Raw genomic sequence first — 47443 nt, 5'->3', positions numbered from 1 at the left:
TCCGCGGACCTTGCTTTTTTTTTAGCACTCTTCAGGTGTTCCTTCACGAGTTGCCGTTTTGAAACTAGAGCCGCAGCCGCATGATGCGATCGCGTTTGGGTTCTCGATCGTGAAGCCGCCGCCCATCAAAGACTGCTTATAGCTGATTTTCGTCCCGTTCAGGACTGGTGCGCTTTCCTTATCAACAAGGATTTTGATGCCGTGCTGCTCTAATTGCGTGTCGCCTTCTTCCACTTCATGGGCAAAACCCATGCCGTACGACAGGCCGCTGCAGCCGCCGCCTTTTACAGAAACGCGAAGGTAAGCGTCTTCCGTCTCGTTTTGTTTCATCATATCTTTAACCTGCAATGCAGCTTCTTCAGTTAAGATCACAATGTTATCCATTATAAAACCTCCTTGATCCCTTTATTATAGTATACTCACTGTTTTTCCAATCCTCAACCAATCGAGCCGAAAAAGAATTTTCTTCATATTTTTACCACCGGACAGCCAAATAAATTGGTATAATATACCCAAACCGCTTTTTGAAATTCTAGGAGAATTGGCAGGTGACGATGATGACTCAACTAGTACCGCTCTATGATAAAAAGTACACATGCGCAATGTGCGAGAATTCCTTCACTACCAAGAAGGTCCGCTCGCGTTTTGTTAAGGTCCTCAACTTTGATACTGACTTTGCCCCTCTATATGCCGATGGTTTTGAAAACCCCAACTTTTACTATATCAATGTCTGTCCTGACTGTGGCTATTCCTTTACCGACGACTTCAGCAGTTACTTTCCGCCCGGCGCTAAACAAGTCATTCAGGATAAAATCTGCAATCAGTGGGTACCGCACGACTATGGAGCAGAGCGGACAATCCAGGATGCATTGAATACTTTTAAGCTTGCTGCCTACAGCTCGATGCTAAAAAAGGAGAAGCATATTGTCACAGCCGGTCTTTACATTCGACTTGCCTGGCTGTATCGCTCAACCGAAAACCTCGATCAGGAATTGCGCTTTTTAAAACTCTCCCTTAAGGAATATACTGAATCGTACAGTACCGGAGACTATAAAGGAACCCAGGTATCAGAGCTGCGGCTTATGTACCTGATTGGCGAACTCTCAAGAAGGATTGGCAATACCCAGGACGCGGTCCGCTTTTTCTCAAAAGTAATCGAAAAGCAGAGGCAGTCAGTGGAACCGCAGATCATCCAGATCGCAAAGGATCGCTGGCAGGAGATGCGTGAAGATAAAGTCGTTTCGGGCAGCTAGAGTCTGCCCTGCTCACAGAACAAAAAGCGCAAGCGCCTCGTTCAGCCCCGACAAGCGCTGGAGGGCCGACCGGTGAAGTCGTTCTTCGACTTCATTGGGCGGACCGAAATCGAAAAGTATAGCCGACTGTTCAGAAACGCAGAAACTGGAGACTGCGACAAAGAAGCGCTTTTTGCTTCTGCCGGCGGAGTTGAAGTTTCGGAGTTTCTAAGAGGCGACACTAGACAATTCAAAAAGCGGAGGCGACTGCCCAACTCCGACAAACGTTGGAGGGCCTGACAGTGAAGTTGCTCTTTGACTTCATTGGCAGGACCGAAACGTCTCGAGGAGTAGGAGCCGCAGCTAGACAAGCGACTCGAGGGGCTAGGCGCTGGAGCTAGATTAAGAACACTAAATGTAGTTATCCACTAGTGAATAATCTTATAATTTGCTAAGAAATGAAAAAAGGCTGGCGATGGTCCGATACCACGCCAGCCTTTTTCTATATTAAAACATCGGATTCTCGTCCAAATATTTATAAATATTTTCTACTAGTTCTTCGGGAGTATCTCCCACTACTGGATCCCCGTTTACAAGCGCGAACATGGACTGGGCGCATTTTCCGCAGTAACCAAGGCAGCCGTATTCGATGACGTCCAGATCGTAATCCTTCTCCAGTTCCGCCCTGGCTTTTTGCGAACCGCTCGCTAGATTGCTGATACAAAATTCAATGATTGGCTTAATCATTTGTTTCACCTCTCTACTAATTTTTAATCGTAACCCTTTTCTGGAAAATCGTCAATTTTACAGGCTTGCAGCATCCATAAAATTGTTGTTATTTTGTCACAATTTCGTTATACTTTTTATGGTGATTTATTGAGCATATAAATATTGCAGAATAATTTCGAAAAAATGTATCCGTTTACGGATTTTGCAGAACGAGCTGGAGAAACTTCATTAACTGTCTTTCGAAGAGTTAAAAAGGGGAAATTCACATGAAAAATCTCGTTATCCTTGGCGGCGGCTATGGCGGCATGCGTGTCCTTAATAAATTGCTGCCGAATGATCTGCCGGAAGATGTATCGATCACGCTGATTGACCGTGTTCCATACCACTGTTTAAAAACAGAATACTATGCCCTGGCTGCAGGTACGATTTCAGACCAACATATTCGGGTGGCCTTTCCTGAGCACCCCCGCCTTCAGGTAAAATATGCGGAAGTCACTGCCGTTAATCTCGAGGATCAAAAGGTTGAGCTGCAAGGAGATGAGTCCGTTCAATTTGATGACCTTATTATCGGACTTGGCTGTGAAGATAAATATCATAATGTTCCAGGAGCTGACCAGTTCACATACAGTATCCAATCAATTGAAAAGTCCCGCGCAACCTATCAGGCACTGAATAATTTGCCAGCAGGTTCCACCGTTTCAATCGTCGGCGCTGGATTAAGTGGTGTTGAGCTTGCAAGCGAATTGGCGGAAAGCCGCAAAGACCTGAAAATTAAGCTTTTTGACCGCGGCAACCATATCTTGTCTGCCTTTTCTGAACGCCTGAGCACGTACGTCGAAAATTGGTTCGATAATCATAATGTTGAGATCATCAACAACGCGAATATTACGGAAGTACAGAAAAATGTACTCTATAATCACGATGAACCGATTGTATGTGACGCCATCGTCTGGACGGCCGGAATTCAGGCTAATAGACTTGTACGCGAGATGGACGTTGAAAAAGACGGCATGGGCCGTGCACTGGTAACACCGCAGCATAATCTGCCAGGCTATGAAAAGGTTTATATAGTCGGTGACTGCGCGAGCCTGCCTCACGCTCCAAGCGCCCAGCTTGCAGAAGGCCAGGCAGAACAAATCGTCCAGGTACTGCAAAAACGCTGGAAGGGTGAAGAACCCCCTGAATCATTCCCGCCGATCAAGCTGAAAGGCGTCATCGGTTCACTCGGCAAAAAGCACGGCTTCGGCCTTGTCGCCGAACGCCCAATAACTGGCCGTGTCGCACGTTTGCTAAAGTCAGGTATTTTGTGGATGTATAAATATCATAATGGTTGATCAATTGTGAACCGGGCGAGGATGCCCGGTTTTTTTATTTAAAAGGATTAAACAAAATTGGTAAAAATCGAGTGGAATTGCCAATTCGCTATAAAAATAAAATTCTCGCTATAAAAAGTATTTCGCACTTAAGAAATCGTGATTTTCATCCTAAACCTTCTCAATAAGAGAAAAAGCATCCCAATTCGGAATGCTTTTAACAGATTTAAGCTGGAACGTAGCCATATTTCTCTAATTCTGCGTATATTGTTTTCAATTTCGGGTTTCCTTCGCCGACAATCTTGCCTTCGAGCAGGACGACAGGGTAAAACATGTCTTCTTCAATTACTTTTTCGGCGAATTCCTTTTTATCTTCCTCTGCTGGAGGGTTGTGGATATCAACATAAACAATTTTGAATGGCTGGTCTGCGTATTTGCGGCCGATCGCGGCTTCAAGCCATTCATATGTTTCTTTTGAGGATGGCAGGTTCACACAGCTTGGGCATAACACTTCTGCACCGTAAACGACGATTTCTACCTCTTTACGTTCCATTATCAATTACCCCCTGTTATTTTCTTTTATTTTACTATACGATGAAATAGATGCATAAGGAAAAAACTGTGTTCACTGGTTTTTCAGTTTATTGGATAGATTTTTCCGGCCGATAAGATTATAATAAGTATTATGAAAGGAGTCGATTTGCATGACTGAACAGCAAATGTTTGAGCAAGTACAGGAAGTATTAGATAAATTGCGCCCATTCCTTCTTCGCGATGGTGGAGACTGCGAATTAGTTGATATTGAGGATGGCATTGTTAAACTTCGCCTGCTGGGTGCATGCGGAAGCTGCCCGAGCTCCACAATCACGCTTAAGGCTGGAATTGAACGCGCACTTTTAGAAGAAGTACCTGGCGTTGTTGAGGTTGAACAGGTATTCTAATTAACCAATAATAAAGCGGTTTTGCCTGTGAATGGCAAAACCGCTTTTTTTAAGGCTATTTATTAAAAACAAATTTTAAATAATCATTACCTAAATGATGACCTGCAGCCTTCTTGATCAATCTGCAGGCTGAAAATCTCCATCCCCGTTAGCTGCCGTTTCAATTTTTCTGCCACTTCTTCCCCTTTTCCGGGTTGTACCAGGCAAAGGAGCGATGGCCCCGCCCCGCTCAGTGCTGCGCCGAATGCTCCTGATTGAATTGCTTTTTCATGAACTTCTTCATAAAATGGCACAAGTGCTTTCCTGTATGGTTGATGGAATAAATCAGCGCCCATCATCCTGCCTGCGAGAGCCCAATTCTGTGTCATCAGGGCAGCGAGCAGCTGGTTAGCAACAGCACTTGCCTGGACACTTCGCTGAAAGTCCATCACATCCGGGAGGACATCACGTGAAGCTTCTGTCAGCAGCTCCTGCTTAGGAACGACCAGTACCGGGTCAAACTGGATCTGGTCAAGAACGGTTAAATCGACCTCATCCCCAATTTGACTGCCTATAACGACGCCTCCAAACAGACTTGCTCCGGCATTATCAGGGTGGCCTTCAAACCTGGAAGCGACCGTCAATTTTTCATAACGTGTCAATTGTAACCCGCAAAATTCATTGGCCAGCTCGACTCCAGCGACGATGGCTGCTGCGCTGGAACCAAGTCCCCTCGCGAGCGGGATCTCGCTTTTCACAGAGATATGGAGCGATGGCATTTCTTGCTTGTACAACTCTGCTGTTTTGATCGCAATCTGGCAAATGAAGTTTTTTTCATCAACAGGAAAACCTGCTAAGGAAGTCGATAAGGGAACAACACCCCATTTTTCACTTATTACAGCCTGTACTTCCATATAGAGATTCAAAGCGACGCCGAGGGAGTCAAAACCAGGGCCCAGGTTCGCTGAGCTGGCCGGAACTTTTACCGATAAAACTCTTCCCCTGCCTACCCCGGCAGCTAATGGCTCCTCGACTCCCTTCATTGCCGGACCACTCCTCTGATATAGTCACTGACGATGCTCTCGTCATTTGGAAGCAGCACTGGTGAAATCGAACTGATGTCAATCGCTGTTGAAGGATCCTTCAAACCATTTCCTGTCAACACGGCAACGATTCTGGAGCCTCGAGGTATTTCTCCCCGTTGTAAAAGTTTGTGGATACCCGCCAGCGATGCACAGGAACCTGGCTCAGCGAAAATCCCTTCCGAAGCCGCCAGCAATCTGTATGCTTGTAAAATTTCATCATCCGTCACAAAGTCGATCTTCCCTTCAGATTCGTCACGGGCTGAAACGGCGAGATCCCAGCTTGCCGGATTGCCAATGCGGATTGCCGTTGCAATCGTCTCCGGCTGTTCAATCGGCTGCCCCTTGACAATGGCGGCTGCCCCTTCCGCCTCAAAACCGAACATCCGCGGCAAACCAGTGCGCTTACTGGCATCGTATTCTTTGAAGCCTTTCCAGTAGGCACTGATATTTCCGGCATTTCCTACTGGAATGGCTAGGATATCAGGTGCGCCGCCCAGCTGGTCACATATTTCAAAGGCAGCTGTTTTTTGCCCCTCAAGTCGGTAAGGGTTCACTGAATTTACGAGGGTCACAGGTTCTGTTTCACTGATCGCCCTGACCATTTTCAGTGCTTCATCAAAGTTTCCTTCAATCGAAACGATGCTTGCGCCATACATCACGGCCTGGGCGAGTTTGCCCATTGCGATTTTCCCATCAGGAATGACGACTATGCACCTTAATCCTGCCCTTGCCGCATAAGCTGCCGCCGAGGCAGAGGTATTGCCTGTGGAGGCGCAGATGACTGTGTCACTGCCTGCCTCCTTAGCCTTGGCGACTGCCATGACCATCCCTCTATCTTTGAATGAGCCGGTAGGATTTACTCCTTCTACTTTTACATATAGATCGATCCCCCACTCCTCTGACAGCTGGTCAAGCCTGATCAGCGGCGTATTGCCTTCATGGAGGGTGAACAATGGTGTTTCATCATTGACCGGCAAGTATTCACGGTATTCACTCAAAAGACCTCGCCATCTCATGCGCTGACACTTCCTTCGACCCTGTATGAGCTTTTAACGTCCTTCACAACCCTCAGGTCGCGCAGCTCCATTAAAATATTCTGGTAATCCCTCAGAGAAGCCTGATGTGTAACGACCACAATCTCCGCAAGCTCCTTTTCCTTCAAAGGCATCTGGAGGATTTTTTCGAAGCTGACGCCATGGTTCGCGAAAAGAGAGGTGATTTCCGAGAATACACCTACTTCGTCATGAACATGGAGACGCAGGAAGTACTTTGAGTTCACTTCTCCATCATCCTTCAGCTGCTTCTCATACTGCGGAGTGACAAATGAATTGCCATTTACTCCAAGGCGCATGTTTTTGACGACGCCAACAAGGTCCGAGACCACTGCTGTGGCAGTTGGCAAGCTTCCAGCTCCAGGACCGTAAAACATCGTCTCCCCGACTGCTTCACCATAGACATATACCGCATTGTACTCATTATTGACAGATGCAAGCGGATGCGATGAAGGCAGCAGTGCCGGCTCTACGCAAACCTCGACTTTTTCGCCTTCACGAACGGCGATGCCGAGCAATTTCATCGTATAGCCCAGCTGTTTCCCATATTGCAGGTCTTCCTCGGTTACAGAAGTTATTCCCTTAAATTTCACATCATCAAGATCAATCTTCATCGAAAACCCTAATGTGGCCATGATCGCCATTTTCCGCGCTGCATCCAGTCCTTCTACGTCAGATGCAGGGTTTGCCTCCGCGTACCCAAGCTGCTGCGCTTCCTTTAACACGCTATCATACGCCAGTCCCTCCTGGCTCATCTTCGTTAAAATGTAGTTTGTTGTGCCATTCACAATCCCCATCATCTTTGTGATTCTGTCAGATGCAAGACCATCCACCAGACTTCGCAAAATCGGAATCCCTCCGGCGACGCTCGCTTCAAAAAAGAGATCGCAGCCATTTTCGTTGGCAACTGTTAAAAGCTCGGAACCATGGACAGCCATCAAATCCTTGTTTGCCGTCACAATATTCTTTTTGCTCCTTAATGCCTGAAGCAAATGATTCCGAGTATCCTCAATGCCTCCCATCACCTCGATGACTACCTCAATCTCCGGGTCTTCCATAATATCTGCTGGATTCACCGTCAGGAGGGAAGGGTCCACTTTAACCGACCTTTCTTTATCAACATCCTGAACAAGGATTTTCTTCACTTTAATCGGGCACCCAACCTGGTGCATTAATTTATCCTGGTGGTTTTCAATAATCCTGACCACACCTGACCCCACTGTTCCTAAACCCAGAAGTCCAACCGAGATTGCCTGCATTTTCTCTTCCCCTCTCTAATGTCTATTCTAAATGTACACTTGTATTTGTATAGTAGACATTATAAAGAGCAAAAACAGCTTTTACAAGGAATATTTAGGATGCTTTTCCTGTGTAAACGCTTAATCCTATGGTGCTGTAAGTGTAAAAAAATTTTAAATATTTCAATTAAAAATCCTTCCCGCTCATAAGGGAAGGATTTTTAGATTATTGAATCACTTCTTTATTGACGATTGTCTTCGGATTGTCTCCTGTCAGTACGGCTTTCACATTTGTGCAGCACAGCTGGATCATCGCTGTCCTCGTTTCGGTGCTTGCGCTGCCTATGTGCGGGATCGCAGTAACATTTGGCAGTTCGAGTAATGGATGTTCGGAGGAAATAGGCTCTTTTTCAAAGACATCGAGACCTGCACCTGCAATCTCACCATTCTTAAGTGCATCATATAATGCCTGCTCGTCCACAACCGGACCTCGGCCTGCATTAATGAAAATCGCATTTTGTTTCATTTTTGCAAAGACATCGGCTGTAAAAAGATTTCTCGTTTCCGGCGTCAAAGGAGCGAGAGAAACCACAAAATCAGATTTTGCTACAAGATCGTCGAAAGAACTGTAGACAGCGCCCAATTCTTTTTCAGCTTCGTGTTTGCGGGAGCGGTTATGGTAAAGGATTTCCATGCCAAAGCCTTTAGCCCTGCGTGCGACTGCTTCACCAATTTTACCCATGCCGACAATCCCGATTGTCTTTCCAAAAACATCATGCCCGGCAAGCAGGTACGGACTCCAGCCATCCCATTTGCCATCCTTTATATATTCAGCCGCTTCAACAATCCGTCTGGCTGAAGCCACCAACAAAGCAAAAGTAAGATCTGCTGTTGTCTCTGTCAGCACATCCGGCGTGTTTGTCACGATGATCCCACGCTTTGTCGCTGCTTCAAGTTCAATGTTGTCAAAACCAACTGCCAGGTTGGCGACCACTTTTAGATTATTACCTGCAGACAACACTTCCATGTCGACTTTGTCAGAAAGCATTGTAATTAAAGCACTGGCTTTTTGGGCTTCTTTTAAAATAACTTCTCTTGGGGCAGGGGTATCTTCTTGTTCCCACATTTTCACCTCAAAAAGCTCAGTAAGTTCAGCAATCGTATCGTCAGGCAATTTCCTGGTGATATAAACATACGGCTTCATAATCTAACTCCTTTTGAAAGCGCTTAATATTGGAGAATAACTTAATTCTACCACAAAATTACACTTTCTTAAGGCGGAAAAGCACGTTTACCTTAATAGCCAATCGACGCCCGGAAGTTTTGCGGCTTTTACAGGTGCGTCACTAAGATGGTAAAAATGGCTCAAAAAACGCTCATGATCACTGCTTTGATTCAAATACTTTCGCAAGCGGTCTTCGAGCTGTCGTTTCGTCTGTTCCGATTGGGTAATATAATAATTTTCGATTGTCTCATAGTAATGGAGCGGGAATAGCAATCTGGCGTAAAGCAGCCGCCATGAAAAAGGCGACAGCATCGTCAGTGATTGATACTCAGCCAGGAAGTTCTTGATCTCCGGCTGACTCGTCTGGATATTCGCAAAATATCGGTCCCTGACCCATTCAGCGAGGTCTCGGCTTGCATGGTCAAATACCCACTCAAAAGGGTTTTTGACAAAATAGTCTCCTCTCCAGACAGTGTTAGTAAAGCGCTCATGGCAGACAGTGCCATGGTCAATCCTTGTCGGCTTATCATCAATCTCTGTATCGGCAAGATATTGAATGGCATTTTCAGACAGCCCCATGTAATACGGAAAAGATTCCATAAACATTTTTTCAAAATCGTTCTCCGGTTCAGTGTAAAGCTTTCCGCTCCATACCTTCTCCATCTGATCGAGCCGCTTTTCCCACAGCTGCTTCCATTGTCCCACTCGGCTCATGCTTTCCACCTTGAAGGGGATTTGCCGCCCTCTTGCATGAAATTTAGCCAGTTTCCTCCCTGTTTTCAATTTCCCTGGCATCGGGACGGCCCTGTTTGATAACACGCAGTATTTCCGACCCTCCCAATCACAAATTTGCTTCCCTTCCTTATCTGCAAGAAGCATCGACACATTACGGTCACCAGACTTCTGCATATGATCAGCAATCCTCGCCAGCTCGCTTATTTCTTGCTCTTTTACACCATTAGCGTCCATAATCAGATAAAGCCCTTCATTATGCTTATATCCATGATATCTTCCAAGAGATACTTCTGAATCTGCCAAAATCCCATATACTTCTTTTAACATCTTTTGAAACATTTTAGCACCTCATTTCCAAGCCACTCTTTTACAAATATATGTATTGGATTGTAAAACTTGATTGAACATTACAATGAATAAGCGGCTCCATTAGGGAAATGATTTAAAGGAATGAATTCTTTCACTAAAACGGATTAAGCGGAATATTTTAGGTTAAATAGGATAAAGAGTATGAGTATGCTGATAAAAAAGCGCAAGCGCCTTGGTCAGCCCCGAGTAAGCGTTGGAGGGCCGACCGGTGAAGTCGCTCTTTGACTTCATTGGGCGGACCGAATTCGAAATGCGAAGGCGACTGCCCAACTCCGACAAGCGCTGGAGGGCCTGACAGTGAAGTCGCTCTTTGACTTCATTGGCAGGACTGAAACGACTCGAGGAGTTAGGAGCCGTAGCTAGACCAACGTCTCGAGGGGCTAGGCGCTGGAGCTGGACAATTCCAGTTAAAAATAGAAAGGTGATGCAGATGTTAGAGAAGAAACGCGCCATCCATATGACAGAGGAAACTGCCCGAAAGTGGCTCCATGAACGTGGGGTTGAAATAGAAGATATCGCCAATCTCGTCTATTTCCTGCAGGAAAAGTACCACCCGAATCTGCAGATGGATGACTGTATCGAAAACGTAGAACGAGTTTTATCCAAACGTGAGGTTCAGAATGCGATTTTGACAGGAATCCAGCTGGATATCCTCGCAGAGCAAAAGAAGCTTGGCGAACCGCTGCAATCAATAATTGAAACAGACGAAAGTTTGTACGGCGTGGATGAAATCCTCGCTTTTTCAATCGTGAATATATATGGATCGATTGGTTTCACGAATTATGGATTCATTGATAAAGCGAAACCAGGCATTCTGGAAAAGCTTAATGACAAGGAAGCATCCGGCAAATGCCATACTTTCCTCGATGATATCGTAGGGGCAGTTGCGGCAGCAGCTTCAAGCCGTCTAGCCCACAGAGCAGCAAATGTAGAGGATTAAGAGAAAACCGCAAGTGCCCTGGTCAAATCCGACAGGCGCTTGAGCGAAATTAAAACAAAGGGACCTGATGCCTTCGCGGCTCAAGTCCCTTTTGTTACTGTGGCTATTCTTATACTTCCCAATCGTCCAGCGAATCCACTGTGTAAGTTGGCATTTCATTATAACCTTTCAGCAATTCCCTTGTCGTTACCCCTGTGTGGACGAGGAGTGTGTCCATCCCTGCCCTCATGCCTGCGAGGATGTCGGTATCATAATAATCACCAACCATAAGGGTCTCCTCTTTTTTTGCCCCAAGTACTTTTAAAGCCTGTTCCATGATCACCGATTCCGGCTTTCCGATAAAAATCGGATCTGTTTGTGTGGAAACAGCGATAACTGAAGTCAGCGAACCATTCCCCGGAAGCAAGCCTCGTTCAGTCGGGATGGCAATATCCCCATTTGTCGAAATGAAGGTTGCACCATTCCTGACCGCAAGACAGCCGACAGCCAGCTTTTCATATGTAATTCCGCGATCGATGCCGGAAACAACAAAATCAGCGTCTTCTCCGGCAAATTTCAGGCCCTTTTCCTGGATTGCCGTCTGGATTCCCTCTTCGCCAATCACATATACGGTCGCGTCTTGTTTTTGCTCATATATATAGTTGGCCGTTGCCTGGCTTGTCGTGAAAACCTGCTCCTCAGTCGTTGGGATATCAAAGCCGCGGAGCTTTTCCGCCACCTGTGCCGGTGTGCGTGATGAATTATTCGTTACAAACAAATACGGAATTTCCGCTTCAATCAACCTTTTTATAAAATCAGAAGCCGCTTCGATGCGCTCTGAACCTCGATACATTGTTCCATCTAAGTCAATCAAATATCCTTTATATTTTTTCATGATTATCACTCCTAATTATATCGTTCCCATCTCGTTTAAAAACGAATACTCCCATTTTATTAAAGCTAGACAGCAAGTGCAAAGGACAAAGCTCACTGGCTGGAAATTTGTTGTTTAAAAGAAAAGAGACCGCGTAAAATAACGGTCTCTTCTGTCATATTTACTTTTTAAAAGCGGAAACCGGCCCTAGTTCATTCGTCAGGTACTCTCTCACTTTTTCTGTAAAAAGCTTCAGATGAGGGAGCTCGGACTTGAAAGTTTCAATCAGGCTGGCATGGTCCACAGCTGTGTACTGCTGGACCAGCATCTTCCGGAACAGGACGATTTTTTTCAATCCCACGCTCATTTCCGGAGTAACCACCTTTTCATCATCGAGAATATCAATGATGTCTTCATAGCTTCCCGGGTCGCGCATGATGAAGCCGTCGATCATCGCGTTTCCCACATCGAGGACAGCTTCAATCATCGTATGTGCTGCACGCTCAAGGGCTGATTTTTCCATTGGCGTTTCCCATGGCCCGTTGCTTTCGAAAAAGTCAATTTGCCTGTTTAAATACTGCAATGTTTCTTCGATTTGATCCCTGTCGACAAAGTACATTCAATATCACCTCATAAAGATGCTAGACGGTTTTCAGTAATCCAGGACGGGCGTAAAAATATCCCTGCGCCAGTTCAACCTTGTTCCGTGACAGGACCGATGCTTCATGTTCATTTTCGATTCCTTCCGCAATGACCGTGGATCCTGCTTCCCTGGCAACAAGCAGCAGCCCTTTCAGCATTGACTCCTTCACAGAGTTCTTATCAATATTCTCGATGACGGAACGATCAATCTTGATGACGTCCGGCATGATTTCACTGATGGTATTCAAGCTGGCATATCCTGCTCCAGTATCATCAACCGCAATTTTGATTCCCATTCCTCTTAACACTTTTATATTATAGATAAAATTCTCGATTCCCTCAATCGAGTCCCTCTCGGTGATTTCCAAAGTAATCTGATTTGGCTGGATGCTTTCAAAAGATTGCATCAGATTTTTCAGATCCCGGATGAATCTGGAATTCCCGAGGGTAATCGGGGTGAAATTAATAAAAATATCATCACGGCAGCCAGTCGACGTAATTTGCTCAAGCGTTTTCTTCAGCACAATCATTTCCAGGTCATAGAGCATATTTGTCTGCCGGGCAACGGAAAAAAGCTGCAACGGACTCTCAAGCTCGGTGCCCTCAGGCCCTCTGGTCAGCATCTCCCAGGCACGGATTTCCTTTGTAGCGACGTCTATGATCGGCTGCGCTAAAAGCTTGATATTTTGCTGCGCGATAATTCTTTTCATTTCAAAGACCATTTCATTGAATTCAGTTTGGATTCTTTTTTCAGCCATGGCAAAAGCTTGCTGGTGTGCCTTTAAGACAGCACCGTGCACGGAACCGACCGATTTATCGATAAAAATAAACCCCGTATCAAAAACAGGCTGGACAGTAGGATACTCAAGGAAAATCCTGCTTTCCGCTTCCCTGAGGATTTTCTTCATTTTCGCATCGATTTCAGAAATACAGTACCTGTTATGGTCAATCCGCATGAACAGGCTCAGGCTGTCGCTAAAGTAATCATGCAGGACAATCATGTCCTCTTTATCGATTTCCTTTTCGATCACCGCTTTGAAATGCCGTTTCAGAGACTTATGAAACTTCCAGTTCTCCTCACCAAGCTGCGAAGCAAGGTCATGATGATTCTTGATCGTGTACGCGATAACCGCAACTTCAAAACCATTATTAAAAGCCTTCTTCACCCCTGATACGACAGGATCCCTCAAAATGAACTGCGGAGGGTAATAACAAATTGATGAATGAGGCAACATTATTTTCCCCCAACCAAGCAGGTTGTCTAATATGCTAGTAACACGGCGGGCCATAGGTTTCAATCCTCTCAGAAGATCGCTAGAACTTTTTCTTAATTGTACCATATTTAGCTAAAATAGACCTTTTTTCCTAGAGAGTTATTTCGAAATATTTTTACTTCTTTGTTACTGTGAGAATGTGGATAAAGTTTGGTGGTGGAGTGAAATGAATTTTGGATGGATTTGGGCAATTGTGTTAGCGACTAACGGAATGCGAGTATGGTTTTGACAGTAAACCTGTCTTAAGTTGAGCTTTCTTTTGACAGCTTTTCCTTATAACCAGCCTTAGCTGCCAGAACTTGAACTTGCCATGCAAAAAGACAAAAAATCCTCTGAAAAATTCAGAAATGATTGTTTTTCTGGTAAGATTGTTGTTGAGTGAGAATGCTGTCGAAAATGGAGGAGAAACATTTGGAACGCGAATTGGCACTTGAAATTGTAAGGGTTACGGAGGCTGCTGCGCTTGCGTCTGCCCAATGGATGGGCCGCGGAAAGAAAAATGAAGCGGATGATGCAGCCACAACGGCAATGCGCAGAATGTTCGATTCAGTCAATATGGATGGGATTGTTGTCATTGGTGAAGGAGAATTGGATGAGGCTCCAATGCTTTATATAGGAGAAAGGCTCGGCACAAAGATGGGCCCAAAAGTCGACATTGCGGTGGACCCGCTGGAAGGGACGAATATCGTCGCCAAGGGACACAATAATGCTATGGCCGTTATAGCGGTCGCGGATAAAGGCACCCTTCTTCATGCACCAGACATGTACATGCAAAAAATCGCGGTCGGCAAAAGTGCAGCTGGCAAAATCAGCCTTGATGATCCAATAGAGAAGACGATCGAAATCGTTGCAGAAGCCAACAATAAACGAATCCAGGATTTAACTGTCATCATTCAGGAACGTGACCGCCATGATGAGCTTATTGAGCGTGTCAGGCAGAAAGGCGCCAGAGTGAAGCTGTTCGGCGATGGCGATGTAGGTGCGTCGATTGCGACTGCCCTGCCGCATACTGGTGTCGACCTTTTCGTAGGAACAGGCGGTGCGCCTGAGGGAGTCATTTCTGCTGCTGCCATCAAAGCTCTTGGCGGCGATATGCAGGCAAGGCTCGTACCGCAGACGATAGAGGAAGAAGAGCGCTGCATTGCTATGGGATTGAAGGATCCAAGACAATTGCTGATGCTCGATGACCTTGTTTCAGGAGACGATGCGATTTTTGCCGCGACAGGTGTTTCTAGCGGTGAGCTGCTCGACGGAGTTCGCTTCCTTGGCGGAGATCTTGTTGAAACCCACTCCATTGTCATGCGTTCAAAAACCAAGACAGTCCGTTATATCACAGCACACCATCATTTGGAGCACAAGCCACACTTAGTGATGGTTTAGCAGGAATTACATACTTAGGAGGATCACGATGACTGAACAATTTTTTTTATATGATGATACTGAAGAAACAAAAACGCGTTATGTAAGCTTTGTCGGAGAGAACCAGCGCTTCGATCTTGCCATTATGCAGACTGGGCGATATTATGGCAAAAGCATCGTGATGGATATCCAGGGAAGCCGATTTGCCATCCTCGGCCAGGATGATCTCGATGAAGAAGGTTATCTCGAATTTGCCTATAATCTTTCTGAAGAAGATGCAGAGGAACTCCGCTCTTTCCTGCGGCCAATCCTTTAAATTTGGAACGAACTGTTTGTTTGATTTGTCTTTAGGTAGAAATACTAAAGACATCAAGCAAAAGAAGGTGAGTTCATGAGCAAGGAAGACAGTGAAAAGTATTCAGATTTTTCGAATGTAGAAAAGCAGCGCAACTATGTAACGGCTGAAGACTATCCAGAGGGTCCTTATGGATCTCCTTTCCGGAAAGATGAACCTGTAGAAGGCAAAAGCACGCCGTGGCGTGAAGGGCAGCGGTCCTACAGTAACTTCAACTATGAGTTCAAGTCTCTCCATCAGGGAACACCAAGGAAAGAAGCGGGCGCCCATCCAACCCATGATGACCCTAATGAGAGTGAACAGCCGCCGTACAGCGATCTATAAGAAACAAGAAATGCTCCAATCATGTTGATTGGAGCATTTCTTCATTCTTTCTTTATTTATCCTGGGCTTGTTTCGCGACCTTCTTAACGACGAAATAAGCACAGCCAAAATTGCAATACTCATATAAGTACTCGCTGACGGTACTGATTTTTGTATCGAAAGTTGACTTCTGGTTTTGATCATCAAAAAAGCCTCTTAACCGGAGCTGTCCGTATCCCCAGTCCCCAACAATATAGTCGTATTTCGTCAATATCTCGCTGTATCTGCCGCGAAAGGCTTCCTCATTAAAGCCGTCCCTGCTTTCATCCACTATTTCATAGCAAAGATTATTGATGCAAATCATCGGTAGGTCCACCTCTTTTTCCGTAACAATCTGTCTTTATCATTAGCTTTTCTTAATTATAACTTATTCCCCATCAATTACTAAGCAAAAAAATTAATTTCGAAGCCATTCTAATGATTAGGGGGTGTTTTAATTGAAAAAAGCATTAATGGCTCTTGGTATTTGCGGAACAGTGGCTATGACCGGTTGTACAGGTGGTGACGATAACGCCTCACCAGCCGGCCGTGATGGCGGAGCTGGAATTTACCAGCAGAGCGGTAACACACTGAATGTAAACGATCAGCGACCAGACTTATACAATGAGGATGGACGAAAAGGAATGAAAGACAAAAGCGAGGACTTCGGGTATGTACGCCATCAAAAAACAGGAGTGATGGGTGCCGATAATGGGCAAAATGCATACCAGGCGATCGACCGTGAACAAATTGCGGACATGATCAGCAAATTCAGCTTGATGGCCCAAAATGTGGATGATGTGTCTACACTCGTGACAGATGAAGAAGTTCTGATTGTCTACGCAACAGATTCTCAAAATCGCAACGAGACAGCCGACCAGGTGAAGCGTATGGCAATGTCAGTCGTACCGCGCTGGTTCCATGTGTACGTATCAGATGACACTAGCCTGCGCAAAGAGGTCGAGAACTTTGCTTCACTTGACACAGATAGCCGTGATGTCGATGAGTTAGTTGATGGAGTGGTTAAACAAATGCTTAAATCCCCTCAAGGCCGCGACATGAGCACTGGTGAAAATGCGAATGGCGAAGCCAAGGGTGAATTGAACGAAGAGACGGACAAAGACGACCTTTCAAGACAGATGCAACAAGGAAAATAATGAAAAGAGTTCAGCATGGATGCTGAACTCTTTTTTACGATTGATTAATACATTACCGGTTTAAATTACGCCTGTTGGGCTTCCTGCTCTGCAAGCTGTTGTCTGTGCTTTGCCGCAGAGTTGACCTGTTCGTCGGCATGGTAAGATGAACGGACAAGAGGGCCTGCTTCACAATGGCTGAAGCCTTTTTTGAGCGCGATTTCCCTAAGCTCGGCAAACTCATCAGGATGATAGTATTTTTGGACCTCAAGATGCTTCTTGGATGGCTGCAGATATTGACCAAGCGTAAGGATGTCCACATTGTTAGCACGCAGGTCATCCATTGCTTCAATCAATTCTTCCTTCGTCTCGCCTAAGCCAACCATGATGCTGGATTTCGTAGGGATATCCGGCTGCATTTCTTTTGCACGGCGTAAAAACTCCAGTGAACGCTCATAAGTTGCGCGTGCACGGATTCTTGGCGTCAGGCTTCTAACAGTTTCGATGTTATGGTTCAGGATATCTGGACGTGCATCCATAAGGGTTTTCAGGTTTTCCTCAACTCCGCCCATATCTGAAGGCAATACTTCAATTGAGGTAAACGGATTTTTCTTACGGATCGCTCTTACCGTCTCGGCAAAAACAGCTGCTCCCCCATCCTTCAGGTCATCACGGGCAACAGCAGTTACGACGACGTGCTTCAGATTCATAAGTGTCACCGAATCCGCTACTCTTTCTGGCTCCTGCCAGTCAAGCTCAGTTGGAAGTCCTGTTTTTACAGCACAAAAACGGCATGCACGCGTACATACATCACCTAGGATCATAAAGGTAGCAGTACGTCTTACAGCCCAGCACTCGTGGATGTTCGGGCATCTGGCTTCTTCACATACAGTATGTAGATTTTTCTCACGCATCATCTTTTTTAAGCCAGTATAATTTTCGTTCGTGTTTAGCTTTATCTTCAGCCATTCAGGCTTTCTCTGTACCTCTTTTTTGCTCATTATTTTCACTCCATTCCTGCTGCATTACATCAAGAACACCATGTAAAAATCAAGGCCGGTATACAGCTTCTCTGATGTCACTTTAACACAATGAAAAACTCTCGACAAGTGCGATAACCTTGCGTTCCTTGCGATTACCATTATTTGATATTTATGAAAAATCCCCATCATCGCAAACTAACAGAAGAAAAGCGGAGGCAGTGTTTTTTGCTGAAGCTGTAATTTATAGGAGCTACATCCTGAAGGGAGGATTACGGTGAAAATCCTTAAAGCAGTCATCGTTCTTTTTTTACTTTCCCCGGTCCTGTTAAATGAAGGTGCAAATGCAGCCGAGCAGGGTCAAGAAGATGTTTACAAAAAAAGAATGGAACTTTATACAAAAGTTGAAGCGGTCAGCCAGATTCCCTGGTACTATATTGCTGCGGTAGACCAATATGAGAGGAATGTCCGCCAGGCAAGAAAAGATTTACCCAAAGCGGAAGGAGTTGCCGGGGTCTATTTCAAACCCGAAGAGTGGGCAGGACTCCTGAACCCAAATCTTGAAGATGAAAATCCAGTTTCCATACAGTTTTTCAATGGAATTGGTTTCGATGGGAATGGTGATGGCAAAGCAAGTTTAAAGGATGACGAGGACGTACTCCAGGCTTTTGCCCAATACTTGCTTTCATATGGTACAGACCATGAAAACTTAAAAATTGGGCTGTGGAACTACTATAAGCGTGATAAAACGGTTGGGATCATCGTTGGCAAAGCCATGATTTACAAGAACTTTGGGCGTTTAGACCTTGATACTCATGTCTTTCCTATGCCACTAAGGAGCAACCACAGTTACAACAATACCTGGGGCGACGCCCGCGGCTGGGGTGGCAGAAGGATCCATGAAGGAACAGATATTTTTGCCGGCTATGGAGTACCTGTACGTGCGACAGGCTATGGCATCGTGGAAATGAAAGGCTGGAACAAATATGGCGGATGGCGTGTCGGAATCCGTGATATCAATAATACTTACCATTATTTTGCCCACCTGAGCGGCTTCGCGAAGGATCTAAAAGTTGGGCAGATCGTCGAACCAGGCACAGTCATTGGCGGTGTCGGAAGCTCGGGCTACGGCCCTCCCGGAACAAGCGGAAAATTCCCACCCCACCTGCATTACGGCATGTACAAGGACAATGGGTATACTGAATGGTCCTTTGACCCATACCCGCATCTAAAATCATGGGCAAGGCAGGAAAGGGCGAGGCTCAAGAAAAAATAAGCATTCAAAAAGGCCAACCATTCCGGTTGGCCTTTCCTTTTTATGAACGGGCTTTCTTGACAGCATATAAAACACTTGCTGCAAGTCCTCCCCAGATAATGACCATACCAGTGACCATCATTGCTACTGCGCTAGCATCCATTATTTAGAAACCCCCTTGTCTTGTGGAATTTCATAAAGTGCTGCATCCCACTTCTTTGCCTTTGCGAAAATGAACCCGACCAAAATCGCACCGATTGCTACAAGCCATCCGAAGTAGACATTGAACATGACCGGATAACCGCCATAGCTCGTTTTGATATCTGACATGATGTTCATGACCATCATGATACCCAGAACGACTGGAGTGATGTATTTCAAAGAGATGACCCACCAGCTGCCAAGGCGAATATCTGAGATGGCATCTGCATGATTTTGCAGGTTAGTCAGTTCCTTCGCTACCCATACAATGAAGACTACTTCTACAAGACCCGCAAGAGCAACACCATAGTTATTGATGAATGCATCTGCTGTATCAAGGAAATTCAAGCCGCCCTGTGTTGCGAACAGGATGGAGATCAAAGCAGACAAACCGCCGCCGATTGCCACTGCCTTTGTACGGGAAACATTGAATTTGTCCTGAACACCAGCAACATAAGTCTCTACGATTGAAATCAATGAAGAAAGTCCTGCCAGAGTCAAGCTGACGAAGAATAGTACTCCGAACGCTGCACTGAACGCCGGTAATTCATTGATGATCTGCGGGAATACCGCGAACGCCAGGATTACCCCTTTGCTTACCACTTCATCGATTGGAGCTCCCTGCTGCATGGCCATGAAGCCCAATGCTGCGAACACCCCGATACCAGCCAGCAACTCAAAAGAAGAGTTAGCAAAAGCTGTAATGAATGCGTTGTTTGTAATATCAGATTTCTTAGGAAGATAGCTTGAGTAAGTGATCATGATGGCAAAAGCAATGGATAAACTGAAGAAAATCTGTCCATATGCCGCAACCCATACTTTACCATTAAAGATCTGGCTCCAGTCTGGCTTGAAGAATGCGTTGACGCCATCAATTGCTCCATCCAGGGTTAAAGCGCGAACAACAATCACAAAGAATAAAACAACAAGTGCAGGAATAAAAATCTTGTTCGCAACCTCAATACCTTTCTTTACTCCCTTGAACAAAATACCAAGAGTGATGACCCATACAATGACCAATGGAAGGAATACACCAGGTACGATACTTCCAACCTGGCCAGCGTCAACTACTTTTAGATAGTCACCGACAAGGAAAGTCAGCGGATCGTCTCCCCATTGCTTGCTTAGCGAGAAATAAGCGTAAGACATTGCCCATGCAATAATGACTGCATAGTAAGTCGAGATGACAAAAGAAACGGCAAGCTGCCACCAGCCAATCCACTCGGCACCTTTACGCATCCTGAAGTAGCTTAATGGTGCTGAACCACGGTATTTATGGCCAATTGTGAATTCCAAAATCAAAATTGGAATACCTGCTGTCAAGAGTGCGAATAGGTATGGGAAGAAAAATGCTCCCCCTCCATTCTCATAAGCTACTCCCGGAAAGCGCCAAATATTTCCCAACCCAACTGCCGATCCTACCGCGGCAAGAATAAATCCCGCCCTTGTTCCCCACTGTGGACGATTTTCCATTTTGAATCCCCCTCGCCTTCTAATCACCTGGAAAATATTGATGAATTAGAAAGTTTTATATTTTCAGATTATTTAGTCTAGGAATAGTATAGCTAGTTTTTAATTGCTTGTCAAAATATTATTTTGGTCATAATAAAAATATTCCTAAAAAATTTTTCCCAACTATACCAATAACCCTATTAATTAGGATTCTATTCCCACTTTCTTGAAAATATGAAAAAGCTGTCTGAATTTCAGACAGCCTTTTCATTATTCTGCAAGATTTTCTTTTAGCACTTCTTCCTGGGTTGTCTTGCTTCCGAAAATGAAAGCAAAAGCAATAAGCAAAATTGCCACAGCTGCAAGTGCACCCACCGTGCTTCCAGTGAAACCAATGATCAGGAATCCAACAGATGAAATCGCCGCAGAAATCAAAGCGTATGGAAGCTGAGTCATGACATGGTCTAAGTGATGTGAGCCAGCCCCGGTTGATGACAGGATCGTGGTATCGGAAATTGGTGAACAGTGGTCACCAAAAACTGCGCCCGCCAATACAGCTGCCAATGCTGGCAGCATCATAGTGATATCAGCTGCAGCTGCAATATCCCCTGCAATTGGCAGCAGGATGCCGAACGATCCCCATGAAGTTCCTGTTGAGAAAGCCATGATTCCAGCTACTAGGAATAGCAGGAACGGCAGGAACGAGATATTGATATTCGAGCTTTCAACAATACCAGCAAGATACTTGCCGGTTTCAAGTCTGCCAATCAAATCAACAATGACCCATGCGAAGAACAAGATATAAATAGCCGGAAGCATGGATTTAATGCCTTCAACCATTCCTTTTCCAAATACACTGGCATTGACGCCTTTTAAAACAACTGCCTGTCTAACAAAGAGAATCAACGCTACAGCTAGGCCAAGCAATCCACCAGTTACAAGTGACTTAGTAACATCTGTGTTTTCAAAAATGCCGAAAATGGTTACTTCACCTTCAACGGCGCTTGCGCCAGTCCAAAGCATCATGCCAACTGTTCCAGCGACAAGGGCAACAATCGGCCATACAAGGTCTCCAACTGTCCCTTTTGTGCTTGTAGGCAGGTCATCCTTCAGTTCACCAGGTACAGGCTTGTCCTGAGGAACGACAATTCCTTCCATGATTGCACGTTCTTCATGCTTTTTCATAGGCCCAATTTCGATGTTTCGAAGAGCTACGATAAAGACCATTGATAATGCTGCAAGTGCGTAGAAGTTCATTGGCACAATTTGCATGAATCCTGAGAACGCACTATATTCATTAACACCGTGTGCAGCAAGGATTGTACCGATCAAAGCAATAATGTATGCACCCCAGCTGGAAATCGGTGAGATGACACACATAGGTGCTGAGGTTGAATCAATAATATATGCGAGTTTGGCCCGCGAAACCTTCTGTCGGTCAGTGATTGGACGTGTGATTTGGCCAACTGCCAGAGCATTGAAATAATCATCAATGAAAATAATAACTCCCAAAAATGCACCGACAAGCTGTGCTCCGACTCTTGTTTTCACACGCTTCATCGCCCATTCGCCAAACGCACGGCTACCGCCAGAAATGGAAATGAACGCTGTAATTGTACCTAATAATAATAAGAAAAGGATGATGTACAAGCTATATGTGTTCAATTCCCCGTCAGCGACAACGATTCCTTTAGCCGCGTCCCACATAATAGCAAATGTGTCTGCGATATTAAATTCAGCCAGCAAAAAAGCAGCTGCGACGATGCCTGTCCCTAATGACAACAGCACTCGCCTTGTGATCACTACCATCAAGATTGCCACTAATGGCGGCAGCAATGAAAAAATTGTGTTTTCCATTCTTTCTTTCTCCTCCTTGTTTTTGACAGGGGGAAACTTTTTACATGAAAAGAGTTTAGTTACTTCCTTTTAAAAAAATACAAAAAAGGGCAACGATAGAGAACATTCTATCGCTGCCCTTAGTAAGCAACTAGTGTCTCCATCACGATCTGTAGCTCCCCATTATGGATATTCCTCCATAATGACAGTGATACTCTTGTTCAAAGTATCCCCAGCAATAAAAAGTGTGACTCACCTTATTATTGCTTCGGCAAAATTCCCTTTGAGCTGTGATCAACGTTGTCATCCTCACACAGCTTACTATTGAATCCTGCGCCTCTACCCCATCGGAATGATGTGGTTTATTATTCAATTGGTTTTATAATATAACAATATCGTTAACTTGACAACTGTTTTTATTCTCCAGGAAGCTGGATGGCTGGTGATGTATCTCCGCCGCCATTGTAGAACTGTGGAACTTTTCCTGGATAGTAGAAGCTGCCAATTGGAATATTTTCCTGCACAGTCGCAATTTCAGTCGCGAAAGGAATGATGATCTGTACATTTACTTTTACCCTGACCGAAACATTAATCAATGTATTGTTGATTCCATGTTCTTCTGTCTCCCACACAACATCAGCTGTCACATCACCGATGGCGCTGAATTTTACCGGCACCCTTGGCCCCATGTTACCAAGAAGCGCGTTGTTTGTTGCCTGGCCCAATGGTACATAATAAATGATTCCCGCTTCCCTATCCTCCTCATCGGTGACCAGTTCGACATCCGAAAGCATCTCAAGAGAGGTCAGGTTCCCTCTTTCTGCTTCCTTCAGGTTCATTTGCACGATGTTAGTCGTTTCCGCTTTTACCCTGTTGATAATCTCAGTATTGAACTTCACTACAGTGGTCGTGCCGCCATCCACCGGAACGAACTCGATTACTTTATCAATGTCCATCCCATTGGCAATTTTTTTATTGATGGCCTTGTTAATGACCAGGGTGGCAATCTTTCTTGTCTGGGATTCAGCGTAGTTCATCAATGTGGGCTCGAGCCCTTTATCTATAATCCACAATCCTCCTGCTGTTGAAAAGGAAAAAAAGACGAATGTCAGCAGGAATACATACCTGAAAGGCAAGGGCCCTTTCCGAGGCAGCCGCCGGCCGAATTTTGCCAAAACAAATCCCCCCTCTAAAGCTATATGTATGCTTCAAAGGGGGGAACTAGCCTAAAAACTTGTTCTAATACTGCTTGGACTATTCAACCAGCAATACAAAATCATAGATTATTAGCGTACTCATATTTAATGATCGTATCGCAGCTGACAATCATCAGGGATAGATGTGATTGCAAATCAAGATGATACGGTGCAACTTTTTGGCCGTTTTCCTCCAGTACACGGACAACAGGCCGCTCACTTAAGCCGGGATTCTGTTCGGCCACAACTCCCTTGCGTCCATCACTCAGGATGACTGTCAAACCGACCGGATAGATCGCCACAGCCCTCCGGAAGGCGTCGACCACTTTCGGATCAAACAGGCTGCCTGAGCCTGAATAAAGTATTTCAAGTCCTTCATGCGGCAGCATGGCAGGTCTGTAAACACGATTAGATGTAACCGCATCAAACACATCAGCCACACCAAGAATTTTACCAAATAAGTGGATTTCATCCTCCTTCAATCCACGGGGATATCCTGCACCATTCAACCGTTCATGATGCTGATATGCACAATGGGCGACTATCAGCGGGACAGTCGGGATATTCCTTAGCAGCTGAAAGCCATCCTCGGCATGAGCCTTAATGACCTGGAACTCTTCCGCAGTCAGCTTGCCTGGTTTCGCTAAAATGTCCTCAGGCACCTTCATTTTCCCAACATCATGCAAAATTGCTCCCAGTCCAAGCTGTTCCAGTTCCTTTGGGGACAGCTTCATTTCTATTCCAATCGCAAGTGCGTAGAGTGTTACATTCAGAGAATGTGAAAAGATATAGTGGTCATGAATGAATACATCAGAAAGAAGATTTAATAGCTCCTTGCTGCTGTTCAGTTCATCAAGCAAAGCAACAACCAGCCTCTTGAATTTCCTCGCCGATTTTTCGAGTACGAAGGTTTGCGATATCTTTGAATCCAGCTGAATCTGCTTGAACGTTTCACCAATCGTCATGATCGCATTGATCCGCAGGTCATCTGATATCGAATTTTCCACGATAATATCTTCGGTATCAGGATCCATGATATATATATAATCAATTCCAAATTCTTCAAGCCGATTCAGAATCTTTCGCTCGAGCCGCGCACCCACATTGAGCAGGATTTGGCCCTTGTCATTATAGATGGCTTTTCCGAGTAAAGCCCCTTCCTCTACCGATGTGGTGGCTACGAGTCTCATGTCTATTCCCACTTTATCTGTTAGTTGGTGTTGGCTGATTCCGCCGATAACTTTCGAAAAAAAGAAAATTTTACATAAAACGACAATATTTTCTTATATTCTATCACAATAATTATTCGTGTGGTGATACCTTTTGTTTTTCGAGTTGGGAAAAAAGCAGTTCAGTTAATATATCGGATAGCTGTATTCATTCTTAACAATCGCCACAATATATTCACATAATCACGCAAAAAGACAGCCCGCTCAGGCTGTCTTTTAATTCATGAGCAATAATGCTTCTTTGCCGACCATACCTTTTGTTGCACCAAGATTCTCCGCTTCATACGTAACGGACTCCAGCGGGGCTTCAAGCAATTCTTCAATCGTTTTTACTCCAACCGCCCTGCCGGCAATAACCTTCCTGCCCTTTAGTTTTTCATTGAGAAGTGCGACATCCAGAGCGCCGCACATAATATATCCTTTATCTCCTGTAACGACAAGCAGGTTTGTCTTTGGCAGTTTTACAGAAATACATAAAAACGTCCTGCCTTCTATTTCTATAGGTGACATGTCGATCATGACCACAACTCCTTCCTTCAATCCCAATAACACTCTATGAAGGAGAGGGGAAAAGCGTGATATTTTGATCACATAATGGTGAAAATTGTTTGAGAATTTCAGCTCATTAAATTGGACAGAAGTCCATTAAAGCTCGCCGGATTAATCTAATAAGACGCCAGCTTCCACTCAAGCAAATTGCGAAGGAATTCCGGAAGCCAGTATCGTTTTTCCTCAGCACGCTGGATTTCAGGGAAGAAGCGGCCGAATGTGAACATATCAGGAATGGCCAGTGTATAGTGTTCCTTAGGGTTTATCAGCTTTCCATTGATGAGAACCTGCTGTACATTCCCTTTTTGCTGAAACTCGATACCATCGTACTCCATGATCCCCATGACGGTGCCGCGGAATCCAAGACCCTTTATCTGCAGATGGGGCCATTTTTCATCTCTGGTCTGAAGGAGTACTTCTTTTAACTCTGCTCCTGACATCCTGATTGTACAAGGATTGATTGGATGTGGACAGATTTCCAGCAAGTCGAATTTCGTGACTTCTCCCCGGTCCAAGCCTTTTAGGATCATGCCGGCATTCATGAAGGCGCAATCGGCATTGCACCATTCTCGTAATGCCTGGGTGAGCAGCTTTGTAAGCTCAGAATGCTGGAGAGGATCTGCCTTTAATTCTTGCGGCAGAGATGCAACACTGTCTGCCATCAGCCTTTTGCCTTCGAGAAAATACCTTTCTGCCATTTCCTTTTCTCCTTGAGCCTGATCTGCCTCATTCATATCATAAAGAACAGCTCTCCTGTGTAAAATCCGCTTAGTTTTTACATCCAGCTTCAGGGTTACATGTCCGGTATAGTACCCAAACTTCCCTGCTCCCGCCAGCAAGGTGGAGCCAACCTCCTTGCCCTCGTGTAAAATATGGTGTGTATGGCCGCCAAGAATGACATCAATCTCCGGGAACCTCGCGGCAATCAGTTCATCATCATGTATCCCTAGATGTGACAGGAGAATAATAAGGTCGGTTTCATCTCTCAGGTGGTCGATGCATTTTTCTAGTTCATCAATCGGGTCATTCAGCTTCCAGCCCAACTGTGCATAAAACCGTGCAAAATTTACTGTGACGCCAATAACACCGATTCTCGTCCCGCTGCTTGTTATGTATACATGATAGGGCTTCGCCCACTCAGGTCTGTTTCCATCCTGTTTATAAAGGTTCGCTGCCAGCAGTTCGAAATCTTTTTCAAGATACATTGAATCAAGATCCTCGAAAGGAAGAGTGATGCCTTCGTTATTCCCTATCGTCGCTGCATCGTAGCCAGCTTCGTTCAGAAGTCGGCAATTCGCCTTTCCCCTTGTCGCATCAGATAAAGGGTGCCAGCGGTCCATATGATCGCCAATATCGAACACAAGAACCTCATCACCGGCCTCTTCATGCCAGCGCCTTCGCTCTGTCACAAGCTTATGGATGCTTGGCCAGTGCTCCAAATGGCTATGCAAATCATTCGTATGGTAAATATGAATAACTTCTTCCATCTAACCATCCATCCTCTTTTTAAAATGAAGTGCCCCCCTGCATGGTGCCAGGAGGGTGCAAAATGTCTAAAACAAATCAAGCTGCCTCGGGTTTAACCCTTCATATTCGATATCCAATAGCTCGACCATCTGTTTAGCATTATCCGCAGCATCCCCGCCGGAATTGTTGTTGAACAATGCGAAAACCTGGGAAGTACTTTCGTTTAGTTTTTTCAGGTTATCTGACCATTCCTGTAATTCTGCCTGATTATAGCGATATAAATAGCGGACTTCGCGCCAGTCCTGGCCTTTCCCTTTCTTGTTCCAGCCATGGACATTGCGGCCGTGAAAACGGACTAGTACCTTATCCTTTGAAGTGGATTCGAGAACTGTAGGAATGGAGCCCTCACCTGCTTGCGGTTCATCGCAAATGCTGTGGATCCATTTTTCCTTTCTCATAAAATCCAGTGTCTTCTCGCGCATTTCATCTCTGAACCATGACTGGTTGCGGAACTCGAGCGCACAGTCTATATCCCCCATCTGATCGCGGCACCAACGTAAATAATCGACATTCTCCTTACGCAAGTCAAACCACGGCGGAAACTGAAAAAGCGTCATCGCATGCTTATTTGCCTCAAGATAAGGCTTGAGCGACTCTTTGTAGGCATTGAACATTTCATTTTTATCCGTAAAAGGAATTTCGCCGCGCTGATGCCCGGTCATTCCCTGGTACGCTTTCACGATGAACTGAAAATTGTCCGGTGTATCCTCTACCCATTTCGCGGCATTCCTCACAGGCTGCACAGCGTAAAAAGAGGCATCGACCTCAACTGCAGGAAAGTGGCTGGAGTACTCCTTCAGTTTATCACGCGGTGAAACCTTGCCTTCATATAAACTGTCATGGTCTCCCCAGCCCGTTAAGCCAACAATAATCATCTGTGCACCTCCATTTTAGTTTCATGATAGCATATTTCCCCACAATTGAAATGGAGAAACAACCTGGGTTCCGCCATTAAAGGGAATATTGCATTTTGCTTTCGATTAATTGCAGATGATATTGAACGTCCGATTGCATTTTTATTAAAAAATCGCATGAATTGCATGAAAATCGAATTGATTGCACTAAAAGTTGAATTTACTGCACTTTGAATCGCATTAAAATATATCGAAATTGCAATGTTTTCCATATTATGTGATAATCCACAGCTTAATTTTATATGAATTCCGAGCTGGGAAAATTATCCTACTAATCAAAGAGCTTAATCTCCCAAACTTATCGCATAATTATCCCGTTCTATTCAATAATTGCCCACTAATCATCAATAATCTCCCAAAAGTCGGCCTTAATCATGCCGTCTTCCTAATTTTGCAAAAATATACCTGAATCCAGCTGAAAAAAATGATAAAAAATCCACCTGCCATAAGCAGGTGGATTCTGTAACTATCATTATTAACCGATTGAACCTTCCATTTCGAACTTGATCAGGCGGTTCATTTCGACTGCGTATTCCATTGGCAATTCTTTTGTGAATGGCTCGATGAAACCCATTACGATCATTTCTGTTGCTTCTTCTTCGGAGACTCCGCGGCTCATCAGGTAGAACAATTGCTCTTCTGATACCTTAGAAACCTTCGCTTCGTGCTCAAGAGAAATGTTGTCGTTCAGGATTTCATTGTATGGAATCGTGTCTGAAGTAGACTTGTTATCCATAATCAGCGTATCGCACTCAATGTTAGAGCGGGCACCGTCAGCTTTGCGTCCGAAGTGGACGATACCGCGGTATGTTACTTTTCCGCCCTGCTTAGAGATTGATTTTGATACGATGGTTGATGATGTGTTTGGCGCAAGGTGGATCATTTTCGCACCTGCATCCTGGTGCTGGCCTTTACCAGCGATTGCGATTGATAATGTCATACCGCGTGCGCCTTCACCCTTAAGGATGACTGCCGGGTATTTCATTGTCAGCTTGGAACCGATGTTGCCATCGATCCATTCCATTGTCGCGTTCGCTTCACAAACCGCACGCTTTGTTACAAGGTTGAAGACGTTGTTTGCCCAGTTCTGGATTGTTGTGTAACGGCAATACGCGTCTTTTTTGATGATAATTTCAACGACCGCACTGTGAAGAGAGTTCGTTGTGTAAACAGGAGCTGTACATCCTTCAACATAGTGTACGTGCGCGCCTTCATCAACGATGATTAGTGTACGCTCGAACTGTCCCATGTTTTCAGAGTTGATGCGGAAGTACGCCTGGAGCGGAGTATCCACTTTGATGCCCTTTGGAACATAGATGAAAGATCCGCCAGACCAGACCGCAGAGTTTAATGCTGAAAACTTGTTGTCTGTTGGAGGGATGACTTTTCCGAAATGCTCACGGAAAATGTCTTCATTTTCTTTCAAAGCAGAATCTGTGTCTTTGAAGACGATTCCAAGCTCTTCAAGCTCTTCCTTCATGTTGTGGTATACAACCTCTGATTCGTATTGCGCAGAAACACCTGCAAGGTACTTTTGCTCAGCTTCAGGAATCCCAAGCTTATCGAATGTCGCCTTGATTTCATCAGGAACTTCATCCCATGATTTTTCAGAGCGCTCAGAAGGTTTTACATAATAAGTGATTTCATCAAAGTTCAATGAAGCCATGTCGCCGCCCCATTGAGGCATTGGCATATTGTAGAAGTGCTCCAATGATTTTAAACGGAAGTCCAGCATCCACTGGGGCTCTTCCTTCATTTTTGAAATTTCTTCAACGATTTCACGCGTCAAACCGCGCTTAGACCGGAAGATGGAAACGTCTTTATCGGAAAATCCGTATTTATAATCACCGATCTCTGGCATTTTTTTAGCCATCGTCGAATTCCTCCATTCTTAAAGCAAGGAAACCAGGTTTCCTGCTTTGTAGTTGTTCGCTGCAGGCCAATCCCCCGCAGCCCTTTCGGAAAAAATCATCAGGTGATGATTTCTTATTGGCTGTCTTCCTCTTCCTTCAGGCCTTTCTCCATTGCCTTCCATGCAAGAGTAGCACATTTGATCCTTGCAGGGAATTTCGCCACACCTTGCAGTGCTTCGATATCCCCGAGGTCCAGATCATCCTCTTCATAATCTTTTCCCTGCATGATGTCAGAGAAAACCGTTGAAAGCTTTAAAGCTTCCTCGATGGGTCTTCCTTTGACCGCCTGCGTCATCATTGAAGCAGAGGACATGGAAATCGAGCAGCCTTCCCCTTCAAATTTCGCGTCCGCTACTTTGCCGTCTTCGACTTTCATCGTCAACTGGATGCGGTCGCCGCATGTTGGGTTGTTCATATTGACTGTCAGGCTGCCTTCTTCCAAAACACCTTTATTGCGAGGGTTCTTATAGTGATCCATAATAACTTGACGATAAAGGTTATCTAAATTATTAAAAGACATCGCTGAAATACTCCTTTGTTTTGACAAGTCCGGCTACGAGCTTGTCAATATCTTCTTCTGTGTTGTACAGGTAGAAGCTTGCACGTGCTGTCGCGGACGCCTTCAGCCACTTCATCAAAGGCTGTGCACAATGGTGTCCAGCGCGGACGGCGATTCCTTCAGCATCTAATACAGTTGCCACATCATGTGGATGCACATCATCAATATTGAAAGTTACGAGTCCAGCACGCTTGCCGGCTTCCTTCGGTCCATAGATGGTCATGCCTTCGATTTCAGACATTTTATCCATGGCATAAGCCGCAAGTGCGTGTTCATGCTTTTCGATATTGTCGAGCCCGATCTCGTTCAGGAAGTCGATTGCGGCACCGAGACCAATCGCACCAGCAATGATCGGTGTTCCGCCTTCAAATTTCCACGGCAGCTCTTTCCATGTTGATTCGTAAAGACCTACGAAATCAATCATTTCGCCGCCAAACTCAACCGGCTCCATTTTTTCAAGAAGTGCCTTCTTGCCATATAATACGCCGATACCGGTCGGCCCGCACATCTTATGTCCGGAAAAAGCGAGAAAATCGCAGTTTAGGTCCTGAACATCAATCTTCATATGCGGAGCGCTTTGGGCGCCATCGACAACCATGATTGCACCATTCTGGTGTGCTATCTCGGCAATCTCCTTGATCGGGTTCATGACACCAAGTACATTGGAAACCTGCATGATGGAGACGATTTTCGTATTCTCTGTCACGATTTCTCTGACAGTATCAAGTGAAATCGTGCCATCCTCCTGCAAGTCGATATATTTCAAAGTTGCGCCCGTTTGTTTTGCCACCTGCTGCCAAGGGATAATATTGCTGTGATGCTCCATGTAGGAGATGACAATTTCATCGCCCTCTTTTAGATTATCACGGCCATAACTAGCAGCTACCGTGTTGATTGCAGTCGTGGTACCACGGGTGAAAATGATTTCTTCGATTGATTTTGCGTTAATGAACTTTCGGACTTTTTCCCTTGATCCTTCGTACCCATCAGTGGCTCTTGTTCCAAGAGTGTGCACACCGCGATGGACGTTGGAGTTGTATTCGCGATAATATTTGTCCAGTGCTTCGATAACCTGCACCGGCTTCTGTGATGTTGCCGCACTGTCCAGATAGACTAGCGGGCTGCCATTGACTTCCTGATTTAAAATCGGAAATAATTCACGAATTTCGCGGGAGTTCATTATTTAACTTTCCTTTCGATTACCTCAACCAACTGCTTCTTAACTCCCTCAATCGGAAGCTCATTTACAACTGGTGCAAGGAATCCGTGGATGACAAGGCGTTCTGCCTCATGCTTCGGAATACCGCGGCTCATCAAGTAGTAAAGCTGCAATGGATCAACGCGTCCAACAGAAGCAGCGTGGCCAGCAGTTACATCATCTTCATCGATCAGAAGAATTGGGTTCGCGTCTCCACGTGCTTTTTCGCTAAGCATAAGAACGCGTGATTCCTGTTCTGCATTTGACTTGGAAGCCCCGTGCTCGATTTTTCCAATTCCGTTGAAAATTGAAGTTGCGCTATCCTTCACAACACCGTGCTTCAGGATGTAGCCTTCAGAATTTTTACCAAAATGGATGATGCTGGTTGTGAAGTTCTGTGTTTGCTCTCCACGTCCGACAACAACAGTCTTAGTGTCGCCGTAAGAACCATCACCAACCAGGTTGGTTACATTGTCAGAAATTGTGTTTCCGTCGTTCATCATGCCAAGAGCCCACTCGATACGAGCATCTCTTCCGGCATGGCCGCGGCGGTTCACATAAGTTGTAACGCCTTCAGCCAATGTATCAACCGCACCGTATTGGATTTTCGCGTTTTGGCCTGCGATCGCTTCAGTTACGATATTTACCAATCCGTTCACTTTGCCAGTTGTTGAGATATAGTTCTCGACATAAGTCACAGAAGAGTTGTCTTCAGCAACGACAAGCACGTGGTTGAAAAGGTTCGCTTCTGCATCATCATGCAGGAAGATTGCCTGGATTGGGTTGTTCAGCTGAACGTTTTTAGGAACATAAAGGAATGCTCCGCCATTCATGAAAGCTGTGTGAAGAGCCGTCAAGCGGTGCTCGTCATTTTTAACAGCCGTCATGAAATATTTCTTCAGCAGGTCGCTGTATTCGCGTGCCGCTGTGAAAATATCTGTGAAAATAACACCCTGCTCCTGCATTTCCTTTGAAAGCTGCAGGTATGCAGGCTTATTGTTTCGCTGCACATAAAGGCTATTTTGCTTCGCTTCCTGGTCTACTAATACTTTAACATCCTCAGGAAGTTCGTCGATGGATGAAAAAACATCGCTTTTCACAAGCAGTTTTTCAAACTGAGTGAAATTCCACTTGTCAATTTTCGTTTTATCCGGTCTTGGCATGGAAAGATCTTCAGCTTTCGCAAGTGATTGTACACGAAGCTCTGTCAGCCATTCCGGTTCATTCATTTCTTTTGAGAAGGAAGTAATGTACTCCTGGTCAAAAGCCCATTTCGTTTCCGTAGTCATTATAAATCCCCCCAACGCTTAAGCTTCTTGCCCAACTGTTTCGTCTTCGATGCCCAGTTCTTTCTTAATCCAGTCGTATCCTTCTGCTTCTAAGCGCTGTGCAAGTTCTGGTCCACCAGACTTCACAATACGGCCCTGCATCATAACGTGAACATAGTCAGGAGTGATGTAGTCAAGAAGGCGCTGGTAGTGAGTGATAATCAAGCAGCCGAAATCTTCGCCGCGCATTTGGTTAATTCCTTTAGAAACAACCTTCAATGCGTCGATATCAAGTCCTGAATCAATTTCATCAAGGATTGCGATTTTTGGTTCAAGCATCATCAATTGAAGGATCTCGTTACGCTTCTTCTCACCGCCGGAGAAACCTTCGTTTAAGTAACGCTGTGCCATATCAAGGTCCATTTCAAGGAATTCCATTTGCTTATCCATCTTGCGGATGAACTTCATAAGAGAAATTTCATTTCCTTCGCCAAGACGGCTGTTCAATGCAGAACGCAAGAAGTCAGCATTCGTTACACCGCTGATTTCGCTAGGATATTGCATCGCAAGGAAAAGACCAGCGCGTGCTCTTTCATCAACTTCCATTTCCAGAACATCTTCGCCATCAAGCGTAATTGTTCCATTTGTTACTTCATACTTAGGGTGTCCCATGATAGAAGAAGACAAAGTGGACTTACCAGTACCGTTTGGTCCCATGATCGCATGGATTTCTCCACCCTTAACTTCAATATCCACACCTTTTAATATCTGCTTGCCTTCAATCTCAACTTGAAGGTCCTTAATTGATAATACAGATCCTGCCATAATATTACCTCCGTCAATATAGAAAAGATTTTAAGCCGACTCTAGCCGTCAAAAGCTCTATTCTCATTTTATTCTCATTACAATCTTATAACAAATAGAAAGTGTTAGCAACACTTTAGAAGTGGAAAGAAATACAACGAACCCTGCAGATTATTGTCAAACCCCCTTCGATTTTTGGCTCATGCCGAGTGGGAAGGAAACGACCGAGCAAATTCATTTGCCCGCAGCGTTTCATTTCCACTCGGCAGCTTTTCAGCCGTGGCTGAAAAGCCAGGGAGGCGTTAGCTTCACGAAGTGAGCCAAAAATCAGCAGGAATTCCGATTTCCATTTATATCTGCAGATCGATTTTCTTGTCTTCTTTACACTTCCCCCACCCCGCCATTCAGCTCGCTGGATGGCGACATGCGACGACAAAACACAATCTCATTTTAACAGAACAAGCACTTTAAAGTCGGATATTCCGCTCATAGCTTGTACATCATTTTATTTTTCACCTTCTACTATAAAAAAATGTACTAGATAGCCTAAGCTATGTGGTATCCTGCTGGATTAATCACGGAGGCTAGGCCCGATACGAAGTTAGACCGACTTCGGACAACTTTTCACTTGGTTCCTTCAAACCGGTCTGAAGTTGCTCCTTCTTCTGACAGCTTTTCCCCTTTGGGCATCAAACCTGTCTGAAGTTCTCTCAACTTATGACAGCTATTCCCCTTTGAGCACCAAACCTGTCTAAAGTTCCCTCATCTTATGACAGCTTTTCCCCTTTGAGCACCAAAACTGTCTAAAGTTCCCTCAACTTATGACAGCTATTCCCCTTTTGGCACCAAACCTGTCTGAAGTTCCCTCATCTTATGACAGCTTTTCCCCTTTGGGCATCAAACCTGTCTGAAGTTGCTCCTTCTTTTGACAGCTTTTCCCCTTTGGGCATCAAACCTGTCTGAAGTTGCTCCTTCTTTTGACAGCTTTTCGCTCCAACAAGTCGAACCTGTCATAATTACAGCCTTTTCTTGACAGCTTTTCGTCCTTACACCTCGTACCTGTCACAATAACAGCGTTTTCTTGACAGCTTTTCAACCTTACACATCAAACCTGTCATAATAACGGCTTTTTCTTGACAGCTTTTCTCTCCTACACCTCGTACCTGTCACAATAACAGCGTTTTCTTGACAGCTTTTCATCCTTACACATCAAACCTGTCACAATAACGGCCTTTTCTTGTCAGCTTTTCATCCTTACACCTCAAACCTGTCACAATACCAGCGTTTTCTTGACAGCTTTTCATACTTACTCCTCGAACCTGTCACAATAACAGCTTGATCATGTCAGCTTTTCATCCTTACACCTCAAACCTGTCACAATACCAGCGTTTTCTTGACAGCTTTTCATACTTACTCCTCGAACCTGTCACAATAACAGCTTGATCATGACAGCTTTTCATCCTTACTCCTCGAACCTGTCACAATAACAGCTTGATCTTTAAATTCCACCTTCGTGTAACCACAGCACATAATAATAAAGAAACCAGTGTATCATTCACACTGGTTCCCAAAGAGTTTCTTCTATATATATATTCTCTCGCTTACGAGTGGACTTTTCTGTCCAGGTCTGCGACCATCCGTTGGCTTTTGATATAGTCTCTTTCGCGTTTTCTTTCGACTTCCATTCTTGCGTCATGGTTCATGCTGTATACCTCGTAACTAATTCCATGTGCTCCATGCATCGCTTTCTCCATTTCACTTGTGTAGTTCAGTTTTAGCTGACTAATAGTGAATCATCCCTTCGGTTTTTCGCTTTAATAAGCGTTTTTTTGATATTGCAATCTTAACACCTTTTATTTACCACTATCAAAGCGGTTAAAACCGTTAATTTTTGGATGTGATGGAATATGGGGTCCTGACGCGACTTCAACTCTGCCATTCTTAGAATACTGGCAATATCCTCCCAAATGAAGCCTTTCCTGTTATTTAACAGCGAAATCTGCTGCATGAAACAGCATTTACTGCTTTAAAGTATTCAGTTCGGCCATTGCTTCCTGGACTAGTGTCACGGCCTGGCTCATTGCCGCGCCGCCGCCAAATGCAGCTGTAACTCCAACCGCTTCCAAAATTTGCTCTTCAGTCGCCCCCTGATCTAGGCAGCCTTTCACATGATAAATGATGCAATATTCATCTTGTGAATACAAAGAAATCCCGAGTGCAATCAATTGCTTTTCTTTTTGCGTCAAGGTTCCTTCCTGAAAACATACTTCCGTGAATGCATTATAGTGGCTTGCAAGCTCCGGCATTTTTTGCGTGAAAACTCCCAATCCTTGCTTATATTCATGAAGAGCTGCTTCGGTTGAATTCCGGGGTTCATAGTGATGCTCCATTGTTTCCACTCCATTCTGCTTTTTTCTCGGTTAGTATGTTAATTTTCCTGGCCTGTTATGCGGCAAAAAGAAAAAGCAGGCTGCCCGCCTGCTTTTTCAAGAAGTTATTCTTTTACCGGTACGACTGCACCTTCATATTTTTCAAGGATGAAGTCCTGGATTTCTTTTGAACGAAGCACTTCAACCAATGCCTTGATTGCCGGTTTGTCAGCATCTCCTTCACGGACAGCAATTACGTTCACGTATGGAGAATCGCTTTCCTCAATCGCGATTGAGTCCTTCAATGGGTTCAATCCAGCATCAATTGCATAGTTAGAGTTGATCAACACTGCGTCGCCTTCACCATTGTTGAAGATCTGTGGAAGCAATGCTGCTTCGTATTCTGTATCAAACTTCAATTCTTTAGAGTTTTCTGCGATATCATCAATTGTAGCATTAACTTTTTCCACGCCTTCTTTAAGAGTAATCAATCCCTCTTTTTCAAGCATTGTCAAAATACGGCCATGGTCTGCTACCGAGCTGCTCATAATGATGTGCGCACCCTTTGGCAGGTCATCAAGTGTTGTATGTTCCTTGGAATATACACCGATAGGCTCAATGTGGATGCCGCCAGCATTTTCAAACTTATAGCCGTGCTCAGCCATTTGTGACTCAAGGTAAGGGATGTGCTGGAAATAGTTTGCATCCAGTTCTCCCCCATCAAGTGCCTGGTTAGGAACAACATAATCATTGAATGTCTTGATTTCCATTTCAAAACCTTTTTCTTCAAGTAAAGCTTTTGCTTCTTCCAAAATTTCTGCGTGAGGTACGTTTGAAGCCCCTACGACGATTTTTTTGCTTTCTTCCTTGCCGCCTTCGCCTGATGTGTTATCCTCGGAAGTTCCGCAAGCTGCAAGGCCTGCTGTTAAAACTAATGCTAATAGTGCTAATAACCATTTTTTCAATTCAAATCTCTCCTTTATCTCTTATCTAATTTTCTAGTGAAGTAATCACCAACAAACTGAATTAAAAACACGATGATCAAAATAATGATGGTTGCCATCAAGGTGACATCGTTCCGGCTCCTCTGGAAGCCTTCCATGTAGGCAAGGTTTCCAAGGCCGCCTGCGCCGATGACTCCGGCCATCGCAGTGTAACTGACCAGCGCGATTGCCGTCACTGTGATACCGGAAACCAGTGCTGGCATCGATTCCGGCAGCAGCACCTTCCAGATGATCGTCGTCGTCTTGGCACCCATAGACTTTGCTGCTTCAATGACTCCTTTATCTATCTCACGCAAGCCGATTTCCACCATCCTTGCGTAAAATGGAGCCGATCCAATGATCAGTGCAGGCAATGCTGCGTTTTCTCCGATCATCGACCCCACGATGATTTTTGTAAAAGGAATCAATAGGACGATTAAAATAATGAATGGGATCGACCTGAAAATATTAACGATTGCGCTCAATACTAAATTGACCGGCTGGTTTTCCCATATATTGCCCTTGGAGGTCAAAAAGAGCAGCAGTCCGAGGATTGCTCCAAGGATGAAAGTAGCCACAACGGAAATGGCACTCATGTATAGTGTCTCAACTGTCGCTTCCCACATTCGGTCCCAGTTGACATTTGGAAACAATGTCTCAGCCATTCGAAATCACCTCCACGCCGACTTCATGCTGGCCTATATACTCGATTGCCCGGGCTACTTCGCCCTCTTCACCATCAAGATGGATGAACAAGGTTCCATAAGAACCATTTTGTGTCTGCGATATTTTACCCTGGACGATATTGACCGTTATGGAAAACTCACGGATCAAGTTGGTGATCAGCGGCTGTTCAGTCCCCTCACCTACGAATGTGAGCTGGACAACGCGGCCATGTGGATAGCGCTCCAGTAAATGGTCAACAGTTTCTTTTGTTTCCTCAGGCTCTGTCACCTGCTGGACGAATCTTTTCGTAATCGGCTGCTGAGGATTTTTAAACACTTCCAAAACAGGTCCTGTTTCGACAATTTTTCCGCCTTCCATTACGGCGACACGGTGGCAGATCTTCCTGATAACATGCATTTCGTGAGTGATCAGGACGATTGTAAGGCCGAGCCTTTTATTGATATCAACAAGAAGATCAAGAATCTGGTCAGTCGTCTGTGGGTCGAGCGCTGAAGTTGCTTCATCCCCAAGAAGTACCTTAGGGTTATTGGCAAGCGCCCTGGCGATTCCGACCCTCTGCTTTTGTCCGCCACTTAACTGGGAAGGATAGGCATCCCCTCGGCCCTCAAGGCCTACAAGTGTGATCAATTCTTTTACCCGTTTCTCTCTCTCAGCACTTGGAACTCCAGCAATTTCAAGCGGGAACGCAATATTCTCTGTCACTGTTCTTGACCAGAGCAGGTTGAAATGCTGGAAAATCATGCTGATTTCCTGGCGGGCCTTGCGCAGTTCCGCTCCCTTAATCCTGGAAACTTCCCTGCCGGCTACCACTACAGAACCTGAAGTCGGGATCTCCAGCCCATTCAGCATGCGGATCAAAGTACTTTTTCCGGCACCACTATAACCGATGACTCCATAGATTTCGCCTTCCTTGACTTCAAGGTTGACATCGTCGACTGCCTTAACCTCCCCCTTGTTGGAAGGATAAATCTTTCTGGCATTCTTTATCGTAATCAATTGACTCCCCCTCTTTGCAACCGAGTATTCCATACTTATTAAAACCGTTTAATTTCCCTAAAAATAAGAAGGTTATCAATCTAGTTTCCCATTCCCTAACCAAAAAAATTCAAACTCAGTAACATTGGGCGATGGGCTCTTATCCTAAACGGGAAATTTGTGCTCTTGTGATAAAATCTTTTCGGACAAGCTTTTTAGCTATAACTTTTTAAGCATTTACTCGAAAAGAACAAAATAAAAGCCTTCCTGCAAGTGAGCAGAAAGGCATAATAATAGTGGATTCCTTTCTCTCATCTGCCAAAGCGATTCGCTTTGTGTGAATTGGCACCATTTCATTAGCAAAGCTTAATGACGGTTGCCGGGCTTCATAGGGCACTTCCCTCCACCTCTCTTGATAAGAGCACGCTATTAAATTATCTAATCGGTTTTAAGTTACGAGTGTGATTGTAGCACGGAGTAAAAAAGAGTGTCAATAAAATTATTTTCAAATATTTTCTGGAAGGTTATGGATTTCAAATCCCAGCCGGTACTCCAGGTACACCGGTCGCTTTTTCGATCGCTTGCTCCAGGTCCTCAACGATATCATCCACATTTTCAATCCCGACGGAAAGGCGGATTAAATCCTCAGGAACCCCAGCTGCTTTAAGTCCTTCTGAGTCCAACTGCTGATGGGTTGTGCTTGCAGGATGGATGATCAGGCTTTTAGCATCGCCGACGTTCGCGACATGGGACCATAATTCTAATGAGTTGATCAGCTTTGCTCCTGCTTCCCTGCCACCTTCAATTCCAAAAATGACTACTGCACCGGCTCCCTTTGGAAGATATCGATCTGCCAGTTCTTTGTCAGGATGCGATTCATGACCAGGATAGCTGACCCATGTAACAGCAGGATGCGACTCAAGGTAGTCAACAATTTTTCGCGTATTGGCGATATGCTCCTTCATGCGGACATGCAGAGTTTCTATGCCAAGATTGAATTGAAACGCACTCTGCGGACTGATTGCTGGTCCAAGGTCACGCAAAAGCTGTACTCTTGCCTTTACGATATAGGCGGCAGCTCCGATTGCTTCACTGTAGACAATGTTATGGTAGCTGGTGTCCGGCTCATTGAAGCCTGGGAATTTAGGAGACTTCCAATCAAAGTTTCCTCCATCCACAATAATCCCGCCCATTACTGTACCATTTCCTAATAGCCACTTGGTTGCCGAGTGGACGACGATATCTGCGCCGTGTTCAATTGGCCGGCATAGATATGGTGTTGCAAATGTGTTATCGATGATCAGCGGAACACCTGCTTCGTGAGCAACTTCAGCCACAGCTTCAATATCCAGAACCCTGAGACTTGGATTGCCGATTGTTTCTGCATAGACTGCTTTGGTTTTTGGAGTGATGGCTTTTCGGAAATTTTCAGGATCACCAGAATCAACTAAGTGAACTTTTATTCCATACTTCGGAAGGGTCACAGCAAATAGATTGTAAGTACCTCCATATAGATTAGAAGCAGCGACAATTTCATCGCCTGCATGAGCAATGTTCAGGATGGCCATCGTGATGGCAGACATCCCGCTTGATAAAGCAAGCGCGCCTACACCGCCTTCAAGCAAAGCCACTTTTTCTTCCAGGGCAGTAACAGTCGGATTATGTATCCTTGAGTAAATATAACCCGGTTCTTTAAGTGCAAATAAATCTGCTGCATGTTCTGTGTTTTCAAATTGGAATGCATTGCTCGAATAAATCGGTACTGCCCTTGCTCCGGTCACCGGGTCTGGTGACTGGCCGCCGTGTACCCCCAGCGTTTCAATCCTGTAACTCTTTTGCTCATTAGTCATCTCCATCTCTCCAATCTAAATAATTTATCTAAAAAAACAAAAACCCTCTTCCTAAGAAGAGGGTCATTTATCATCTCTCCTTATCTTTTCAGAGCAAAAACTCTGCTGGAATTAGCACCGTGTTTCACAACCGGTTGCCGGGCTTCATGGGGCCAGTCCCTCCGCCTCTCTGGATAAGAATATTCAATTTCGTTTTTACTGCGTTAAAGTGATAATATCACGTCACAATTTACCAGTCAATATATTTAGACTATTCAGATATAAATTTATACAGGAAGGGGTCTTGCAAGATAAAATAACGATTCCAGAACCAATTGGGCGCGAAAAGGACAATCCGTTGTAAAATAATTCTTCTTTATCCCCTGAAGCAGTTTAAGATTCCCATCAAATAAATCCTCAAAATACGCAAACCTGCCAGAGATCGTTGCAGTATTTCCCCTATCAATACAGGGATCACAGCAGGCAACCCTGCCATCCTTAAAAGACACGCAGTATGTGTTATCCTCTGCTACTATTTTTAAGATTAAATCCAATTTTTTTACTAGCGGCAGAATATGCTCTTTGTTGGGAATCCCATTCACAAACCTGTCTATTCGTTCTTGCATTCCGATCAACTCCCTCATATTAAATATTCCTTGTAATAAGGGAAAAAACCTGTTGGAATCCTTCGACAAATAATTCGATGAAAATTGAATTTACATCGTGATTAAAGTAAAAAAAGACAATACCGTGTGATATTTCGGCATCGTCTTTCATTTCCCGAGAAATAAATCCAAAGAAATACAGTAATCAAGCTGTTTTTGTATTCACTATGCCGGATTTTGGCTTATCCATCGTTTTGAAGACTACGAAGAAATAAGTGGATCCAACTAAATACAGACCAGCAGTGATAGTAAATACTGTTGCATATCCCCAATAGGAACCGTATTTCAAGACGATTCCAGTCGATACCGGCCCCATAACAGCCCACCCGAGATTAAACACCATTTGATTCACAGAGTTGGCCAAACCCTTCATGGAATCATCAACCTTCGACATCATTAACGACATCTGGATTGGATTACCCGCGTTCATTAGTGCCTGACGGAATAAAAAGCCTAGAGCTGCCAGCCAAAAATTCTGGGTGTACGCTGTCAGCAGCAAAAACGGCAAAGAAAGCATCTGTAAAACAACTACCGCTCTTACTTCCCCAAGTCTGCGCACGACCATAGGCCCGATGATCATCGCTACGGCAGTTGCTCCCTGCCCAAGTGAAATGACCAGGCCAATCATTGAATTGGAAGCCATGAACCGATCCGCAAAATAGAGGTTCAAATATGGAATGACCAATCCAGCTCCAAAACCTATCATCAATTGAGCTACTGCAAACAGCAGTATGATTTTAAAGCTGGCCTTATGAGGGATGGTTTTAGATTTTTCTTTTATATCGCCTGCCGATATGCGGGCTGGCCGATTTTCATTCAGCCTCATAATCGGAATCAGGGCAGCCATAAACAAGAACGAACCAATCATCAATGTATATCTGATACTTTCAAGTCCTGGTACCATCATGCTGAATAAGTCTGTGAGGATTCCACCCAAAAGACTTCCTATTACGTTGGCACCCGTCATCACCGCAAAGTGAATACTGAATAAATGTACGCGTTGTTCAGGTTTCGAATTCTCCGCCAGCCACGGAATAATGGACACCTGGATAAATGCGGAAGCAAGGCCTGTTCCAAACGCAAAAAGAATTAATAAGGACTGACTTTCTACGATACTCCGGCTGAATAAGATCAGTCCTGTCGCGATGGCTCCATACAGCATCAATTTTTTTCTGCCTGCTTTATCACTGAGAATGCCTGCAGGGATAAGAATAAGAGCAGTTGCCAGCGAGGTCATGGCTATGACCTTGCCGTTTACAAGCTCATTATAGCCTAACTCCCTGATGTAAAAATTATAGATGACCATGAAAATTCCAAGGCCAATCTGGGTCAATATGTTCGCAATGAAGGTAAGTCGTATATTTCGATTATAAGTTTTAATTTGTGCCGCCCATTCCTGGTATAGAGCCATTATGTTTCGCCCCTCAATTATTTCGCTAATCTAAATATAATATTTATGGAACGATATGTAAATCTCTTTTGGAGATTCATTTTAATTAGGAAAGTATCTATTCAACGGGGAGGTCTCTCTTCTATCCGGGAATATCATCTTTTATAGGTAAAAACAAACCCCATAGCTGAAATGGGCAAAAAAAAAACGGCAAAGCCGCTTTTTACATCAATTTAATCCTTTAAGTTTTTCATAAAGATAAGGAACAGATTGAAAGGCGTAAATCTTTTCTAGCACCTCTCCCTTGTTCAACAGAATCAGACACGGGACACTTTCAATCTCAAATCGTTCCGCCATCTCAGGCAGATAATTCAAGTCTGCTTTGCCTGAAGGAATTTCCGGCAGCAGCTGATCGATGACAGTGAGCATCTTTCCTGCTACCTGGCAGGTGCCACACATTGGTGTGTAAAAATATAGGTAACCTGTTCTTTTTTCCTCCAGGAAGGTTTCCATCTCTGATTTAGTCCATTCTTCCATCTACAGTCATCCTTTTTCTAAATACTCTGCATGAACATCGATATTTGCTCCAATTAAAACTGTAGCAAGGTGATTTTCCGGGGCCGTCGCAACTTCCCTGTACATCCTGTCAATATACAAATGGTTGGCCTCAGGAAATTCCCTTTTAAATTGCTTTCTCAATTTTTCCCCTGACGCATCCGCATCCACGAGGATATATACATCTTTATCGAAAAGGGAATCAATCAGTTCATCAAGCTTCGAAACACCAATAGTCCCATTCGTACAAATAATTTCGACCGGTTCATTAAGCACGGTTTGAACTTTCTTTTTGTCTGACGAACCCTCTACTATGATCACCTTGTGATTTTCGTCCATCGCCATAACCACCTATGCACCAGAGATAATTAACTTACAATATTATAAACATGAATATTGAATTTGTGCTGTTATGTTCATAATTCTATTGTCACTGTTTTTAAAGGAGATTGCAAAAATTTAGACTAGCCAGTTGTACGGCATTTTCGGGGTATTGACTCTTCATATGTGACCTTTTTCATGAGCCAGCCTCATTTTAGGCTTATAGAATCATTCTATGTAACCTTTTTTATGATTTAGACTCGTTTTGGACTTATAGGATCATTCTATATAAGCTTTTTCGTTATTTTCATAATCTAGCCTGATTTTAGGCTTATAGTATTTTTATTCTTAACCGATGCATTGCCGATATTTGGTGAACATAGAGAAAAACAGCGGCATGGCTGGCCGCTGTTCTGATTTATCTAACACCAGCCGCCTTCATCACAATCAGTATACCGAGGTTCTGATTGATCCGGCACTGATACATGCTGGTAAATTTTATTCTGTTCTGCCTCATAGTGATGCTCTAACTTCATCTGCATCCCTTCTGGAAGCTCTATGGATCCAATGTGTTCGTTTTCCAGGTAAAGCTGTACCTGTCCGTTTTCAAGCTTTCCTGTCACTCTGTCCGTTATATCAAGCTTTTGTTTGTTCAATGTCATGAGTATCACCCTTCTTCGATAGTTGATTAGTTTTAGCTTGTCCGAATTCAGGCAATGAATTGATGGAAAAATGAAGGAGTTTATAAGAAAAGCGGAGGCGGCTTGTTCAGCCCCGACAAGCGTTGGGAGGGCCGACCACTGAAGTCGCTCTTTGACTTCGAAACGTCTCGAGCTGCTCAAAGCTAATGCTTTTCGCAAGATACTCGAGGAAGCACTAGCAGGGATGAAAACTGGCTAGGCGCTGGAGCTGGACAATCTTCATCGTAAAATTTCCAATAAATTATTCAAAATAGAAAACGCCTTGAATCATCAAGGCGTCAGTTAATTTATTCTTTGATCATGTTTTCGTATTGTTCAGCTGTCATAAGCTTTTCGACTTCACTGTTGTCAGATAGCTCAACAGTAATCATCCAAGCTTTTTCGTATGGTGATTCGTTAACAAATTCAGGGCTGTCATTTAATTCTTCGTTAATTTCCACTACCTTGCCGCTTACTGGTGCATAAAGCTCTGATACCGTTTTTACGGACTCTACACTTCCGAATGGCTGGTCAACAGTGATTTCGTCGCCCACTTCTGGCAGTTCGACGAATACGATGTCGCCAAGTTCAGATTGCGCGAAATCCGTGATTCCGATGCGAACCTTTTCTCCTTCTACTTTTACCCATTCGTGTTCTTCAGAATAACGCAACTCTTTCGGTGCATTCATTGACTATCCCTCCAATTGTATATCTCTATCGATTAATATCGATGGGACCAAAATTACAGCCAGGCCTTTTCAAAATCTTCCTCTTTGTAGCCCACAGTTACTTTTTCCCCGTCTGTCATCAGCGGGCGTTTGATGAGCATGCCGTCAGATGCAAGCAGTTCCAGCAGCTCACTTTTTGATGCTGTCTTGATTTTGTCTTTCATCCCCAGTTCCCGGTATTTCTGGCCGCTAGTATTGAAAAATTTCTTGATATCGAGGCCGCTTTTTTCCAGCATTTCTTCAAGCTGGGATTGGGAAGGTGGGTTTTCGACAATATGTACTTCATTATAGTTTACTTCATGCTGGTCCAACCATTTCTTGGCGTTCCTGCATGTGCCGCATTTAGGGTACCAATAAAACGTCTTTGCCATATTTTTCACCACCCTTTGCTAGTATCCCAATAATAAAACCCTCTAATCGGATAGTAACATAATAAGGCTGAAAAATACTAACATTCCGTGTTTAAATTCCCCGATATTTTAGGCATCCATTACTTTATTCTACATAATTCGAAAAATTCCTTCATGAATTAAAAAGCAGTCCAAAAAAGTAAACACTCCTCCCAGAAAACAGGAGAAGTGTTCAAGAACATTAGATTAAACGATGAATCGCTCTGCTTCGATCAGCTTTTCAGATGCTTCACGTTTCTTCGCAATGACATTGATTGGAGTATGTCTTGTGAACTTACGCAATGCAGAAGTCAACATGCGAAGCGCGTCGCCTTCTTCTGTTGCAACAAGAGTTTCTTTTGCGTCACGCTCGATTTCATTGAATGCTTCCTGGCAGAAGATTTGCGTGTAAAGAAGCTTTTGCTTGCTCTTTTCCACTCCATCTTTTGCGATTGCCTTTTCAGTACGAAGAACAGCAGATTCCATTGAATAAGCATTAGAGATGATATCCGCGATATTGACGAGGATCTCCTGCTCTTTTTCCAATGCTTTGCCGAACTTTTGTGCAGCTAATCCAGCTGCAAGCAAGCCGATTTTCTTCGCGTTTTTAACAAGGTATTTCTCCTGTGCCAATGGCTCATCGCCTGGCTCTTCAGGCATAAGCATCATGAGCTCTTCCTGCAGCTGTTGAGCTTTTTGCAATAATGGAAGTTCGCCCTTCATAGCTTTGCGCAGGAATGTTCCTGGTACTAGCAGGCGGTTGATTTCGTTTGTACCTTCGAAAATACGGTTGATCCTTGAATCACGGTAAGCTCTTTCGATTTCATACTCTTGCATGAAGCCATATCCACCGTGGATCTGTACACCTTCATCTACAACATAGTCAAGTGTTTCTGTTGCGAAGACTTTGTTCATTGAGCACTCGATTGCGTACTCAGCGATCGAGTCAGCGACTGCTTTACCATTGTTGATTTCTTCTTCAGACAACTGGTTCATTCTCTCTTCGAACAAGCCTACTGTACGGTATACAGAGCTCTCGGTTGCGTAGATTTTGGAAGCCATTGTCGCAAGCTTCTCTTTTGTAAGGTTGAATTGTGAGATAGGTGTCTTGAATTGCTGGCGCTGATTAGCATACTTTACAGTCAGACCGAATGCCTGCTTGGCACCGCCAGTTGCGCCCACTCCCAACTTATAACGTCCAATGTTCAGGATATTGAAGGCGATAAGGTGGCCTTTTCCTGCTTCGCCAAGAAGGTTCTCTACAGGAACCTGAGCATCTTCAAGAATCAATGTACGTGTAGAAGAGCTCTTGATCCCCATTTTCTTTTCTTCAGCGCCAACTGAAACTCCTGGATATTCTCTTTCAACGATGAAAGCTGTGAATTGCTCGCCGTCGATTTTAGCATAAACAACGAATACGTCAGCAAAGCCAGCGTTTGTAATCCATTGCTTTTCGCCGTTAAGCACATAGTGAGTGCCTTCAGCATTCAGCTTAGCTGTAGTCTTTGCACCTAGTGCGTCTGAACCTGAACCTGGCTCTGTAAGTGCGTAGGCTGCAAGCTTTTCGCCAGTTGCCAGTGCAGGAAGGTACTTTTGTTTTTGCTCTTCATTACCGAAAAGAACGATTGGCAATGAACCGATCCCTACGTGTGCACCGTGGGAGATGGAGAATCCGCCAGCTACTGCCATCTTCTCAGCGATCAAAGCTGAGCTGATTTTATCAAGGCTTAAACCGCCGTATTCTTCAGGAACGTCAGCTCCAAGAAGGCCGAGCTCTCCAGCTTCCTTCAATAGTTTCACCGTGCGGTCAAACTCGTGCTGCTCGATATATTCAACCTGAGGCAATACTTCGTTCGTTACGAAATCCTCAGTCGTTTTCGCGATCATTTTATGCTCATCTGTGTAATCCTCTGGAGTGAAAACATGGTCATAAGTTACATCTTCGATTAAGAAGCTTCCGCCTTTTACAAGCTTTTCTGTTTGGTTACCCATTTATTGTTCCTCCTATCCATTTTGGGGAGGGGAGTTACCCGCTCCATATTAAATAGTTATGCTTGGTGAAATTAGTCTGTTGATTTTCGTTCCAGGCGCTTCGCTTTCCGCGGGTGGCCCGGGGAGCCTCCTCGGCGCTATAAGCACCTGTGGGGTCTCCCCTGACCCATGCTCCCTCAGGAGTCTTCGCGCCTTCCACT

General features: G+C 44.5%; 50 protein-coding genes and 3 riboswitches. Of the genes, 10 read left to right on the top strand and 40 right to left on the bottom strand.

Annotation, left to right across the window (positions count from 1 at the left end):
- Positions 1–21 precede the first annotated feature (21 nt).
- Positions 22–384 (bottom strand): HesB/IscA family protein, encoded by a 363-nt coding sequence (locus J7I80_RS14030; protein ID WP_214738963.1) that lies wholly within the window; start codon positions 382–384, stop codon positions 22–24.
- A gap of 170 nt (positions 385–554) precedes the next feature.
- Here J7I80_RS14030 and J7I80_RS14025 point away from each other — a divergent pair, with 170 nt between their 5' ends.
- A complete protein-coding gene (locus J7I80_RS14025) occupies positions 555–1253 on the top strand; it encodes a DUF2225 domain-containing protein (RefSeq protein WP_353050112.1) in 699 nt (232 codons plus the stop codon).
- Between the two features lie 72 nt (positions 1254–1325).
- Complete coding sequence (locus tag J7I80_RS14020) at positions 1326–1532, top strand: hypothetical protein (RefSeq protein WP_214738962.1); 207 nt, start codon at positions 1326–1328, stop codon at positions 1530–1532.
- 207 nt (positions 1533–1739) lie between these two features.
- Here the strand turns inward: J7I80_RS14020 and J7I80_RS14015 are convergent, their stop codons facing one another.
- Positions 1740–1979, bottom strand: a complete 240-nt coding sequence (locus tag J7I80_RS14015; protein WP_192470158.1) for a YuzB family protein — start codon at positions 1977–1979, stop codon at positions 1740–1742.
- A 248-nt stretch (positions 1980–2227) separates the two neighbouring features.
- Here J7I80_RS14015 and J7I80_RS14010 point away from each other — a divergent pair, with 248 nt between their 5' ends.
- Positions 2228–3295 carry an NAD(P)/FAD-dependent oxidoreductase gene (locus J7I80_RS14010; protein ID WP_214738961.1) on the top strand — a complete coding sequence of 356 codons (1068 nt, stop codon included), beginning with the start codon at positions 2228–2230 and terminating at the stop codon, positions 3293–3295.
- Between the two features lie 205 nt (positions 3296–3500).
- On the opposite strand, the gene J7I80_RS14005 is transcribed toward J7I80_RS14010, so the two are convergent.
- On the bottom strand, positions 3501–3827 hold the full coding sequence (locus tag J7I80_RS14005; RefSeq protein ID WP_214738960.1) for a YuzD family protein: 327 nt from the start codon (positions 3825–3827) through the stop codon (positions 3501–3503).
- Between the two features lie 151 nt (positions 3828–3978).
- Here J7I80_RS14005 and J7I80_RS14000 point away from each other — a divergent pair, with 151 nt between their 5' ends.
- Entirely contained in the window at positions 3979–4215 is a 237-nt protein-coding gene (locus J7I80_RS14000) for a NifU family protein (RefSeq protein WP_041966137.1), read from the top strand.
- A gap of 86 nt (positions 4216–4301) precedes the next feature.
- On the opposite strand, the gene thrB is transcribed toward J7I80_RS14000, so the two are convergent.
- The 5 genes from thrB to yutH all read right to left on the bottom strand — a co-directional run bounded on the left by thrB (position 4302) and on the right by yutH (position 9868).
- On the bottom strand, positions 4302–5237 hold the full coding sequence (thrB, locus tag J7I80_RS13995) for a homoserine kinase (protein WP_214738959.1): 936 nt from the start codon (positions 5235–5237) through the stop codon (positions 4302–4304).
- Positions 5234–6295: a threonine synthase gene (gene thrC / locus J7I80_RS13990; RefSeq protein WP_214738958.1), complete on the bottom strand. Its 1062-nt coding sequence runs from the start codon at positions 6293–6295 to the stop codon at positions 5234–5236. Before thrC ends, thrB begins: the two co-directional genes overlap by 4 nt.
- Positions 6292–7590 carry a homoserine dehydrogenase gene (locus J7I80_RS13985; protein ID WP_214738957.1) on the bottom strand — a complete coding sequence of 433 codons (1299 nt, stop codon included), beginning with the start codon at positions 7588–7590 and terminating at the stop codon, positions 6292–6294. Before J7I80_RS13985 ends, thrC begins: the two co-directional genes overlap by 4 nt.
- A 205-nt stretch (positions 7591–7795) precedes the next feature.
- Positions 7796–8776: a 2-hydroxyacid dehydrogenase gene (locus tag J7I80_RS13980; protein WP_214738985.1), complete on the bottom strand. Its 981-nt coding sequence runs from the start codon at positions 8774–8776 to the stop codon at positions 7796–7798.
- An 84-nt stretch (positions 8777–8860) separates the two neighbouring features.
- Positions 8861–9868 (bottom strand): spore coat putative kinase YutH, encoded by a 1008-nt coding sequence (yutH, locus tag J7I80_RS13975; RefSeq protein ID WP_214738956.1) that lies wholly within the window; start codon positions 9866–9868, stop codon positions 8861–8863.
- Between the two features lie 487 nt (positions 9869–10355).
- Between yutH and J7I80_RS13970 the strand changes: the two genes are divergently transcribed.
- Positions 10356–10838 carry a phosphatidylglycerophosphatase A family protein gene (locus J7I80_RS13970; protein ID WP_483297704.1) on the top strand — a complete coding sequence of 161 codons (483 nt, stop codon included), beginning with the start codon at positions 10356–10358 and terminating at the stop codon, positions 10836–10838.
- Positions 10839–10947: 109 nt separating this feature from the next.
- On the opposite strand, the gene J7I80_RS13965 is transcribed toward J7I80_RS13970, so the two are convergent.
- The 3 genes from J7I80_RS13965 to J7I80_RS13955 form a co-directional block, all read right to left on the bottom strand.
- A complete protein-coding gene (locus tag J7I80_RS13965) occupies positions 10948–11712 on the bottom strand; it encodes a TIGR01457 family HAD-type hydrolase (RefSeq protein WP_214738955.1) in 765 nt (254 codons plus the stop codon).
- Between the two features lie 160 nt (positions 11713–11872).
- Entirely contained in the window at positions 11873–12310 is a 438-nt protein-coding gene (locus J7I80_RS13960; protein WP_214738954.1) for a DUF86 domain-containing protein, read from the bottom strand.
- Positions 12311–12332: 22 nt separating this feature from the next.
- Positions 12333–13568 (bottom strand): EAL domain-containing protein, encoded by a 1236-nt coding sequence (locus J7I80_RS13955; RefSeq protein ID WP_251027767.1) that lies wholly within the window; start codon positions 13566–13568, stop codon positions 12333–12335.
- Between the two features lie 450 nt (positions 13569–14018).
- On the opposite strand from J7I80_RS13955, the gene glpX reads away from it, so the two are divergent.
- The 3 genes from glpX (at position 14019) to J7I80_RS13940 (ending at position 15645) form a co-directional block, all read left to right on the top strand.
- Positions 14019–14987 carry a class II fructose-bisphosphatase gene (glpX, locus tag J7I80_RS13950; protein ID WP_214738952.1) on the top strand — a complete coding sequence of 323 codons (969 nt, stop codon included), beginning with the start codon at positions 14019–14021 and terminating at the stop codon, positions 14985–14987.
- A gap of 28 nt (positions 14988–15015) precedes the next feature.
- On the top strand, positions 15016–15282 hold the full coding sequence (locus tag J7I80_RS13945; RefSeq protein WP_214738951.1) for a DUF3055 domain-containing protein: 267 nt from the start codon (positions 15016–15018) through the stop codon (positions 15280–15282).
- A gap of 75 nt (positions 15283–15357) precedes the next feature.
- Positions 15358–15645, top strand: coding sequence for a cytosolic protein (locus J7I80_RS13940; RefSeq protein ID WP_214738950.1), 288 nt, complete (start codon positions 15358–15360; stop codon positions 15643–15645).
- Positions 15646–15697: 52 nt separating this feature from the next.
- On the opposite strand, the gene J7I80_RS13935 is transcribed toward J7I80_RS13940, so the two are convergent.
- Positions 15698–15988 (bottom strand): YutD family protein, encoded by a 291-nt coding sequence (locus J7I80_RS13935; RefSeq protein WP_192470144.1) that lies wholly within the window; start codon positions 15986–15988, stop codon positions 15698–15700.
- 133 nt (positions 15989–16121) lie between these two features.
- On the opposite strand from J7I80_RS13935, the gene J7I80_RS13930 reads away from it, so the two are divergent.
- Entirely contained in the window at positions 16122–16820 is a 699-nt protein-coding gene (locus J7I80_RS13930; protein WP_214738949.1) for a YhcN/YlaJ family sporulation lipoprotein, read from the top strand.
- Positions 16821–16885: 65 nt separating this feature from the next.
- Here J7I80_RS13930 and lipA read toward each other — a convergent pair whose 3' ends face one another.
- Positions 16886–17800 (bottom strand): lipoyl synthase, encoded by a 915-nt coding sequence (gene lipA, locus J7I80_RS13925; protein ID WP_214738948.1) that lies wholly within the window; start codon positions 17798–17800, stop codon positions 16886–16888.
- A 304-nt stretch (positions 17801–18104) separates the two neighbouring features.
- Between lipA and J7I80_RS13920 the strand changes: the two genes are divergently transcribed.
- Complete coding sequence (locus J7I80_RS13920) at positions 18105–19055, top strand: M23 family metallopeptidase (protein ID WP_251027770.1); 951 nt, start codon at positions 18105–18107, stop codon at positions 19053–19055.
- 40 nt (positions 19056–19095) lie between these two features.
- Here the strand turns inward: J7I80_RS13920 and J7I80_RS13915 are convergent, their stop codons facing one another.
- The 27 genes from J7I80_RS13915 to J7I80_RS13785 all read right to left on the bottom strand — a co-directional run bounded on the left by J7I80_RS13915 (position 19096) and on the right by J7I80_RS13785 (position 47243).
- Positions 19096–19197, bottom strand: coding sequence for a methionine/alanine import family NSS transporter small subunit (locus J7I80_RS13915; protein WP_167833600.1), 102 nt, complete (start codon positions 19195–19197; stop codon positions 19096–19098).
- Complete coding sequence (locus J7I80_RS13910; RefSeq protein WP_214738946.1) at positions 19197–20708, bottom strand: sodium-dependent transporter; 1512 nt, start codon at positions 20706–20708, stop codon at positions 19197–19199. The genes J7I80_RS13915 and J7I80_RS13910 overlap by 1 nt, the downstream gene beginning before the upstream one ends.
- Positions 20709–20957: 249 nt before the next feature.
- Positions 20958–22544, bottom strand: coding sequence for a Na+/H+ antiporter NhaC family protein (locus J7I80_RS13905; RefSeq protein WP_214738945.1), 1587 nt, complete (start codon positions 22542–22544; stop codon positions 20958–20960).
- A gap of 144 nt (positions 22545–22688) precedes the next feature.
- Positions 22689–22873, bottom strand: a riboswitch (Lysine riboswitch).
- 66 nt (positions 22874–22939) lie between these two features.
- Positions 22940–23698 carry a sporulation protein YunB gene (gene yunB / locus J7I80_RS13900; RefSeq protein ID WP_192470137.1) on the bottom strand — a complete coding sequence of 253 codons (759 nt, stop codon included), beginning with the start codon at positions 23696–23698 and terminating at the stop codon, positions 22940–22942.
- A gap of 101 nt (positions 23699–23799) precedes the next feature.
- Complete coding sequence (locus tag J7I80_RS13895) at positions 23800–24909, bottom strand: HD-GYP domain-containing protein (RefSeq protein ID WP_214738944.1); 1110 nt, start codon at positions 24907–24909, stop codon at positions 23800–23802.
- A gap of 255 nt (positions 24910–25164) precedes the next feature.
- On the bottom strand, positions 25165–25467 hold the full coding sequence (locus J7I80_RS13890) for a YunC family protein (protein ID WP_214738943.1): 303 nt from the start codon (positions 25465–25467) through the stop codon (positions 25165–25167).
- Between the two features lie 146 nt (positions 25468–25613).
- On the bottom strand, positions 25614–26984 hold the full coding sequence (locus J7I80_RS13885; RefSeq protein WP_214738942.1) for a bifunctional metallophosphatase/5'-nucleotidase: 1371 nt from the start codon (positions 26982–26984) through the stop codon (positions 25614–25616).
- A 66-nt stretch (positions 26985–27050) separates the two neighbouring features.
- Positions 27051–27899: a DUF72 domain-containing protein gene (locus tag J7I80_RS13880; protein WP_214738941.1), complete on the bottom strand. Its 849-nt coding sequence runs from the start codon at positions 27897–27899 to the stop codon at positions 27051–27053.
- Between the two features lie 514 nt (positions 27900–28413).
- Complete coding sequence (gene sufB / locus J7I80_RS13875) at positions 28414–29811, bottom strand: Fe-S cluster assembly protein SufB (protein WP_079507085.1); 1398 nt, start codon at positions 29809–29811, stop codon at positions 28414–28416.
- Between the two features lie 113 nt (positions 29812–29924).
- Positions 29925–30371, bottom strand: a complete 447-nt coding sequence (gene sufU, locus J7I80_RS13870) for a Fe-S cluster assembly sulfur transfer protein SufU (protein WP_192470132.1) — start codon at positions 30369–30371, stop codon at positions 29925–29927.
- Complete coding sequence (locus tag J7I80_RS13865; RefSeq protein ID WP_214738940.1) at positions 30361–31590, bottom strand: cysteine desulfurase; 1230 nt, start codon at positions 31588–31590, stop codon at positions 30361–30363. The genes sufU and J7I80_RS13865 overlap by 11 nt, the downstream gene beginning before the upstream one ends.
- Positions 31590–32897, bottom strand: coding sequence for a Fe-S cluster assembly protein SufD (gene sufD / locus J7I80_RS13860; protein WP_214738939.1), 1308 nt, complete (start codon positions 32895–32897; stop codon positions 31590–31592). Before sufD ends, J7I80_RS13865 begins: the two co-directional genes overlap by 1 nt.
- Positions 32898–32915: 18 nt before the next feature.
- Positions 32916–33701, bottom strand: coding sequence for a Fe-S cluster assembly ATPase SufC (sufC, locus tag J7I80_RS13855; protein WP_041966111.1), 786 nt, complete (start codon positions 33699–33701; stop codon positions 32916–32918).
- 1580 nt (positions 33702–35281) lie between these two features.
- Positions 35282–35422: a YuzK family famiily protein gene (locus tag J7I80_RS13850; protein WP_167833588.1), complete on the bottom strand. Its 141-nt coding sequence runs from the start codon at positions 35420–35422 to the stop codon at positions 35282–35284.
- Between the two features lie 276 nt (positions 35423–35698).
- The gene (locus J7I80_RS13845; RefSeq protein WP_214738938.1) at positions 35699–36070 is read right to left on the bottom strand and encodes a carboxymuconolactone decarboxylase family protein; all 372 of its coding nucleotides are present in this window, start codon (positions 36068–36070) and stop codon (positions 35699–35701) included.
- Between the two features lie 104 nt (positions 36071–36174).
- Entirely contained in the window at positions 36175–37014 is an 840-nt protein-coding gene (locus J7I80_RS13840) for a MetQ/NlpA family ABC transporter substrate-binding protein (protein ID WP_214738937.1), read from the bottom strand.
- A gap of 14 nt (positions 37015–37028) precedes the next feature.
- Positions 37029–37697 (bottom strand): methionine ABC transporter permease, encoded by a 669-nt coding sequence (locus J7I80_RS13835; RefSeq protein WP_214738936.1) that lies wholly within the window; start codon positions 37695–37697, stop codon positions 37029–37031.
- Positions 37690–38715 (bottom strand): methionine ABC transporter ATP-binding protein, encoded by a 1026-nt coding sequence (locus tag J7I80_RS13830; RefSeq protein WP_214738935.1) that lies wholly within the window; start codon positions 38713–38715, stop codon positions 37690–37692. The genes J7I80_RS13835 and J7I80_RS13830 overlap by 8 nt, the downstream gene beginning before the upstream one ends.
- 287 nt (positions 38716–39002) lie before the next feature.
- A riboswitch (SAM riboswitch) is annotated at positions 39003–39116 on the bottom strand.
- A gap of 111 nt (positions 39117–39227) precedes the next feature.
- Positions 39228–40544, bottom strand: coding sequence for an O-acetylhomoserine aminocarboxypropyltransferase/cysteine synthase family protein (locus J7I80_RS13825; RefSeq protein WP_214738934.1), 1317 nt, complete (start codon positions 40542–40544; stop codon positions 39228–39230).
- 77 nt (positions 40545–40621) lie between these two features.
- Positions 40622–40724: riboswitch (SAM riboswitch) on the bottom strand.
- Positions 40725–40810: 86 nt separating this feature from the next.
- The gene (locus J7I80_RS13820; protein WP_214738933.1) at positions 40811–41149 is read right to left on the bottom strand and encodes a hypothetical protein; all 339 of its coding nucleotides are present in this window, start codon (positions 41147–41149) and stop codon (positions 40811–40813) included.
- A 184-nt stretch (positions 41150–41333) separates the two neighbouring features.
- Positions 41334–42599, bottom strand: a complete 1266-nt coding sequence (locus J7I80_RS13815; RefSeq protein WP_214738932.1) for an MFS transporter — start codon at positions 42597–42599, stop codon at positions 41334–41336.
- Positions 42600–42806: 207 nt separating this feature from the next.
- The gene (locus J7I80_RS13810; RefSeq protein WP_214738931.1) at positions 42807–43115 is read right to left on the bottom strand and encodes a thioredoxin family protein; all 309 of its coding nucleotides are present in this window, start codon (positions 43113–43115) and stop codon (positions 42807–42809) included.
- Positions 43116–43121: 6 nt separating this feature from the next.
- On the bottom strand, positions 43122–43478 hold the full coding sequence (locus J7I80_RS13805; protein WP_214738930.1) for a toprim domain-containing protein: 357 nt from the start codon (positions 43476–43478) through the stop codon (positions 43122–43124).
- 398 nt (positions 43479–43876) lie between these two features.
- On the bottom strand, positions 43877–44116 hold the full coding sequence (locus J7I80_RS13800; protein ID WP_214738929.1) for a YusG family protein: 240 nt from the start codon (positions 44114–44116) through the stop codon (positions 43877–43879).
- A gap of 326 nt (positions 44117–44442) precedes the next feature.
- Positions 44443–44823, bottom strand: a complete 381-nt coding sequence (gene gcvH, locus J7I80_RS13795; protein ID WP_214738928.1) for a glycine cleavage system protein GcvH — start codon at positions 44821–44823, stop codon at positions 44443–44445.
- A 53-nt stretch (positions 44824–44876) separates the two neighbouring features.
- On the bottom strand, positions 44877–45233 hold the full coding sequence (locus tag J7I80_RS13790) for an arsenate reductase family protein (protein WP_214738927.1): 357 nt from the start codon (positions 45231–45233) through the stop codon (positions 44877–44879).
- A 225-nt stretch (positions 45234–45458) separates the two neighbouring features.
- Positions 45459–47243 (bottom strand): acyl-CoA dehydrogenase family protein, encoded by a 1785-nt coding sequence (locus tag J7I80_RS13785; protein ID WP_102264237.1) that lies wholly within the window; start codon positions 47241–47243, stop codon positions 45459–45461.
- Between the last annotated feature and the right edge of the window lie 200 nt (positions 47244–47443).

Origin of the sequence: Bacillus sp. ISL-41 (genome assembly GCF_018613235.1) — a bacterium.
Taxonomy (GTDB): domain Bacteria; phylum Bacillota; class Bacilli; order Bacillales; family Cytobacillaceae; genus Mesobacillus.
This window is presented reverse-complemented; position numbering and strand designations above follow the sequence as displayed.

Bases quoted from the DNA above. Each gene is read 5' to 3' on its own strand.
- J7I80_RS14030 (WP_214738963.1), bottom strand. From the start codon at position 384: ATGGATAACATTGTGATCTTAACTGAAGAAGCTGCATTGCAGGTTAAA.
- J7I80_RS14025 (WP_353050112.1), top strand. From the start codon at position 555: ATGATGACTCAACTAGTACCGCTCTATGATAAAAAGTACACATGCGCA.
- J7I80_RS14015 (WP_192470158.1), bottom strand. From the start codon at position 1,979: ATGATTAAGCCAATCATTGAATTTTGTATCAGCAATCTAGCGAGCGGT.
- J7I80_RS14010 (WP_214738961.1), top strand. From the start codon at position 2,228: ATGAAAAATCTCGTTATCCTTGGCGGCGGCTATGGCGGCATGCGTGTC.
- J7I80_RS14005 (WP_214738960.1), bottom strand. From the start codon at position 3,827: ATGGAACGTAAAGAGGTAGAAATCGTCGTTTACGGTGCAGAAGTGTTA.
- J7I80_RS14000 (WP_041966137.1), top strand. From the start codon at position 3,979: ATGACTGAACAGCAAATGTTTGAGCAAGTACAGGAAGTATTAGATAAA.
- thrB (WP_214738959.1), bottom strand. From the start codon at position 5,237: ATGAAGGGAGTCGAGGAGCCATTAGCTGCCGGGGTAGGCAGGGGAAGA.
- thrC (WP_214738958.1), bottom strand. From the start codon at position 6,295: ATGAGATGGCGAGGTCTTTTGAGTGAATACCGTGAATACTTGCCGGTC.
- J7I80_RS13985 (WP_214738957.1), bottom strand. From the start codon at position 7,590: ATGCAGGCAATCTCGGTTGGACTTCTGGGTTTAGGAACAGTGGGGTCA.
- yutH (WP_214738956.1), bottom strand. From the start codon at position 9,868: ATGTTTCAAAAGATGTTAAAAGAAGTATATGGGATTTTGGCAGATTCA.
- J7I80_RS13970 (WP_483297704.1), top strand. From the start codon at position 10,356: ATGACAGAGGAAACTGCCCGAAAGTGGCTCCATGAACGTGGGGTTGAA.
- J7I80_RS13965 (WP_214738955.1), bottom strand. From the start codon at position 11,712: ATGAAAAAATATAAAGGATATTTGATTGACTTAGATGGAACAATGTAT.
- J7I80_RS13960 (WP_214738954.1), bottom strand. From the start codon at position 12,310: ATGTACTTTGTCGACAGGGATCAAATCGAAGAAACATTGCAGTATTTA.
- J7I80_RS13955 (WP_251027767.1), bottom strand. From the start codon at position 13,568: ATGTTGCCTCATTCATCAATTTGTTATTACCCTCCGCAGTTCATTTTG.
- J7I80_RS13945 (WP_214738951.1), top strand. From the start codon at position 15,016: ATGACTGAACAATTTTTTTTATATGATGATACTGAAGAAACAAAAACG.
- J7I80_RS13940 (WP_214738950.1), top strand. From the start codon at position 15,358: ATGAGCAAGGAAGACAGTGAAAAGTATTCAGATTTTTCGAATGTAGAA.
- J7I80_RS13935 (WP_192470144.1), bottom strand. From the start codon at position 15,988: ATGATTTGCATCAATAATCTTTGCTATGAAATAGTGGATGAAAGCAGG.
- lipA (WP_214738948.1), bottom strand. From the start codon at position 17,800: ATGAGCAAAAAAGAGGTACAGAGAAAGCCTGAATGGCTGAAGATAAAG.
- J7I80_RS13915 (WP_167833600.1), bottom strand. From the start codon at position 19,197: ATGGATGCTAGCGCAGTAGCAATGATGGTCACTGGTATGGTCATTATC.
- J7I80_RS13910 (WP_214738946.1), bottom strand. From the start codon at position 20,708: ATGGAAAATCGTCCACAGTGGGGAACAAGGGCGGGATTTATTCTTGCC.
- J7I80_RS13905 (WP_214738945.1), bottom strand. From the start codon at position 22,544: ATGGAAAACACAATTTTTTCATTGCTGCCGCCATTAGTGGCAATCTTG.
- J7I80_RS13895 (WP_214738944.1), bottom strand. From the start codon at position 24,909: ATGAGACTCGTAGCCACCACATCGGTAGAGGAAGGGGCTTTACTCGGA.
- J7I80_RS13890 (WP_214738943.1), bottom strand. From the start codon at position 25,467: ATGATCGACATGTCACCTATAGAAATAGAAGGCAGGACGTTTTTATGT.
- J7I80_RS13885 (WP_214738942.1), bottom strand. From the start codon at position 26,984: ATGGAAGAAGTTATTCATATTTACCATACGAATGATTTGCATAGCCAT.
- J7I80_RS13880 (WP_214738941.1), bottom strand. From the start codon at position 27,899: ATGATTATTGTTGGCTTAACGGGCTGGGGAGACCATGACAGTTTATAT.
- sufB (WP_079507085.1), bottom strand. From the start codon at position 29,811: ATGGCTAAAAAAATGCCAGAGATCGGTGATTATAAATACGGATTTTCC.
- sufU (WP_192470132.1), bottom strand. From the start codon at position 30,371: ATGTCTTTTAATAATTTAGATAACCTTTATCGTCAAGTTATTATGGAT.
- J7I80_RS13865 (WP_214738940.1), bottom strand. From the start codon at position 31,590: ATGAACTCCCGCGAAATTCGTGAATTATTTCCGATTTTAAATCAGGAA.
- sufD (WP_214738939.1), bottom strand. From the start codon at position 32,897: ATGACTACGGAAACGAAATGGGCTTTTGACCAGGAGTACATTACTTCC.
- sufC (WP_041966111.1), bottom strand. From the start codon at position 33,701: ATGGCAGGATCTGTATTATCAATTAAGGACCTTCAAGTTGAGATTGAA.
- J7I80_RS13850 (WP_167833588.1), bottom strand. From the start codon at position 35,422: ATGCATGGAGCACATGGAATTAGTTACGAGGTATACAGCATGAACCAT.
- J7I80_RS13845 (WP_214738938.1), bottom strand. From the start codon at position 36,070: ATGGAGCATCACTATGAACCCCGGAATTCAACCGAAGCAGCTCTTCAT.
- J7I80_RS13835 (WP_214738936.1), bottom strand. From the start codon at position 37,697: ATGGCTGAGACATTGTTTCCAAATGTCAACTGGGACCGAATGTGGGAA.
- J7I80_RS13825 (WP_214738934.1), bottom strand. From the start codon at position 40,544: ATGACTAATGAGCAAAAGAGTTACAGGATTGAAACGCTGGGGGTACAC.
- J7I80_RS13820 (WP_214738933.1), bottom strand. From the start codon at position 41,149: ATGCAAGAACGAATAGACAGGTTTGTGAATGGGATTCCCAACAAAGAG.
- J7I80_RS13815 (WP_214738932.1), bottom strand. From the start codon at position 42,599: ATGGCTCTATACCAGGAATGGGCGGCACAAATTAAAACTTATAATCGA.
- J7I80_RS13810 (WP_214738931.1), bottom strand. From the start codon at position 43,115: ATGGAAGAATGGACTAAATCAGAGATGGAAACCTTCCTGGAGGAAAAA.
- J7I80_RS13805 (WP_214738930.1), bottom strand. From the start codon at position 43,478: ATGGCGATGGACGAAAATCACAAGGTGATCATAGTAGAGGGTTCGTCA.
- J7I80_RS13800 (WP_214738929.1), bottom strand. From the start codon at position 44,116: ATGACATTGAACAAACAAAAGCTTGATATAACGGACAGAGTGACAGGA.
- gcvH (WP_214738928.1), bottom strand. From the start codon at position 44,823: ATGAATGCACCGAAAGAGTTGCGTTATTCTGAAGAACACGAATGGGTA.
- J7I80_RS13790 (WP_214738927.1), bottom strand. From the start codon at position 45,233: ATGGCAAAGACGTTTTATTGGTACCCTAAATGCGGCACATGCAGGAAC.
- J7I80_RS13785 (WP_102264237.1), bottom strand. From the start codon at position 47,243: ATGGGTAACCAAACAGAAAAGCTTGTAAAAGGCGGAAGCTTCTTAATC.